The 57,671-nt window shown below is 68.0% G+C and carries 52 protein-coding genes (1 of these 52 only partly in view); 12 read left to right on the top strand and 40 right to left on the bottom strand.

Annotated features, from left to right (window positions below):
- The 3 genes from purH to U9977_RS00970 form a co-directional block, all read right to left on the bottom strand.
- A protein-coding gene (gene purH, locus U9977_RS00980) for a bifunctional phosphoribosylaminoimidazolecarboxamide formyltransferase/IMP cyclohydrolase (protein ID WP_322747219.1) crosses the window boundary here: on the bottom strand, positions 1–620 show its 5' end (the start). 997 nt of this gene lie to the left of the window's left edge; 620 of the gene's 1,617 nt are visible here — the first part of the coding sequence; the start codon lies at positions 618–620; its stop codon lies beyond the left edge, outside the window.
- Positions 617–1,192: a phosphoribosylglycinamide formyltransferase gene (purN, locus tag U9977_RS00975; RefSeq protein WP_322747218.1), complete on the bottom strand. Its 576-nt coding sequence runs from the start codon at positions 1,190–1,192 to the stop codon at positions 617–619. Before purN ends, purH begins: the two co-directional genes overlap by 4 nt.
- A gap of 104 nt (positions 1,193–1,296) precedes the next feature.
- A complete protein-coding gene (locus U9977_RS00970; RefSeq protein ID WP_322747217.1) occupies positions 1,297–1,875 on the bottom strand; it encodes a helix-turn-helix transcriptional regulator in 579 nt (192 codons plus the stop codon).
- A gap of 166 nt (positions 1,876–2,041) precedes the next feature.
- On the opposite strand from U9977_RS00970, the gene U9977_RS00965 reads away from it, so the two are divergent.
- Complete coding sequence (locus U9977_RS00965; RefSeq protein WP_322747216.1) at positions 2,042–2,464, top strand: DUF4190 domain-containing protein; 423 nt, start codon at positions 2,042–2,044, stop codon at positions 2,462–2,464.
- Here U9977_RS00965 and U9977_RS00960 read toward each other — a convergent pair.
- From U9977_RS00960 to U9977_RS00940, 5 genes are all read right to left on the bottom strand, one after another.
- Positions 2,371–3,810: a DUF6350 family protein gene (locus U9977_RS00960; RefSeq protein WP_322747215.1), complete on the bottom strand. Its 1,440-nt coding sequence runs from the start codon at positions 3,808–3,810 to the stop codon at positions 2,371–2,373. The two genes, U9977_RS00965 and U9977_RS00960, sit on opposite strands and share 94 nt — an antisense overlap.
- A 103-nt stretch (positions 3,811–3,913) precedes the next feature.
- Complete coding sequence (locus U9977_RS00955) at positions 3,914–4,597, bottom strand: hypothetical protein (protein WP_322747214.1); 684 nt, start codon at positions 4,595–4,597, stop codon at positions 3,914–3,916.
- A 154-nt stretch (positions 4,598–4,751) separates the two neighbouring features.
- Entirely contained in the window at positions 4,752–5,627 is an 876-nt protein-coding gene (gene sucD / locus U9977_RS00950) for a succinate--CoA ligase subunit alpha (RefSeq protein ID WP_322747213.1), read from the bottom strand.
- A 24-nt stretch (positions 5,628–5,651) separates the two neighbouring features.
- Positions 5,652–6,818 (bottom strand): ADP-forming succinate--CoA ligase subunit beta, encoded by a 1,167-nt coding sequence (sucC, locus tag U9977_RS00945; RefSeq protein WP_322747212.1) that lies wholly within the window; start codon positions 6,816–6,818, stop codon positions 5,652–5,654.
- A gap of 573 nt (positions 6,819–7,391) precedes the next feature.
- Complete coding sequence (locus U9977_RS00940; RefSeq protein WP_322747211.1) at positions 7,392–7,808, bottom strand: cobalamin B12-binding domain-containing protein; 417 nt, start codon at positions 7,806–7,808, stop codon at positions 7,392–7,394.
- A gap of 431 nt (positions 7,809–8,239) precedes the next feature.
- On the opposite strand from U9977_RS00940, the gene U9977_RS00935 reads away from it, so the two are divergent.
- Together U9977_RS00935 and U9977_RS00930 are read left to right on the top strand one after the other, a co-directional pair.
- Positions 8,240–9,277, top strand: coding sequence for an esterase/lipase family protein (locus tag U9977_RS00935; RefSeq protein WP_322747210.1), 1,038 nt, complete (start codon positions 8,240–8,242; stop codon positions 9,275–9,277).
- Positions 9,278–9,768: 491 nt separating this feature from the next.
- Positions 9,769–10,521 (top strand): M23 family metallopeptidase, encoded by a 753-nt coding sequence (locus U9977_RS00930; RefSeq protein WP_322747209.1) that lies wholly within the window; start codon positions 9,769–9,771, stop codon positions 10,519–10,521.
- Positions 10,522–10,563: 42 nt separating this feature from the next.
- Here U9977_RS00930 and pcrA read toward each other — a convergent pair whose 3' ends face one another.
- The gene (gene pcrA / locus U9977_RS00925) at positions 10,564–12,996 is read right to left on the bottom strand and encodes a DNA helicase PcrA (RefSeq protein WP_322747208.1); all 2,433 of its coding nucleotides are present in this window, start codon (positions 12,994–12,996) and stop codon (positions 10,564–10,566) included.
- 399 nt (positions 12,997–13,395) lie between these two features.
- On the opposite strand from pcrA, the gene U9977_RS00920 reads away from it, so the two are divergent.
- Complete coding sequence (locus U9977_RS00920; protein WP_322747207.1) at positions 13,396–14,502, top strand: threonine/serine dehydratase; 1,107 nt, start codon at positions 13,396–13,398, stop codon at positions 14,500–14,502.
- Positions 14,503–14,572: 70 nt separating this feature from the next.
- On the opposite strand, the gene guaA is transcribed toward U9977_RS00920, so the two are convergent.
- Positions 14,573–16,114 carry a glutamine-hydrolyzing GMP synthase gene (guaA, locus tag U9977_RS00915; RefSeq protein WP_416210437.1) on the bottom strand — a complete coding sequence of 514 codons (1,542 nt, stop codon included), beginning with the start codon at positions 16,112–16,114 and terminating at the stop codon, positions 14,573–14,575.
- 548 nt (positions 16,115–16,662) lie between these two features.
- Between guaA and U9977_RS00910 the strand changes: the two genes are divergently transcribed.
- From U9977_RS00910 to U9977_RS00895, 4 genes are read left to right on the top strand one after another with little or no spacing between them, the layout of a single operon-like run.
- Complete coding sequence (locus U9977_RS00910) at positions 16,663–20,523, top strand: nitrate- and nitrite sensing domain-containing protein (RefSeq protein ID WP_322747205.1); 3,861 nt, start codon at positions 16,663–16,665, stop codon at positions 20,521–20,523.
- Entirely contained in the window at positions 20,520–20,942 is a 423-nt protein-coding gene (locus U9977_RS00905) for a roadblock/LC7 domain-containing protein (protein WP_255720431.1), read from the top strand. Before U9977_RS00910 ends, U9977_RS00905 begins: the two co-directional genes overlap by 4 nt.
- A gap of 25 nt (positions 20,943–20,967) precedes the next feature.
- Positions 20,968–21,327 (top strand): DUF742 domain-containing protein, encoded by a 360-nt coding sequence (locus U9977_RS00900; RefSeq protein ID WP_322747204.1) that lies wholly within the window; start codon positions 20,968–20,970, stop codon positions 21,325–21,327.
- Positions 21,308–21,904, top strand: a complete 597-nt coding sequence (locus U9977_RS00895) for a GTP-binding protein (protein ID WP_322747203.1) — start codon at positions 21,308–21,310, stop codon at positions 21,902–21,904. The genes U9977_RS00900 and U9977_RS00895 overlap by 20 nt, the downstream gene beginning before the upstream one ends.
- 199 nt (positions 21,905–22,103) lie before the next feature.
- Here U9977_RS00895 and U9977_RS00890 read toward each other — a convergent pair whose 3' ends face one another.
- The 5 genes from U9977_RS00890 to guaB all read right to left on the bottom strand — a co-directional run bounded on the left by U9977_RS00890 (position 22,104) and on the right by guaB (position 30,635).
- On the bottom strand, positions 22,104–23,504 hold the full coding sequence (locus U9977_RS00890; RefSeq protein ID WP_322747202.1) for an ABC transporter substrate-binding protein: 1,401 nt from the start codon (positions 23,502–23,504) through the stop codon (positions 22,104–22,106).
- A 162-nt stretch (positions 23,505–23,666) separates the two neighbouring features.
- On the bottom strand, positions 23,667–25,331 hold the full coding sequence (locus tag U9977_RS00885) for a hypothetical protein (protein WP_322747201.1): 1,665 nt from the start codon (positions 25,329–25,331) through the stop codon (positions 23,667–23,669).
- Positions 25,332–26,345: 1,014 nt separating this feature from the next.
- Positions 26,346–27,707, bottom strand: a complete 1,362-nt coding sequence (locus tag U9977_RS00880) for a hypothetical protein (protein WP_322747200.1) — start codon at positions 27,705–27,707, stop codon at positions 26,346–26,348.
- A 175-nt stretch (positions 27,708–27,882) separates the two neighbouring features.
- A complete protein-coding gene (locus U9977_RS00875; protein WP_322747199.1) occupies positions 27,883–29,001 on the bottom strand; it encodes a GuaB3 family IMP dehydrogenase-related protein in 1,119 nt (372 codons plus the stop codon).
- A gap of 83 nt (positions 29,002–29,084) precedes the next feature.
- Positions 29,085–30,635 carry an IMP dehydrogenase gene (gene guaB / locus U9977_RS00870; RefSeq protein WP_322747198.1) on the bottom strand — a complete coding sequence of 517 codons (1,551 nt, stop codon included), beginning with the start codon at positions 30,633–30,635 and terminating at the stop codon, positions 29,085–29,087.
- Positions 30,636–30,978: 343 nt separating this feature from the next.
- Between guaB and U9977_RS00865 the strand changes: the two genes are divergently transcribed.
- Positions 30,979–31,389 carry a DUF5319 domain-containing protein gene (locus U9977_RS00865; protein ID WP_322747239.1) on the top strand — a complete coding sequence of 137 codons (411 nt, stop codon included), beginning with the start codon at positions 30,979–30,981 and terminating at the stop codon, positions 31,387–31,389.
- 19 nt (positions 31,390–31,408) lie between these two features.
- On the opposite strand, the gene U9977_RS00860 is transcribed toward U9977_RS00865, so the two are convergent.
- A complete protein-coding gene (locus U9977_RS00860; RefSeq protein ID WP_322747197.1) occupies positions 31,409–32,533 on the bottom strand; it encodes a MerR family transcriptional regulator in 1,125 nt (374 codons plus the stop codon).
- A 153-nt stretch (positions 32,534–32,686) separates the two neighbouring features.
- Between U9977_RS00860 and U9977_RS00855 the strand changes: the two genes are divergently transcribed.
- Complete coding sequence (locus U9977_RS00855; protein ID WP_322747196.1) at positions 32,687–33,019, top strand: WhiB family transcriptional regulator; 333 nt, start codon at positions 32,687–32,689, stop codon at positions 33,017–33,019.
- 590 nt (positions 33,020–33,609) lie between these two features.
- Here U9977_RS00855 and groL read toward each other — a convergent pair.
- The 11 genes from groL to U9977_RS00800 all read right to left on the bottom strand — a co-directional run bounded on the left by groL (position 33,610) and on the right by U9977_RS00800 (position 44,800).
- Positions 33,610–35,244, bottom strand: a complete 1,635-nt coding sequence (gene groL / locus U9977_RS00850; protein ID WP_322747195.1) for a chaperonin GroEL — start codon at positions 35,242–35,244, stop codon at positions 33,610–33,612.
- A gap of 233 nt (positions 35,245–35,477) precedes the next feature.
- Positions 35,478–35,786 carry a co-chaperone GroES gene (gene groES, locus U9977_RS00845; RefSeq protein WP_322747238.1) on the bottom strand — a complete coding sequence of 103 codons (309 nt, stop codon included), beginning with the start codon at positions 35,784–35,786 and terminating at the stop codon, positions 35,478–35,480.
- A 342-nt stretch (positions 35,787–36,128) separates the two neighbouring features.
- Positions 36,129–37,082: a UDP-glucuronic acid decarboxylase family protein gene (locus tag U9977_RS00840; protein WP_322747194.1), complete on the bottom strand. Its 954-nt coding sequence runs from the start codon at positions 37,080–37,082 to the stop codon at positions 36,129–36,131.
- Positions 37,082–37,399: a hypothetical protein gene (locus U9977_RS00835; protein ID WP_322747193.1), complete on the bottom strand. Its 318-nt coding sequence runs from the start codon at positions 37,397–37,399 to the stop codon at positions 37,082–37,084. The genes U9977_RS00840 and U9977_RS00835 overlap by 1 nt, the downstream gene beginning before the upstream one ends.
- 104 nt (positions 37,400–37,503) lie before the next feature.
- Positions 37,504–38,556 carry a tRNA (adenosine(37)-N6)-threonylcarbamoyltransferase complex transferase subunit TsaD gene (gene tsaD, locus U9977_RS00830; protein WP_322747192.1) on the bottom strand — a complete coding sequence of 351 codons (1,053 nt, stop codon included), beginning with the start codon at positions 38,554–38,556 and terminating at the stop codon, positions 37,504–37,506.
- Complete coding sequence (gene rimI / locus U9977_RS00825; RefSeq protein ID WP_322747191.1) at positions 38,553–39,110, bottom strand: ribosomal protein S18-alanine N-acetyltransferase; 558 nt, start codon at positions 39,108–39,110, stop codon at positions 38,553–38,555. Before rimI ends, tsaD begins: the two co-directional genes overlap by 4 nt.
- Before the next feature lie 8 nt (positions 39,111–39,118).
- Complete coding sequence (tsaB, locus tag U9977_RS00820; protein ID WP_322747190.1) at positions 39,119–39,910, bottom strand: tRNA (adenosine(37)-N6)-threonylcarbamoyltransferase complex dimerization subunit type 1 TsaB; 792 nt, start codon at positions 39,908–39,910, stop codon at positions 39,119–39,121.
- Positions 39,911–39,946: 36 nt separating this feature from the next.
- The gene (tsaE, locus tag U9977_RS00815) at positions 39,947–40,510 is read right to left on the bottom strand and encodes a tRNA (adenosine(37)-N6)-threonylcarbamoyltransferase complex ATPase subunit type 1 TsaE (protein ID WP_322747189.1); all 564 of its coding nucleotides are present in this window, start codon (positions 40,508–40,510) and stop codon (positions 39,947–39,949) included.
- A gap of 62 nt (positions 40,511–40,572) precedes the next feature.
- Entirely contained in the window at positions 40,573–41,835 is a 1,263-nt protein-coding gene (locus U9977_RS00810) for an alpha/beta hydrolase (RefSeq protein WP_322747188.1), read from the bottom strand.
- A gap of 32 nt (positions 41,836–41,867) precedes the next feature.
- On the bottom strand, positions 41,868–43,052 hold the full coding sequence (gene alr, locus U9977_RS00805; RefSeq protein WP_322747187.1) for an alanine racemase: 1,185 nt from the start codon (positions 43,050–43,052) through the stop codon (positions 41,868–41,870).
- A gap of 224 nt (positions 43,053–43,276) precedes the next feature.
- Positions 43,277–44,800 (bottom strand): NAD(P)H-hydrate dehydratase, encoded by a 1,524-nt coding sequence (locus tag U9977_RS00800; protein ID WP_322747186.1) that lies wholly within the window; start codon positions 44,798–44,800, stop codon positions 43,277–43,279.
- Between the two features lie 212 nt (positions 44,801–45,012).
- Between U9977_RS00800 and U9977_RS00795 the strand changes: the two genes are divergently transcribed.
- Positions 45,013–45,552: a hypothetical protein gene (locus tag U9977_RS00795; protein WP_322747185.1), complete on the top strand. Its 540-nt coding sequence runs from the start codon at positions 45,013–45,015 to the stop codon at positions 45,550–45,552.
- 96 nt (positions 45,553–45,648) lie between these two features.
- Here the strand turns inward: U9977_RS00795 and glmS are convergent, their stop codons facing one another.
- From glmS to rplM, 4 genes are all read right to left on the bottom strand, one after another.
- Positions 45,649–47,532 carry a glutamine--fructose-6-phosphate transaminase (isomerizing) gene (gene glmS / locus U9977_RS00790; RefSeq protein ID WP_322747184.1) on the bottom strand — a complete coding sequence of 628 codons (1,884 nt, stop codon included), beginning with the start codon at positions 47,530–47,532 and terminating at the stop codon, positions 45,649–45,651.
- Positions 47,533–47,648: 116 nt separating this feature from the next.
- Positions 47,649–48,995, bottom strand: coding sequence for a phosphoglucosamine mutase (gene glmM / locus U9977_RS00785; protein WP_322747183.1), 1,347 nt, complete (start codon positions 48,993–48,995; stop codon positions 47,649–47,651).
- A gap of 25 nt (positions 48,996–49,020) precedes the next feature.
- Positions 49,021–49,428: a 30S ribosomal protein S9 gene (gene rpsI, locus U9977_RS00780; protein ID WP_322747182.1), complete on the bottom strand. Its 408-nt coding sequence runs from the start codon at positions 49,426–49,428 to the stop codon at positions 49,021–49,023.
- A gap of 34 nt (positions 49,429–49,462) precedes the next feature.
- Positions 49,463–49,906 (bottom strand): 50S ribosomal protein L13, encoded by a 444-nt coding sequence (rplM, locus tag U9977_RS00775; protein ID WP_322747181.1) that lies wholly within the window; start codon positions 49,904–49,906, stop codon positions 49,463–49,465.
- A 663-nt stretch (positions 49,907–50,569) separates the two neighbouring features.
- Between rplM and U9977_RS00770 the strand changes: the two genes are divergently transcribed.
- Entirely contained in the window at positions 50,570–51,253 is a 684-nt protein-coding gene (locus U9977_RS00770) for a hypothetical protein (RefSeq protein WP_322747180.1), read from the top strand.
- Between the two features lie 36 nt (positions 51,254–51,289).
- Here U9977_RS00770 and truA read toward each other — a convergent pair whose 3' ends face one another.
- The 9 genes from truA to map all read right to left on the bottom strand — a co-directional run bounded on the left by truA (position 51,290) and on the right by map (position 57,633).
- On the bottom strand, positions 51,290–52,120 hold the full coding sequence (truA, locus tag U9977_RS00765; RefSeq protein ID WP_322747179.1) for a tRNA pseudouridine(38-40) synthase TruA: 831 nt from the start codon (positions 52,118–52,120) through the stop codon (positions 51,290–51,292).
- Positions 52,121–52,448: 328 nt separating this feature from the next.
- Positions 52,449–53,084, bottom strand: a complete 636-nt coding sequence (gene rplQ / locus U9977_RS00760) for a 50S ribosomal protein L17 (protein ID WP_322747178.1) — start codon at positions 53,082–53,084, stop codon at positions 52,449–52,451.
- Between the two features lie 65 nt (positions 53,085–53,149).
- Positions 53,150–54,199: a DNA-directed RNA polymerase subunit alpha gene (locus U9977_RS00755; RefSeq protein ID WP_322747177.1), complete on the bottom strand. Its 1,050-nt coding sequence runs from the start codon at positions 54,197–54,199 to the stop codon at positions 53,150–53,152.
- 120 nt (positions 54,200–54,319) lie between these two features.
- Positions 54,320–54,946, bottom strand: coding sequence for a 30S ribosomal protein S4 (gene rpsD / locus U9977_RS00750; RefSeq protein ID WP_322747176.1), 627 nt, complete (start codon positions 54,944–54,946; stop codon positions 54,320–54,322).
- A gap of 177 nt (positions 54,947–55,123) precedes the next feature.
- Positions 55,124–55,528 (bottom strand): 30S ribosomal protein S11, encoded by a 405-nt coding sequence (gene rpsK, locus U9977_RS00745; RefSeq protein ID WP_013875088.1) that lies wholly within the window; start codon positions 55,526–55,528, stop codon positions 55,124–55,126.
- Positions 55,529–55,618: 90 nt separating this feature from the next.
- A complete protein-coding gene (rpsM, locus tag U9977_RS00740; RefSeq protein ID WP_322747175.1) occupies positions 55,619–55,999 on the bottom strand; it encodes a 30S ribosomal protein S13 in 381 nt (126 codons plus the stop codon).
- Between the two features lie 189 nt (positions 56,000–56,188).
- A complete protein-coding gene (gene rpmJ, locus U9977_RS00735; protein WP_322747174.1) occupies positions 56,189–56,302 on the bottom strand; it encodes a 50S ribosomal protein L36 in 114 nt (37 codons plus the stop codon).
- A 113-nt stretch (positions 56,303–56,415) separates the two neighbouring features.
- Positions 56,416–56,637, bottom strand: a complete 222-nt coding sequence (infA, locus tag U9977_RS00730; protein ID WP_006541558.1) for a translation initiation factor IF-1 — start codon at positions 56,635–56,637, stop codon at positions 56,416–56,418.
- A gap of 162 nt (positions 56,638–56,799) precedes the next feature.
- Positions 56,800–57,633 carry a type I methionyl aminopeptidase gene (gene map, locus U9977_RS00725; protein ID WP_322747237.1) on the bottom strand — a complete coding sequence of 278 codons (834 nt, stop codon included), beginning with the start codon at positions 57,631–57,633 and terminating at the stop codon, positions 56,800–56,802.
- Positions 57,634–57,671: the final 38 nt, after the last annotated feature.

Below are 57,671 nucleotides of genomic sequence, written 5' to 3'. Positions count from 1 at the left end.
GACGCAACCGCGACGTCATATGCGGCGGTGTGCGCGAAGGCGCGCGCGGCAAGGCGACGCCGCGCATCGAGCTCGAAGCCACCGGCCCGGATCGCGGCGATGAGCTCCGGGTAGTCCGCCGGCGAGACGACAACGGCCACGGACGGATGGTTCTTCGCCGCGGCCCGAATCATCGCCGGTCCGCCGATGTCGATCTGTTCGACCGCCTCGTCCTCGGACGCGCCGCCGGCGACCGTCTCCCGGAAGGGATAGAGGTTCGACACGACGAGGTCGAAAGGCTCGATGTCGAGTTCCGCGAGCGCCTTGGCGTGCTCCACATTGCGTAGATCCGCGAGCAGGCCGGCGTGCACCCGTGGATGCAGGGTCTTCACCCGGCCGCCGAGCACCTCGGGGAAACCGGTGAGAGTGCTCACCGGCGTCACGGCCAGACCGTGGCGGGCGAGCACCTGCGCAGTGGACCCGGTGGAGATGACCTCCACACCGGCGTCGGTGAACGCGGCCACAAGTTCCGGCAGGCCGGCCTTGTCGTAGACGCTGACCAGCGCACGGTGGATGGGACGGCGGCCGGTGGCGACCAGCTCGCCGACAGCGGAGGTCTGCTGACTCTGTGCGGACGTCATGTCCCCTCCTCCGACCGGACGATCCGGCCGATCGTCTCCACGTACAGAACGCGTTCCACCGCCTGGATGCGTGCACGCAGAGTTTCTTCCGTATCGGACTCCGCCAACGCCACCGCCGCCTGCGCAAGAATCGGCCCGGTATCGACGCCCTCGTCAACCCAGTGCACCGTCACTCCGCTGACCTTCACCCCGTGCGCAAGCGCGTCGGCTACGGCGTGCGCCCCCGGAAACGCGGGCAAGAGAGACGGATGGGTGTTCACCGTCCGAAACCGCGCAATGACCTGCCTGTCCAGGATCTTCATGTAGCCGGCGAGTACCAACAGATCGGGAGCGTACACGGCGATCTTCTTCGCGGTGGCCGCGTTGAAGGCCTCCCTGTCCACGGCGTCCTCCAGGCGAACGACGAACCAGGCAACACCAGCTGCGGCCGCCCGCTCCTGCGCTCCGGTGCCGTACCGGTCGGTGCCCACAGCAACGACTTCGGCACCAAAAGATGGATCTTTACATGCGTCCAGCACGGCCTGCAGGGTGGTACCCACCCCGGAGGCGAGAACAACCAGTCGTGCGGGCACGGAACTCTCCGGTACGACGGGTAGGCGGCGGCTCGCCGGTGGACGCATGACCGTTCTGACTGTACTGACGTCGGCCGGCCTGCGCGCATCCACCAAGTGCCTGGTCACCGGACGGCTTCGGCGGCTGCGCAGCCGCCCGCGCGGGGTGCGGGAATGACCGGCGCCGGCGCCGGCGCATCCGGGCCCGGCTCGGCCCGGTCAACGCAACCGCCCGCGTCGGCTTCGTGCTCAACACCCGGCCCGCCCCCACGACGACTCCCGCAGTCGTGGCGATCACCGCTGACGCCCATGGAAACGGCCGCACAACCCGGCTGACCCGAGAGGCCGTCGCTACCCGCGTCGCGCCGGCCGAAGTCCTCCCCGTCAAGAAGGTCACCGGGTCGGCAGAGGTACAGCTCGGCGAGCCGCGTGAGCGTCCGGGTCGACGGTGCCCGCCCACCACGGCCAGGCCAGACCTCCCAGTAGGAAAAGGATTTTCCCGTCTTCGGCGGGCCCTCTCCGGACCACCGCACGTTCCACCGGCGGGCCGCCTCCTCCTGCGTCCAGCCGTGTGCGAACCGGAAGGCGACCCGCGCATTGAGGTGATAGCGACGCTGCCACTCCAGGGCGATGCCTCGATAGGACCAGCCGAGTGCCCGCAGGCGCCCCGATTCGGCCCGCAGCCCGGCGACACTGACAGCCATGGCGACCTCCCCGTAGTCGAACTGATGTTCGTACCATAGCGAAGAGGTCGGACATTTCCTGATGCCACAGACCTTGGCCGGGTGCACGCCGCAACCCCTTATGATGTCTGTTGTCGCGACTGGGAGGACCTGCCATGGTGATGCCGGAAGACCCGCGGCAGGCGCCGTGACCAGCGGCGCCTCGAAATCGGCCGACGATCCGCACACCAACGGTGATCGTTCGGGTGGGTCACACAACAGTCTTGGCCGGCTGTCCCTGGCTTTCGGCCTGCTCGGCGTCGCGACCTGCTGGATCGGAATCGGCGGCCTGGCCGGAATCGCCGCTGTGATCCTCGGCGTTCTCGGTCGTTCCCGCGCACGGCGGATGCACGGTGTAGGCGGCGGCATCGCAACAGCCGGATTGGCGTTGGGCGTGCTGTCCGCCCTCATCGCGCTGCTGCTTGTCGGCGGCAGCTGGACCTTCTACGAACAACACGGCGACGACCTGCGCCGTTATCAGGACTGTCGGAAGGACCCGAACCAGGACCCGGCCGTCTGCCGGCAACGCTTCAACGACGTGATCGGAGGTTCGTCCGGCTCCAGCCGGTGAGAGACCCGGCCACGAACAGCAGCCTCTGCGCAGGTCGCAAGCACCGCCGCCAGGCCCACCTCGGCCGTTGCGGCGAGACCGACCTGGATTCCCGGCGGGCCGAACGAAGCCAGCTCGCCCGTACCGAGCGACCCGCCGGAGGCCGCCGCGAGCCCCGCCATGGCGATCCCACACAGCACCGATGCCAGGCTGACCCGCGCCAGGCATACCGGTAGCGGGCGCGCTCCGCCGTCCCGTCGCACCATCCGGGCGGCAATGCAGCCGGCGGTGACAGGTGCCAGCGCGAACGCGAGCCAGACCGGGATGGACGCCCCGGTCGTCGGCAAGCCGGCGAACATGGGCAGTTCCGGGACGGCGCTGAGGTGAACTCCGAAGGGCCGGACGAACCCGTGCACGCCTGTGGCGAAGCCGGGTCCCAACGCGTAGGCGGCCGCCCACACGACGACATTGGGCAGCAGGGCCACGTGGATGAGGAGCACGCCGGTACCTCCGACCTGGCCAGGAGCCAGACGCTGCGCACTGCCAGCAATCTTCAGGATGTTCACGGCGAGGACGCCGACGGTGATCATCGCACCCGCCGCGATGATCACACCGACGGCGGCGCCGGCCGCGCTGAGCGTCGTGCGCACTACCGCGGGAACCCTCGCTGTCACGCCTGGGCGCCACTGGTCACAGGTGGCGACAAGGGCACCTGCCCACGCACCGGTCAGACTCATCGCAAGGGCGCCCAGGAGCGCCGACGGTATCGACGGATGCGCGGCGGAGTCATCCGCGGCGAGGGCGGTCAAGAGGGCAAAGATCGCGTAAAACGCGACCACCATGGCCACGGGCCGGCCGACCGACGACCGACGCGGCGTCGCCAGCCGGGCACCGCGGCCTCTGGTGGCGGCCAGGACATCGCGCCACCGGGGTACCTCCCCGGATGGCGACCGGCCTCGGACAAGTCTGTGCCCAGCTAGCGCGGTCAGCGCGATCGGCAGCAGGGCAAGGCCGAACGGCACCAGAAAAAGATCACCGTCGGGCGTCGCAAGCCGTGTGCCATGGGCCATCAGCCACACGTCGGCTGCCACCCGCAACGCCGCGCCGCTCCCTGCCCGCGGCCGCTGGTCCGATACCCAGAACAGGACGACCACGATCTCGGTCAGGGCGAGGCCAGCGATCGGCGGCGTGGCCGCCGTCACAAGATCGCCACGAGCCGCTCGGACCGCCGTAAGGACCCGGCTGGCGCCGGTCCGGAGCATGCCGGTCCGGAGCAGTGCCGTCCGCGGAGAGGTGACACGACGGGACGCGGCACGCAGACGGACACCCGGCGACCGGGATTGGCCGCGCGGGAACGAATTGGCCATCTTTCGACGCTCGCACGCAAACGACGCAGTCCGCCGCCCAACACGCCGCAACAACGTCCGCGAATCTGAAACAGTCTCTGCAACCGGCGCTTGACGACCGGCGCTACTGGTCCCGCTGTCCGTAGGGCGGCTGTCCGAAATCGCCCTGCGGTGGCTGACCATATGGCGATTCGCCCTGCGGCGGCTGGCCGTACGGCGACTGCGCATAACCACCCTGCGGAGGCTGGCCGTACGGGCTCTGTTGCCCGTACCCACTGTGCGGCGGTTGCCCATAGGCACCAGGCTCGCCATACCCACCGGGTATCGGACGACCCGAGGCGTCGTACCGAGCGCCGGGGCCGGGGGGGAACTGAGGGCGACCGCGAGAGCCCTGCCCTGGCAGGGTGTACCCGCTCGCGAGAACGCTGAGAACCGCGCAGACCGTGATCGCCATGGACGCTATGAGCCCGAGCCACAACCCCGCGGCACGGTTGAGGTTCTCAATACCAAGCAGCATCTTGAGCATGATCATGATCGTGCCAAGCCCCGCGAGCCCTGCGATGATCAGAACCCAGTCGGCACCCACAGCCGGCAGCTGAACGCGGGTGAAGGTCCGCACCACTACCAGACCGGTCACGAGCAGCCCGAGCTCCACGCCACCGTAGGCGAAGAACCCCACTCCCCACGCGTTCTCCCCGAACCTGCCGACCGAGAACCAGTCGAATAACGAGGCGACGAACAGGACGGCACCGGCGATGAGAACGCCAAGATCGTTATTAGGTACGTCACGACCGGCGAGACGTGGCACGGAATGACCCCACTTCATGCGATCAACGGTGACCTGATGGACCTATCCCCACCACGTTAGCCGTTGCACCCCAGAACGCTACTCTTAGAGCGCGAACGACATAACCGGGTGTGGCCCGCCGCCGACGCGACAGACCACACCCGGTTACGGGGTTTCAGAACGAACGCATGACGTCAGCCATCAGACGGGCAGTCTCCGAAGGAGTTTTGCCCACCCGCACGCCCGCCTTCTCCAGAGCTTCCTTCTTGGCCTGAGCCGTACCGGACGATCCGGACACAATAGCCCCTGCGTGCCCCATCGTCTTGCCCTCCGGCGCGGTGAAGCCCGCGACGTACCCGACGACCGGCTTGGTGATATGGGCCTCGATGTACGCGGCGGCGCGTTCCTCGGCGTCACCACCGATCTCACCGATCATCACGATCGCGTCGGTGTCGTCGTCGGCCTGGAACGCGTCGAGTGCGTCGATGTGGGTGGTGCCGATGACGGGGTCACCACCGATACCGACGGCGGTGGAGAAGCCGAAGTCCCGCAGCTCGTACATCATCTGGTAGGTCAACGTACCGCTCTTGCTGACCAGACCGATGCGACCAGGCGGGGTGATGTCCGCCGGGATGATGCCGGCGTTCGACTTGCCCGGACTGATGATGCCCGGACAGTTCGGACCGATGATCCGGGTCGTGTTGCCCTTGGACTGCGCGTACGCCCAGAAATCGGTGGTGTCATGCACCGGAACGCCTTCGGTGATGACCACGACGAGCGGGATGCCCGCGTCGATCGCCTCGATCACGGCGGCCTTGGTCCCCGCCGGCGGGACGTAGACCACGGAGACGTCCGCACCGGTCTTCTCGATCGTCTCGGCCACGGTCGCGAAAACCGGGACACCCTCGACCTCGGTGCCCGCCTTCTTGGGGTTGGTACCACCGACGATCAACGACCCCGCCCGCAGCATCCGGGCGGTGTGCTTGCGTCCTTCGGAGCCGGTGATGCCCTGAACCAGGATCTTGGACGTCTCGTCCAGCCAGATTGCCATTGTCGGAAGCCTCTTCCCGTCCGCTCAGGCCGCAGCCGCGGCGAGCTGGGCGGCGAGCTTCGCCGCACCGTCCATGGTGTCCACCGGCCTGACCACGTCGAGGTTCGCCTCGGTGAGGATGCGCCGGCCCTCGTCCGCGTTGTTGCCGTCCAGCCTCACGACCAGCGGCGTGGTGACGTCGCCGACGATCTCGAGGGCCTGCACGATACCGTTCGCGACCGCGTCGCAGGCGGTGATCCCACCGAAGATGTTCACGAAAACGCTCTTGACCGCGGGGTCGGAGAGAATGATCGACAAACCGTCCGCCATCACCTGCGCGGACGCGCCGCCGCCGATGTCGAGGAAGTTGGCGGGCCGCTGGCCACCGAACTCCTCACCGGCGTAGGTCACGACGTCCAGGGTGGACATGACCAGGCCGGCACCGTTACCGATGATCCCGACCTGGCCGGACAGCTTGACGTAGTTGAGGTTCTTCTCCTTGGCCCGCTGCTCAAGGGGGTCCACCGCCGCGACATCGACGAAGTCGGCGTGGTCCGGGTGCCGGAAGGACGCGTTCTCGTCCAGACTGACCTTGCCGTCCAGGGCCAACACGCGGCCGTCGGCGGTCAGGATCAGCGGGTTGACCTCCACCAGCGTGGCGTCGGACCGGACGAAGACGTCCCACAGCTTCACCAGGAGTTCGGTGGCGCCGTCGAGGGCTGCCTGCGGCAGCTTCGCCGCGACCGCGATCTGGCGGGCGACGGTCGCATCTACCCCGGTCAGCGGATCGATCGGGATGCGGGCAAGCGCGTCAGGCTTGGTCGCGGCAACTTCCTCGATCTCCATCCCACCCTCGCGGGAGCACATGGCGAGGAAGGTCCGATTCGCCCGGTCGAGCAGGAAGGAGGCGTAGTACTCCTCGGCGATGTCGCTCGCCTGCTCCACCAGTACCGAGTGGACAGTATGACCCTTGATGTCCATCCCGAGGATGGCGGCGGCCTTGGTGGTGGCGTCTGCCGGCCCGTCAGCGACCTTCACTCCGCCGGCCTTACCCCGGCCGCCGGCCTTGACCTGCGCTTTGACGACGACCCGCCCACCAAGATCGGTGGCGATGGCGCGCGCCTCGTCGGGGGTGGTGGCGACCTTGCCGGATGGCACAGGGACGCCGTGATCGGCGAACAACTTCTTCGCCTGATATTCGAAGAGATCCACAGTCCGTCCAGTCGGATACGAGATCGGTGGTCAGGATCGAACGTTGAAGGTTCACAGAGACGAGAACCGTCCCAAGCCTACTGACGTGTCCGTCGCGGCAGCCGCGCTGGCTGCCGCGACGGACAGTCACGTATGTCCGGGACAGCACCATCATCACCCGCACCGGCCGTCGGGCGCCGCACTTTGTGGCAGCCGACACCGCGATCACACCGAACGCGCGTCCCCGATCGGGACGATCGCAAATTTTGCCCCGGACCATCCCGGTAACGGACGTGGCGCCGCCGCTGCCCCCACCCGCCGCTGCCCCACCCGCGGATGGCCCCACCCGCGGATGCACCGACCGGACACGGGCCCGGTGCCACCGGTCCCAAAGCCACCGGTCCCGATACTACGGCGAAGGCGCTGCCACCTCCGTCCAGTCAGATCACGCTGAAGATCACAGCTGGGAGCGCACGGCGGGCGCGTGCTCCGCCATCCCGACCGGGGCCGGGACTCATCCGGCCGGCACACACGGCCGGCACACACGGCCGGCTCGCAGAAAGGTGGCCAGAGCCCGGCCGCAATCCGGATCGGTCAGAGTGCGTGAACCGCTGCCACTCGCGAACGGATCCAGTCGACGATTTGACCCGTCGTCGCCCCCGGCGTGAATATCTCGGCGACCCCGAGCGCCTTCAGCTCGGGAATGTCCGCATCCGGGATGATTCCGCCACCGGTCACCACGATGTCGGTGGCGCCGCGTTCCCGCAGCAGCTCCATCAGCCGCGCAAACAGGGTCATATGTGCCCCTGAGAGCACCGAGAGCCCAATGCAGTCGGCGTCCTCCTGAATGGCGGTCTCCACGATCTGTTCGGGCGTCTGATGCAAGCCGGTGTAGATGACCTCCATACCCGCATCCCGCAACGCACGCGCGATCACCTTGGCACCACGATCATGGCCGTCGAGACCCGGCTTGGCAACCACTACCCGGATCCGCTCACCGTTTCCGCTCACGCCGCCTCCTTGCGATCCGTGACATCGACTTCCGTGACAGAGTGCTTAGAGCGACGCCCGGCCGGCTCGCCGGCTGGATCGCCGTATGCACCCATCAACATCCGGGAGACAGACCCTAGCGGCGCACGCCCGGACAAGCACGCTGTTGCCGGTCTGACCGCCACGGCCCGCACCAGGAGCCCGGACCCGCACCGCGAGCACGGCCTACGAGCAGCACGGCCTGCGAGGTCAACCCGGTGATCGGGGCCGGCACGGTGATCGGGGCCGGCCCGGTCATCCGGTCACGTCTGGCGGAGAAACAGTCGACAGCCATCACGTCCGTTTGTACTCTCGGTCACAGTGGACGTCCTAGTGATCCACAATGCGTCCGGCGGCACGAGGGGTCACGAGGAGTGTGGTCAGCAGATCTTTTCGCGATCCGCCAACCACCAATGATCACACTGTTCCGGTTGGCCGGTTCTTCCGACGGCTATCCACGCACGGACGGGAGACGGGTAATCGGAAAACGTCAACTGGGCCGGACCGACATCGCGGTAGCCAGGATCGCCAGATCCTTCGGCACAACCACGGCCCGCCACGGCTCGAAAGTGACGCGTGGGCTGCTCGACGTGCCCGCCACGGTTCGCGGGATGGTCGTGGAAGCCGCCTGGCTGGCAACCCATGTCGCCTTCTATCCGGTCGGGGTCCTCTCGGAAAAACTGCGTGAACCCGCCGACCGCTACACCCTCGAAGGGCTCTCACCGCTGCGCCGCGGCCTTCTCGTCGGCGACATCGAGGCTGCGAGCACGCCGATCCTGCTGGTACACGGCCTGATCGACAACAGGTCCATCTTCACCCGGCTGCACCGATCGCTGCGCCGACGCGGCTTCGGACACGTCGCAACGGTGAACCTGCCTCTGTTCACCTCGGACATACCGACAGCGGCCAGCCGGCTTGCCACGATAGTCGAAACAATGTGCGAACAGACCGGGTGTGGGCGCATACACATCGTCGCCCACTCACTCGGCGGCCTCGTTGCACGCTACTACGTCCAGAAACTGGGCGGCGACATACGCGTCCACACGCTCGTGACGCTGGGAACTCCGCACGAAGGCACCCGTCTTGCTCGGGTGGTCCCCCCGATGGTGCCGTACACCCTGCTGCGTCAGCTACGCCCCGATTCGGATGTGATCCGGGAACTGGCCGAACCAGCTCCGGGTTGCCAAACGCGTTTCCTGGCGTTTTCCGGCGATCTGGACACAGTGATCCGCCCAACCGAGTCAGCCCTTCTTCACCATCCGGACCTCAGCGTCCGCAATGTTCGCCTTCCCGGCGTCGGCCATCATTCGCTCCCGTTCAACCTCGACGTCGTCCATCAGATTGCGACCATGCTGGCCCATCTCGACGATGCCGCGGAACATCCCACCGCCGGCCAGGACAGCCAAAAAAGGAATCTTCCCGAGGCGGCGGCACGGACCGAAGCGCTGTAAGAGCCTGTTTTGAATCTTGGGTTCGGACAGCGAGTCGCGTCCAGCTGGTTCCCGGCAAGGCGGAAGGCCGAACCGATACCGGATGAGTTGTATCGGTTTGGCCGACAACGCAGCCGGGGGCCGGCTGGGCGTGGATCGCCCGGACAGAAGATTCAAAACAGGCTCTAAAAGCGCCCGGCAACCGGGGCGTGGATCAGGGATCGGGGCCAGAACCCATCCGACATGATCGAATTGCGACGCCCACGACTGCGATGAAAAAGACCCACATTACACCTACCACTGCAACGCCTGCCTGGTCGGGGGTGGCGGCAAAGTCCGGTTTGGCCGGTGTAGCGTCGTAATCGGTTTGCGGGATCCCCCCTCCTGCCGCGTGGTGCCGCGGCAGGAGCCTTGTCGACCAACAGGAGCGTGAGTCCGGGTTGTCGCAACCCCCTGCCCACGGCTCCGCACGGCACCGCGGCCACGGCACGCCTGCAAGGCGTGGGATCCCGTTGAGCCTCGGCCGGCGGGCGGCGTCACTGGCGCAGCTACGCCGCACCGGCGTTGCCTCGGCCGTCGTGTCCACCCTGGGCATCGCCATGGTCAACACAACCGGCATCGCGCACTCCGAACCGCCAGCCGTCGCCCAGCTCGGGATCGCCGGGACGGTTTCTGCGGGGTCGGCCGCCGGCCCGACCGGGACCGACGACCTGAGCGACCCGACCCTCGTAGGCCAGGTTGACAGCGACGGCGCAGCCATGCAACGCCGGGCGGAGACGGACCGAGTCGACCGCGACGAGGCGCTGGCCCAGTTGTCCATCCTGCTCGTGCAACGGCGAAATGCCGCCGAGCAGACCACGCGCAAACAGGACGAGACGCTGGGTTGGGTGCGCCCTATCGAGGCCTACCTCACCCAGCGGTTCGGCGGCGCCAACGGCCACCCAGGAATTGATCTCGGCGCCGCCCTTGGCACCCGGATTGTCGCCGCCCATGGTGGCACGGTCATCTATGCGGGATGGGAGTCCGGCTACGGCAACTTCGTACAGATCCTGCACGAGAACAAGATCGTAACCTGCTACGGCCACCTGTCACGCATCGACGTTCGGGTCGGCCAGGTCGTCACCACCGGCCAGCAGATCGGCCTGGAAGGTTCAACCGGCCACTCCACCGGCCCACACCTGCACTTCGAGGTCCGGCTCAATGGACAGGACGGCATCAAGATCGATCCGCTGGCCTGGCTCGCCGAACACGGCGTGACCTATTGAGCGACAGATTCCAGCGACGCCCATGATGGCCGCCGCCGACCCTCAGAGCTTTTCAACAGGGGCGTAGCGCAGGAGCAGCCGCTTGGTCCCCGTTCCGTCTCCGAAGTCGATGCTTGCCTCGAGATTGTCACCGGACCCCGCCATCGCGACGACCTGACCCATGCCAAACGTGTCATGGTTGACCCGGTCACCCGTAGCAAGATCGGGCATCGGGCGTGGAACCGGCGCCGGACGGCGTCCGGGCAGGCCACCGGCCTTCGCCGTCGACGACCCGGCGGATGCCGAGCCCCACATCGACGCCCGCGGCGCGGCCACCGGCGACGGCGGCCGGGTGCTGCCCTGCCAGTTGACCAGCTCCGTCGGCACCTCGTCGAGAAAACGCGACGGCGGGTTGTACGCCGGCTGGCCCCAGGCGCTGCGAACGTGCGCCCGCGTCAGATACAGCATCGCCCGGGCTCGGGTGATGCCGACATAGGCGAGGCGACGTTCCTCCTCCAGCTCGGTCGGGTTGCCCAGCGTGCGGATGTGCGGGAACATCCCGTCCTCCAACCCGGTCAGGAACACCACCGGGAACTCCAGTCCCTTGGCGCTGTGCAGGGTCATCAACGTGACGGCCCCGGTTCCGCCTTCCGCCGGATCGGGTATCTGGTCGACATCGGCCACCAGGGAGACCTGCGCAAGAAAGTCGGCGAGCGAACCCTGCGGGAAGCGTTCGGTGAACTCCCGGGCCACGCTGAGGAGTTCCTGGAGGTTCTCCACCCGGCCCTCAGCCTCGATGGTGTCCTGAGTAGTCAGTTCGGCGAGGTACCCGGTTCGTTCCAGGGCCGCCTCCAGCACCGCGACCGGACCGGCAGCCACGACCGCCCGAAGCTCGGAAAGAAGATCCACGAAACCACCGACCGCGGTTGCGGAGCGGGCGGTCAGGCCTGGGACCTCCGCCGCCCGGCTCAGGGCGTCGGCGAACGGAATCCGCTGCTGTTCGGCAAAGGTGGCCAGCGTTGTCTCGGCGCGGTCACCGATGCCCCGCTTGGGTACGTTGATGATGCGTCGCAGGTTCACCGTGTCCGCCGGATTGGCCACCACCCGCAGATAGGCGAGGAGATCCCGGACCTCCCGCCGTTCGTAGAAACGCACCCCACCGACCACCCGGTAGGGCAGCCCGACCCGCATGAACAGTTCTTCAAAGACACGGCTCTGGGCGTTGGTGCGGTAGAAGACGGCGACGTCACCCGGCCTGGCTGTTGCCGCGTCGGTGAGCCGATCAACCTCGGCGGCTACGAACGCGGCCTCGTCATGCTCACTGTCCGAGACGTAACCGACGATCTTCTCGCCGTCGCCGGCGTCCGACCACAGCCGTTTGGGCTTCCGCTGCCCGTTACGGGCGATCACCGCGTTGGCCGCCGACAGGATCGTCTGCGTGGAGCGGTAATTCTGCTCCAGCAGGACCACGGTCGCCTCGGGGTAGTCCTGCTCGAACTCGACGATGTTGCGGATGTTCGCGCCCCGGAAAGCGTAGATCGACTGATCGGCGTCACCCACCACGCACAACTCGGCCGGCTCCACACCATGATCGTCGGCATCCGGACGGACCAGCTCGCCGTCCACGGTCCGGGGGGACGCGCGCCCGACCAGCTCCCGCACGAGCACGTACTGAGCATGGTTGGTGTCCTGGTACTCGTCTATGAGGACGTGCCGGAACCGGCGCCGGTAGTGCTCGGCGACGTCCGGGAAAGCCTGCAGCAGGTTCACGACGGCCATGATCAAATCGTCGAAGTCGAACGCGTTCGCCTCGGCAAGCCGGCGCTGGTAGCTGCCGTAGGCCTCGGCGGTGGCCCGCTCAAGATGATTGGCCGCCCTGTCCCGGGCGGTCTCCCAGTCGACCAGCTCGTTCTTGAGATTGCTGATCCCGGCGGCGAGCGCGCGGGGCGGATACCTCTTGGGATCGAGGTCCAGGTCGCGGGCGACCAACGCCATCAACCGCTGCGCATCCGCCGCATCATAGATCGAGAAGCTGCTGGTGAACCCGAGACGCGTTGCTTCCGACCGCAGAATGCGCACGCAGGCCGAATGAAAGGTACTGACCCACATCGCCCGCGTCCGAGCGCCGACCAGGGCGGTGACCCGCTCCTTCATCTCGTTCGCGGCCTTGTTGGTGAACGTGATCGCAAGAATCTCACCGGCGCGGACCCCGCGTGCGGCCAGCAGGTAGGCGATCCGGTTCGTGAGCACCCGCGTCTTGCCCGACCCCGCGCCCGCCACCACGAGCAACGGCGAACCGGCATGGACGACCGCGGCCCGCTGCTGCGGGTTCAGGCCCTCCAGCAGAAGATCGGGATCGAGGTACGCGGCCGGGCGACCCCCCGGCCCACCCGGGTCAAAGCCGGCATCGGCGCCGGCATCCGAACCAGCATCGGAACCAGCATTGGAACCAGCATGGTCGAAGTCGGCGTACGGACCACCGAATAGGGTACTCATAGTGAATCGATCATACGTTCGACGTCCGACAGTTCTGGCAACGATGCACACTCAACACCCTACGAGGCGCCGGCCGGCCTCACGACAGGGCGTAGTGCGGATCGGCGTCCGGTCCGATCCGACGCCCGGACGATACCGGAATCGATCAACCGCGCGAGCAGGTGGCCGGCCGCCGGGATCAGGACGATCACGGATGGTCGGTTTGACGACCATCGGCATGCGCGAGCATCCTAGGAAGGTGGCGCAGCATCTTATGATCATTTTTGAGGCGTGCGAGCCCGTCTGACGAATCCAGCACTCCGGGTCCGCGCGCCTTGCCCTCCTGCCGTTCCGGCGGGGGGCTTTTTTGTTGCCGCGGCCACTGCGGAAGGTGGCCGCCGAGCCATCGGGAGAGCAGCGATGAGCCGACCAGCCGTCACCCAGGCCCCGACCACCACCGACGATGCCGATACCGACGCCCCGTCAAGACCCGGCCCGCCCGTAGCCGACCAGCACGCCGGCTGGTCGGCCGTCGACCGGGCCCGCGTCGATCCCGCCGACATCGATGTCGACCGGGCCGCGGCGGTCCTGGCCGGGGTCGCCCGACGCACCCGGGTAGTGCGCGGTACGCACCTGTCCCGGCTGACCGGCATGCCGGTCTGGTTCAAGTGCGAGAACGAACAGCGCACCGCCTCGTTCAAGGTGCGTGGCGCCTTCACCCGGATCGCCCTCGCCGACCCTGACGTGCGCGCCCGTGGCGTGATCGCGGCCAGCGCTGGGAACCACGCCCAGGGCGTGGCCTACGCGGCGGCCCGCTTTGATGTCCCCGCGACAATCTTCGTTCCGGCGGAGGCGAATACGACCAAGATTGCGCGAACCCGGCGATTCGGCGCTCGCGTCGAGCTCGTTTCCGGTGGCGTCGACGCCGCTCTGCTTGCCGCGGAGGCGGCTGCGCACGACCTCGGTGGCCTGCTCGTACACCCCTTCGACGACCCGTTGGTAATCGCCGGTCAGGGCACGATCGGGCTCGAGCTGATCGAGCAGCTACCCGGGCTGCGTACGGTTCTGGTCAGCGTCGGCGGCGGCGGGCTGATCGCGGGCATCGCCACGGCACTGCGCCGGCGCCGGGCCGATGTGCGGGTGATCGGTGTCCAGGCGGCGGGCGCTCCGGCATTCGCCCGCTCCTGGCGCTGCGGGCAGCGGCTGCGGGTAGCGGCGACGACAGTCGCGGACGGCATGGCTGTGAAGAGTCCGGGCACGCTGACCCTGGCTCTCGCCTCGAATCTGGTGGATGACATGGTCACGGTGGACGAGGAGGCGTTCTGGGAGGCGATGGTGCTGCTTGCCCGTGCCGATGGCCAACTGGTCGAGCCCGCCGGCGCCGCCGGGGTTGCGGCGCTGCTACGTCATCCGGGCCTCGCGCAGGGCCCGACCGCGGTGGTCCTCTCTGGTGGAAACATCGACCAGGTGACCGCCACCCGCGTGCGGACTCTGGCGGCCGAGTCCCTGCAGACGCCCGCAGCCTGAACGAGCCGCACCGGCTGAACTGGCTGAACCGGCTGAACCGGCTGAACCCGGACACACCGCGCTCGGCGCGCTACTCCCACTCGATGGTGCCTGGAGGCTTCGAGGTGATGTCGTACACCACCCGGTTCACCTGGGCGACCTCGTTGACCACCCGGTTGGAGATGCGTTCGAGCAGTTCGTAGGGCAACCGAGCCCAGTCGGCGGTCATCGCGTCCTCGCTGGTGACCGCACGCAGGACCACCGGGTGCCCGTAGGTGCGCTCATCCCCCTGCACCCCCACCGAACGGACATCAGCCAGCAGCACCGCGAACACCTGCCAGATCTCACGGTCCAGCCCGGCACGATGGATCTCCGCGCGCACGATCGCATCCGCGGCCCGCAGCGCCTCCAAGCGCTCCAGGGTGACCTCACCGATGATCCGGACAGCAAGGCCCGGCCCGGGGAAGGGCTGTCGCCAGACGATTTCTTCGGGCAGCCCGAGCTCCTCGCCGAGCCGACGGACCTCATCCTTGAACAGCATGCGCAACGGCTCCACGAGGTTGAAGCGCAGATCGTCGGGAAGCCCACCCACATTGTGGTGCGACTTGATCTTCGCTGCGGTCGGTGAGCCGGACTCGATGACATCCGGGTACAAGGTCCCCTGTACGAGAAACTCGATCTGAGCTCCCTCGATCTCGGCCCGCGCCTCAAGCTCGCGGGCCGCGCCCTCGAAGACCCGGATGAACTCCCGACCAATGATCTTGCGCTTGCGTTCGGGGTCGGTGACACCGGCAAGCGCGGCGGCAAACCGGTCGGCTGCCTTCACATGGACCAGCTCGACCCCGGTCGAGGCGACGAAGTCGGTCTCCACCTGTTCAGCCTCGCCCGCCCGCAACAACCCGTGATCGACGAACACGCAGGTCAACTGATCACCTACCGCCCGGTGCACGACGGCCGCCGCCACCGCCGAATCCACCCCGCCGGACAGTCCGCAGATCGCCCGGGCAGCACCGACCTGGGCGCGCACCGCCGCCACCGCCTCGTCCGCGATGTTGAGCATGGTCCAGTTCGGTCGGCACCCGGCACCGGCGAACAGGAAGTGCCGCAGGATGTCCAGGCCCCAGTCGGTATGCACGACCTCCGGGTGAAACTGGACGCCGAACAGCCGCCGCTCGGTGTTCTCGAAAGCCGCGACCGGGGTCGACCGGGTGGCCGCGGTCACCACGAAACCCGGCGGCGCAGCCGTCACCGAGTCACCGTGGGACATCCACACCTGCTGGGCAACCGGCAGATCCGCGAACAGGACGCCCGGTGCCGCGACCGCGAGCCGGGTCGCGCCGTACTCCGCCGTACCCGTTCGCGCGACGGTCCCAGCCAGCGCATGCGCCATCACCTGATGGCCGTAGCAGATGCCCAGCACGGGGATGCCGGCACGAAACAGGGCCGGATCCACCTCCAGGGCACCCGGGGAGTACACCGACTTCGGCCCGCCCGACAGAATGACCGCGGCGGGACGCCGGGCAACGATCTCTTCGACCGGAAGGTCCCACCGCACGATCTCCGAATACACGTGGCACTCGCGGACCCGCCTGGCGATGAGCTGAGCATACTGGGCACCGAAGTCCACGACCAGAACCCGGTCGTGGACGGAATGGGATCCCGAATCGGTACCGGTCGAACGTCCGGCGGGCTGCGGGGCTGCGGTGTTCACGGCGCCAGCCTACGAAGCCGGCAGACCGAAAGCCGGGCGATCATGGCTCTTTTCCCACGGCCGGCGGCACGGGACACCGCCCAGGGCAGCCGCAGGTGTCACAGGCGTGCCACGGACTGTGACACGACTGTGGTACCGCGACGACGGGGAACCATCGTCCGAGTAGCCTGAGCGATCGTCACGATCCCGGCATTCATCAGTGCCATCAAGCCGTGTCCGCCCGGCCACCCATAGGTTCGGCGAGAAGGGCGTCGGCCGCATCGAGTCGGAACTGGACAACAGTTCCCCGGTCTCCGGCGGCGCCGAAAGAACCATGATCGGATCTTCTTTGGGCGGCTAACCTAGGGTAGGCGTCTTTCGGGCCGCCTGTCCGTACCGCTAAGGTGCCAGTCGAGGGACATCCGGACCCGATACCGAGCCATCCTGGTACGACGTGTTCCGGGAGGCTGGCGGAGAGGTTGCGAAGGTACGTGCGCAGACAACCGATAGCCAGCAAGGGCGTCGACGCGCCCACGGCATCCCAGGTGACGCCGGAGGAACCCGCCGACGGTGGCGGGCATCGCGTCGACGCGGCCGCCATTGCGCTGCCGGGACCCGGCGGCCTACGGCGGATAGCGGCGAACCTTGCCACTCCGTCGAACTGGCGGGTCCGGACCAAACTGATCGCGATTCTCGCCGTCCCAATGATCGCCATCCTGGTCAACGCCTCCCTGGGTGCCAATACCGTCCTTAGCAGCACGCGGGAGATCAACCGGGTCCGGGACATGATCCAGATCGCTCGCGGTGCCACCACCCTCGTGTTCGAGTTGGAGCGGGAACGTACCTACACGGTCGGATATGTCGCGAGCTCGGGACAACCGCGTTCCCTCGATGCGGTCAAAGCGGCACAGACACGGGTCGACCAGGCGGCCAGAGACTACGATGACGCCACCAGGGGACGCCAGAACGCCTTCAGCGACCAGACCCGGGCGGCAATCGCATCAGCAGCCAACCGGCTTTCCCGACGAGAGAATGTGCGCGCGACAGCGCTGACCATCGCCTCGCCAAACTCCGTCGAGGTGGCCTATACGGCCATGATCAACAGTCTTGTCAACCTGGTCGCACTCATTCCACAGGGTCAGGACGACGGGTCGCTGCTCGCGGACGTGGTAGCCACCGACGCGATTGTGCGCTCCGGAGAGCTCCTGGCTGCCCAACAGGCGCTGATCTACGGCGTTCTACAGAAACAGCAGTTCGACAGCAGCGACTATCGCACGTTCGTCGGGTTCGGCACCGAGCGAGAGAGCCAGATTTCTCGCTTCGAGGGCACGGCCACCCGCCCGCAAAGCGACCTGTACCGCACAACCGTCGCCGGTCAGGACGTGTCCCAGGCCAGCGATGACGCGCAGACAGTCCTTACGGGACGAATCGGGCAAACCCCCGATATGGACGCCCAAAAATGGCTGCGGTCAACCCAGCAGACGATGGACCTCAACCGCAAAGTCACCACCTCGCTCCTCAACGACACCGACAGCCGAGGCCAAACACTTCGTTCGACTATTCAGCGCAAGGCGCTGGTGTCCGGCCTGCTCATCGTTCTCATCTTGGCCACCGCGCTCCTCGCGGCAATGGTCGTGGCCCGCTCCCTGGTGCGTCCGCTGCTCGGATTGCGTGCGGCTGCCCTCGACATCGCGGGACACCGCCTACCTGAGGCCGTCCGCCGCCTGCGCGACTCCACCGAACAGGACATCGACCCCGACATCCAGCCGGTCGGTATCGACACCGAGGAGGAAATCGGTGAAGTCGCCCGTGCGTTCGACGAGGTACACCGGGAAGCCATTCGTCTCGCCTCCGAACAGGCGGTTCTGCGGAACAACGTCAACGCGATGTTCGTCAACCTGTCCCGACGAAGCCAGGGTCTGGTCGAACGGCAGCTGCGGCTGATCGACGATCTGGAGAACCGGGAGCAGGACCCCGACCAGTTGTCCAACCTGTTCAAGCTCGACCACCTCGCCACCCGTATGCGCCGGAACAACGAAAGCCTGCTGGTCCTCGCCGGCACCGACACCGCCCGCCGATGGACCCACCCCGTCCCGCTCAACGAGGTCGTCCTCGCCGCCATCTCCGAGGTCGAGCAGTACACGAGGGTGAAGCAGTCGGCTGCGGCTCCAGTCTCGATCGCCGGACACGCGGTGAGCGACGTCGTGCACCTCATCGCCGAGCTGCTGGAAAACGCGACCTCGTTCTCGCCACCGGCAACAGAGGTGCTGGTCACCAGCCACTCGCTCGGCCCCGGCGCGGGAGCAATGATCGAAATCGAGGACCGCGGCATCGGCATGCCGGCCAAGGATCTCGAACGCATCAACGACCGCTTGGCCAATCCACCGGTCGTCGACGTGTCCGTATCCCGGACGATGGGTCTGTTCGCGGTAGGTCGGCTGGCCACCCGACATGGCATTCGGGTCCAGCTGCGGGAATCGACGTCCGGCGGCATAACCGCCGTGGTACGGCTACCAGCCAAGGTTGTCGCCGGTGACGCGTCGTCAACCGCCCCTGCGCGGCCCACAGCCAGCGTCGGCGGCGGCCGTACATCGGCTGGCAACCGACCGGCACTCGACAGCGGCTTTCCCGCCGCCATAGCCAACGACAACGCAATGGCGGCCGGTAACTCCAGCACCAACGGCAGCTCCATGACGAACGGGACCACGCCGTCCAACGGTGGCGCATTCTCCAACGGTGGTTCGCACTTCAACGGGCACGCCCCCCTGAACGGCAGCGGCCCGTTGAACGGCAGCGGCCCGTTGCACGGCAGCGGCCCGTTGCACGGCAGCGGCCCGGGACCTGCCGAGGCGCCACCGGGATTCACCTCCGTTCCGCCCTCGGCGACGCCGAACATGAACACAGCCCGCGGCGACCAGAGCTGGGGACGCCGTACCGGGACCGACGGCGCACCGACCGACGGCGCGTTCAGGCCGCAGGGAGACGACAGGTTCGCCGCCAGGCCCGGCAGCTTCGGGCCTGCGGAACTGGAGCCGGGCGGCCGGTTCGGCGGTACTGGTCCGCACGATGTCACCACCGGCAACCGGCCGGGCGTCGACTCCCCATTCGCGGCCGGACCGGCCAGCAACAACTATGAGATCCCCCGCGGGCCGGGCACGCCACGATGGCCGAGCCCGTCCGATACCGGACCAACAAGCACCGGCCCCGGCGGTACCGGCCCGATCGGGCTCGAACCGTTCAACACCGGCCCGATCGGGCTCGAACCGTTCAACAGTGGACCGTTCAACACCGGCCCGATCGGAACCGGCCCGATCGAGGTCGAGCCGTTCAACACCGGACCGATCGGCATGAGTCCCGACCTCGAGACGTCGGGACTCGGGGCTCGCGCCGTCCCGGACACTGCATGGGCCACCCCGACGACGGGTCCCGAGCCCATTTTCGACCGGACTGCCTCGGCATCCGATGCATACGGCACCGATCGCTCGCACGGTGCCCTGCCCGTGAACAGCGATCCGTCTGACGATCTCGGCCCAGGCCGGAGTCACGACCCGTTGGACGATCCGTCCAACGTCTGGATGAACGAGTCAGAGGAGCAGGAACAGGAGCAGGATCGGGAGGCGGACGACGCCGACACAACTCCGATCTTCGACTCGGTCTCGGCCTGGTTCCAACGACGCTCCCCCGCACCGCCGCTCCCGACCCGGCGTGCCGTGCCGCAGTCCCCGCTGCGCCGGCCAGGGCCGACGATCCACCGTGGTCCCGCAATCCAGCGTGGCGACTCACGCCCGCCGGAGTCATCGGGCCGTCCCGGCGGACGCGGTGCCACGATTGCCGGCGGCGACAGCACACGTCCCGCTCCGGCGTCGTCCTTCCCGCCCCCGGGCCACATTCCAGCACCGGCCAGCGGCCAGGACATACCGGCCCCTGACCTACCGGCGCGCGCGGGTGCCGGTAGGGCTGGTCCCCCGGCCTACTCGCCAGGACCGATGTCGAGCCCGGTGGCTGCCGGTGCCGGTGTCAGTACCGGCAATGCCACGACGGCCTCCGCCAGCGCGGACGCAATGTCATGGTCCTCCGCTGGTGACGCCGGTTGGCAGGCTGCCGAGGCGACCCGCCAACCCACTCCCGGCGGGACGACTCGCGCTGGTCTGCCGTTGCGGGTCCCGATGACCAACCTCGTACCGGGCAGCGCCGAACCCGGACCACGACGTCGCCCACCGGAGGCACCCATCCGGTCTCCCGAAGCAGTCGGTGGCCGGCTTGCCAGCTTCTACCAAGGTGTTCGGCAAGGGCGCGACGTCATCAACGACGCCGCCCCCACCCATCGTCGGGACACCCAGGAGGACATGTGACGCCCATGAGCTCAGACGCACAGAACCTCAACTGGTTGATCAATAACTTTGTTGAGAGAGTACCCGGTGTCGCGCATACAGTGGTGGTCTCCGCGGATGGTCTGCTCCTGGCCGTATCGGACGGATTCCCGCGCGACCGTGCGGACCAGTTGGCAGCCGTCGCCTCGGGTCTGGTGAGCCTGACCCAGGGTGCCGCTCGCGTCTTCGAAGCGGGCAACGTGACGCAGACGGTCGTCGAAATGGAGCACGGCTTTCTGTTCATCATGGCTATCAGCGACGGAGCGAGCATGGCGGTCCTTGCGGCACCATCGTGCGACATCGGACTTGTGGGGTATGAGATGGCACTGCTGGTAACCCGGGCCATGGACGTTCTGACGCCGGCGCTAAGGGCCGAGCTGCAGGGGATCCTTCCGCGGTGAACCGGCGGGAGCACAGGGGGTCAGGGTGAGCATCGATCCCGAGAATGCCCCCGGACCGGTTGTCCGCCCGTATGCGATGACCGGTGGTCGGACGCGCTCACGGTACGAACTTGCCATCGAGGCACTTGTCTTCACGACGACTCTCGGTGAAGATCGGGCACTTGACCTTGCCCTAGAGCAACAGACAATTGCCGCCATGTGCCGGCAGGTGCGATCGATCGCAGAGATCGCCGCCGGCCTGCGGGTTCCCCTCGGCGTCGCAAGGGTGTTGGTAGGCGACATGGCGGACGAAGGTTACGTCCGGGTACACCAGCAACCGGACCGCGACGAGGCGCCAGATCTCGCGCTGCTCGAAAGGGTTCTCAGTGGCCTTCGAAAACTCTGACCGCCGACGGGTCAACTCGTCCGTCGCCACGACATCAGTCAAGATTGTTGTTGCCGGCGGTTTCGGTGCCGGCAAGACGACCTTCGTGGGTTCGGTATCGGAGATTGTGCCCCTGCGCACCGAGGCTGTGATGACCGAAGCCGGGGCGCACGTCGACGACCTGACCCATCTGACCGACAAGACGACCACCACGGTCGCCATGGACTTCGGACGGGTCTCCCTGGATGATGACCTGATCCTGTATCTGTTCGGTACGCCGGGACAGTACCGTTTCTGGTTCATGTGGGACGACATCGTCCGCGGCGCGATCGGCGCCATCGTGCTGGCCGACACGCGGCGGCTCGCCGACTGTTTCGCCGCCGTTGACTACTTCGAACAGCGACAGCTGCCTTTCGTCGTCGGCGTGAACTGCTTCGACGGCATCCTGCGGCATTCCATGGACGATGTCCGGGAAGCCCTGCAGATCAACCAGGCCGTACCGATCATCACCTGCGACGCGCGGAACCGTGACTCGACGAAAAGCGCCCTGATCTCGGTGGTCGAGCACACCATGTCCCGAGCGGTGGCGCGGACCTGAACCCGGGTTCGCGTCCGGTCGAAGGCGACACGAGGCAATACTGGTCGAGTCGCCTTCGACCCGGGGACGCCACGGGTGGGTGCCGTCAAAAAGGTGCCGACCCTGTGCCGCATGGCCGTGGGAAAGGCTGGCCGGACGGCACGGAGCGGTAATCAGGCAGACGGTCAGTCAAACCGACGGCCGGACGGCGCCCGCCCGGTCAGCTGTACTGCTGCACCCTGTCCGACCCCGACACCATGTCACTGTTCGAGTCTTCACCGACGATGACAAGCTTGTAACCCTTGTCCTGCTCCTGGCGCCACTGACCGCCGACCAGAGGTGTCTTCGAGACATTCTTGGGGATGTTCACCAAGCTGCCGAAGGCAATCGGCCCTACGATCGTGTTCATGTGCAGCTTCCCGATGGCGGCCGCAAGCCCCGCCCGATCACCGAGGGAGCCGGCCTGAACGAGCGCCTCGGTGGCGACCTCGTAGAGCCCGTGGACGAAGCCAAGGGTCTGCAGCCACGGTTTGCCGGTCTTCGCGGTGAAGTCGTCCGCGAGTACCTGGGGGGTCGCTCCCGTCAACGAGCTGCGGAAACGGTGAGCGGGCGACCACCAGACCTCGGTGCCGAGGTTGTTCGCATTCGTTCCGAGATCCAGGACTGACGCCGGGAACAGCAACGCCTTCGCCACCGTAATAATCTTCGGTTTGAAGTCCTGCTTCGCGGCCTCGCGCCAGAACAAGGCAAAGTCCGACGCCGGCATCACGCCGGTGAGGATCTCCACTCCCTTGGTCTTGAACTGGGCCACGATGGCGGAGAAATCCGTTGTACCGGCCGGTATGGGGGGTTGGGCGACCAGCGAGTAACCACGCGCGGAAATAGCTTGCGGAAAGGCTCCCGCGAACGCCCTGCCGTCAGGGTCGTCCGGCCACAGTGCGCCGACCTTCTTACTGGTTCCGACCTGCGCCCACATCCCCAGGTACACCTTGATCACATCCTCCAGGCCCCAGAAGAAGTGATAGGTCCACTTGAACGGCTTTGCCGGGTCACCACCGCGCCCGAAGAACCACGACTGCCACGGAGCCGCCGTGGAGATGCACGGTACCTCGTTCGCTTCGCACTGGTCCGCAACCGGGTTGACGGTGTCCAGCGTCGACCCGACCAGGACGACGTCCACGCCGTCGATGAAAATCAAGTCACTGGCCGCCTGAGCCGCCCTGGTCTCGTCAGACTGGCTGTCCCGGAAAAAGATGTCGACCGGGTAGGTCCGAGTACCGATGGTCAATCCACGCCGGTAGAAGGTGCGCATCGAATCGGTGACATACCTGTCTGCGACACCGAACGCGGCCAGCGCCCCGGTTTGCGGGCTTACATAGCCGATGCGGACGGACCTCTGCGCAGTCGATGCGCCGCCGCCGCCGCATGCGGCCAGCGGTAGTGCGGCAGCCGTCATTCCAGCCAGACCCAGCAACTTCCGGCGGTCGAGCGAACCACCGCCCCAACCATCCGGCCGGGCCGCGGCCACCCGACGCGGGCGGGTCGTGGCGTAGCCGCCAGAGTCCGAAAGGCTGCCAGGTCGTACCGGGTCAGCGCCGGTCACACGGTCAGATCCGAGCATGGGACCTGATCCTGCCGCACCCGGGTTGAAACCTGGGCACTGGGTCCCGGTCAACCCACCCACGGGAGATCCAAAGGGGTGTTTTTGTTCCATACATCGTGCATTGTCACCTGATGGTCCGTTGCACGGCCCGGCCAGGTAAGAGCGCCCCCTTGACAGGCTCTAGTTGATCGCGCACCACCGGTTCGTCCCGTCCTCGAATGTGAGGGCACCCACGTCCTTGCCTGCGTCGCCCTGTCGCACGCGATCGAAAAACAGGGCCTTGACGTCCTTGAGCGGACCGCCGGTGAACTGAACGTCGGCAAAGATCTGGGTGTCGGTACTCAGGCTGTTGCGGGTGATCGTGTAGGTACCCTCCTGGGCGTTCCAGATGTACACCCCTCGCCCCATCGGAACCACAAGCTTGTCGGCGACCGCGGTCAGCGGCTTGAGGTCCGCGCTGTCCGCCTGGTAGCAGCGGTAGGCGCCGTCGATCAGCGCCTGGCCCGCGGCGGCATCCGGATTACTCGTCGTCGGCGTCAGCGACCCCCCAGGCCGCGAGGTGGCCGTCCCCGACGTCGGCGCCGTATCTGTGTGACCATTCCCGCCGATCAACATGACGTAGGCGCCGATCGCGATGAGTGACACCACGACCGCGACGATCAGCGGGCCCACCCAGCCGTGTCGATAGCGCGCGAAGAACCCCGACGGATAGTCGCCGTGGTCGTTCTCCTCGTCACCGTCGGCCTCGAAATCCGCATCAAGATCATAGTCGACGTCGTCAATCTGATCAGCATCGAAGCCGGTCCGACCGGTCGCGCCGGGCCGGTGGTTAAGACGGCTGGCGCCGCGCTTCGTGCCGACCGCCGCCCGACCGCTCGACGCCCGGCGGCCCTCCTTCGCCCCCGTTCGTGCCATGCCTGAGGTCGCGCCGGTCGACGACGCCCGTCCGGGGGATACTCGAGGTGGCGCCGCGCCGCCACGATCCACCTTCTTGCGGACCGTGGTGGATGGTTTCCAACCCCCGTCGTCCTCGTCACTTTCCGGCGCTGGCTCCACCCTTAGGGCCTCGGTCATCGCCGCCTCCGCCGACGGTCGGGACGAAAGCGCGGCCGGTGGCGCAACGTGGGACAGCAGGTCGTCGTCCCATGCGGAAACACCGGGCGAAGGGTGCGGCGCGCTGGCGAAGCCCGCCTCGCCCGGAGCCCGCCCGGAAGGACCGTCACGGTCCAGCTCAGGTGTTCCAATCGCGTGGGACGCTGACGAGGGCAGAGCCCGCGGCGGCGCGGTCAACGGCGGAGCGGTCAACGGCGGCGCGGTCAACGGCGGAGCGGTCGCGGCAGGCGTGGGCGCCGGGCCCAGCGCTGTCCGCGACGGCGTAAGCGGATCAACGCCCGGTGCGGCAGGACTCCAGTGAGCCGGCGGGAGGATCGCGGCACGTCCGCCGGCATCCCGCCGTCCGCCGGCGGCCGGCGAGGGCCCGCCCGGCGGGGCGTAGACGCGCTCGTCCGGGCCGGTACGACGGGGAACCTGCCGGGCGGGCGGATAGCCGGAGTATCCTACTACCCGGCTTTCGACCTGATTCGCACCGCCGGTGTCGGCGGCCGGACCCACCCCCGCGGGGGCATCGCGGCCATCGGAACCACCGCGGGTGGATCCCGGGTAGCCCGAAGCATGGCGGCTGGCAAGCCCATAACCGTTCGTGCCCTGCGAAGGGCTCTGACTGTTCGACGCGCCATAATCGGTCGAGCCGCTATAGCCGTTCGACGCGCTATGGCCGTTCGAGCCGCCGTAGCCGTTCGAGCCGCCGTAGCCGTTCACCTGATGATCACCGGCGGAACCGTTCACGCCACCAACGGCCCCGCCTGTCGGCGGACCTCCGGAGCCGCCAGCCCCGTACCCACCGGATCCACGCCCCGCAGGAAAGCCAGCGGGGCCCCCGAACCCTCGGGGCGTCTGCGACCCGGTCGTCGGGTCGCCGGCCAGCCGATCGGCGAGCATGCCGGTGGTGCTTTCCGGCGACCGGTGTGCCGGTGGACTGAACGCGCCCTGACCACCGACGGGGAAGGGCGTCGGCCGGCTGTCGGCCGGCAGCCGGTTACGACCGGCATCGGCGACGCCATCGGAACGGCCGGGCCCGAAGCCGCGGGGGGTTCCAGGCTGACGCTGACCTGTATCGGGCTCCCAGCCAGCGCTCGGACCCGCAGGCGAGGACTGCGAGGAAGGATCGTCGCCGCGCTCGGATCGCCCGTTGTCAACGTTACCCACCGACAGGTCCCAGCGCCCATTCCGGTGCCCGCTGGGCGCGCCTCGCCCGGGATCGACCGGGGTCCGCGAGCCACCCGTCCACGGAATGTGATTATCTGGAGTCGGCGAGTCCTCAACGGCTGGGTACGTGGCGAACGCTGGTCGATCATGGGTGGAGGAGACATCGAACGGGTCGACCGGTGCCAGAGCCTGGGCCGGTCGCATGAACGAATCCGAGTCGGACCGCCCGCCGTGCTCCCGGGCCGATTGTCGGTCCGTCGGACCGGTGAGCTCCCAGGCTGACGCCCCGTCAGGCTGCTGGTAGGACCGGTCGTCAGCCTCGCCGACCCGCTCCACCGCGAAAAAATCGTCCGTACGCCGCGCTGGGGCCTCAGTTCGCTCGGGTGGCCCGGTCACGGACCCACCCGTATCGCCGGGATCACCGGCCGTCGTCCGCGGACGCCACGTCTTGGCAACACCGTCCCAAACCCACGCGCCATCGTCGCTCAACCAGCGCCCGAAGTCGTCGGTGGGCATGTCCTGCCCCCCAGGTTAAGGGCGTATTTGCCCATGAAACGCGAAAAAACGGATGGACTCAGCATACACCAGCCTTCATCATCCGGCACTCGCACACTGGTCTGCGATCTCACGAACGACCCTGGTCGAGTCGGCGGAATTAACATTGTTGTTGAAGGCGAGATACCGATCCTCCGGGTAGGTGGCTTCCAGCTTCTCCAACGTGCACGTGCAGTATGTCCGCAGTCCCCCGCTGACCTGGACGCACTCATCCAGATAGGCCACACGCACCGGCTCGGAGTACCGCCGGGGCGATCCCACCGAGGGGCTCGCTGTAACCTTGACAGGTACCCTGATCGCGGTGTTCGTGCCATCCCGCCCAAAAACGAGCCACCCACCCAGCCCGAGCAGAAGCGCCAGAACCGCCGCTCCAGTGAGGAGTGCGGGACGCGGCAGCGATGTCACACCCGGCGGTAACCTGCCGGCGTTCCCGTCGGCCTCGCCGCTCGGCGGGTTGAACCGGGTTGGTCGGGCCCGCGCCGAGGAACGTCGCCGACGCCCCTGAGTACGCGCGCCGGCAGGCGGGATGCGGCTTCGGGCGCCGACATCCCCAACACCGTCAGCAGCGGGGTGTTCGTCGCGATCGCGTTCTGCAGGCTCCCATCCGGGGGCCGCCGCCGCATGATCATCCAGGCCGAACCGGACCGGACTCCATGCCATCTCCTGGCCGCTCGGTTGCTGGCCGCCCGGTTGCTGGCCGCCCGGTTGCTGGCCGCCCGGTTGCTGGCCGCCCGGTTGCTGGCCGCTCGGTTGCTGGCCGCTCGGTTGCTGGCCGCTCGGTTGCTGGCCGCTCGGTTGCTGGCCGCTCGGTTGCTGGCCGCCCGGTTGCTGCCCGCCTGGCCCCAGGTCGGTGGGGATGTCAGCCCCGGCGCGAGCATCGGAGTTGCTCAGGATGTCAACGCCGCCCGTGCCCCCTGCAAGCCATGCGCCGGCAACCGGGTCCGGCGTCCGGGCGATATCCCAGGATCCCGTGTCGCTGTCGGACACGCCGGCGACGCTCAGATCGGTGCCGATCTGCCCGTCTCCGCCGAGCGGTGCCCAGCCGCCGGCATCGGCCTGGCCCCCCGCCGCGACGTCGGCGCCCGGCCATGAGCCGGCATCCCACCGACCGACTTGGACGGGCTGCGGCCAGGCCGTGCCCGCCATGGGAAGGTCGTCGGCCACCGACGAAGCCGCCGGGTCCCGAGACGTCGCCGGATCGTGATGGAGGGAAACCACGGAAAAGCCGCCGGTGGACTCGACCGCGATGCCGTCTGTGGCAGGGCTGGCAGCATCGACGGCAGCCGTGAATCCTGCCGATCCGGTGGGATGCGGCGCCGACGGCTGCCACGTCTGGGCGGCCTCATCCCAGACGTAGGCGCCGTCATCGCTGACCCAGCGACCGTGCTCGTCGATGCGCATGTGTCATCCTTCGGACCGAAACAGACGCCTTCAGGGTGCCATGCCGCCAGATTGCGGGGTCACCCCGGCATCCGAACCGGACCCGCAATGCCACTCCAACGGTCCGACACGGGACGATCCGGCCGCTGGGGAGCTGGGACGCTGACGCCGACTGAACACCGATTGCACCCGGAAGCTAGCAGAGCGTCGAGGCGACCAACACCTCTGCCTTCTGCAGCTCCTTCACCGTCGCGTACCCGGTGGTCGCCATGGCTGTCCGCAGCGCACCGGCCAGATTCAGCGTGCCGGGGTTCACCGCAGCCGGACCCAACAGGATCTCGCGAAGCGTTCCGATGACCGGCACACGCTCCCAGACGCCACGTGGCAACCGTGAGTGAAGGACATCCATGGACCAGTAACCGCCGCAACCGGGCGCCTCGGCCGCGGCGGCCAGTGGCGTGTCAAGCATCACGGCGTCAGCACCGCAGGCGATGGCCTTGGCCATGTCGCCGCCCGTCCGCATCCCACCGTGGGCGATCACATGGACGTAACGACCACCGGACTCGTCAAGGTAGCGCATCCGTGCTCCGGCCGCGTCGGCGATCGCCGTTGCCATCGGGACCCCGACACCGAGCACCGCACGGGTCGTGTCCGCGCCACCTGGCCCGACACCTACGATCACGCCGGCGGCACCGGTCCGCATCAGATGCAGGGCCGTCGAGAAGGACGCGCATCCTCCCACCAGAACCGGCACGTCAAGTTCGCCGATGAACCGCTTGAGGTTCAACGGCTCGCCCGCCCGCGACTGGTGCTCGGCAGACACTGCCGGCGCGTGGATGACGAGAAGGTCAATGCCGGCCTCGAGGAGGAACGGGTACAGTGCCGCGACCCGTTGGGGACGCAGCGCGGCAGCGGTGACGACGCCCGATTCGCGGATCTCGGCCAGCCGCTTGACGACCAGCTCCGGCCGGATCGGCGCCGCATAGAGTTCGCGCAGCCGCCGGGTCGCCGCATCAGCGTCGAGCGCGGAAAGCTCCGCCAGAAGCGAATCGGGCTCCTCGTGCCTGCTCCACACACCCTCGACGTGGACAACGCCGAGACCGCCAAGACCGCCAACGGTCACCGCGCTCGCGGGCGAGGTCACCGCGTCCGCCGGAGCGGTGACGACCGGCAGGTCGAAGCGATAGGCGTCGATCTCCCATGCCAGCGAGACGTCCGCGGGGTCACGGGTCCGCCGCGACGGCACGATACCCAGGGCGTCGAGTCCAAAGGCCACCCGCCCGCTCTTACCGATACCGATCTCGACCTCAGCCACTGTGTCCTCTCACCGGGAACCTGCCGCCGGAAGCCTGCCACCGCAGACGGGGCCATCGGACGCCGGGTGGCCGCACATGCTGATCACCGCGCGTTGTAGTTCGGTGCCTCGACAGTCATCTGAATGTCATGCGGGTGGCTCTCCTTGAGTCCGGCCGAGGTGATACGCACCAGCCGGGCATCCCGCTGAAGGGCGTCGATCGTGGCGGCACCGGTGTATCCCATAGCCGCGCGTAGCCCTCCGACCAGCTGGTGGGCCACCGCGGCCAACGGCCCCCGGTAGGGGACCTGTCCCTCGACGCCCTGCGGAACAAGCTTGTCATCGGAGAGAACGTCGTCCTGGAAGTAGCGGTCCTTCGAATAGGACCGGGTCGTGCCCCGGCTGCGCATCGCACCCAGGGACCCCATCCCGCGATAGGCCTTGTACTGCTTACCGTTGATGAAGATCAGCTCACCCGGGCTCTCGTCAACCCCGGCCAGAAGACTACCGAGCATCACCGTGTCCGCGCCGACGGCGATCGCCTTGGCGATGTCGCCGGAGTACTGCATCCCGCCGTCACCGATCACCGGGACGGCAGCCTCGCGCACGGCCTGCGCGCACTCATAGATCGCGGTGACCTGCGGGACCCCGACCCCGGCCACCACCCGGGTCGTGCAGATCGAGCCCGGCCCCACCCCCACCTTGATGGCGTCGGCGCCGGCGTCCACCAACGCACGTGCGCCGTCCGCGGTCGCGACATTTCCGGCGACCACATCTAGTGGGCTGCCGTCCAATCTGGTCGGCAGATCGCTCTTGATGCGCCGCACCATGTCCAGCACGGCCCGGGAGTGGCCATGCGCGGTGTCCACCACCAGGAAGTCGACCGCGGCCGCGACAAGCTCCTGCGCACGCTTGTACGCGTCCTCGCCCACCCCGATGGCGGCACCGACGACGAGGCGTCCATCCGAATCCTTGGTTGCCTGCGGATACTGCTCACGCTTGGTGAAATCCTTGACCGTGATCAGTCCGCGCAGACGCCCCTGACCGTCCACCAGGGGCAGTTTCTCAATCTTGTGCCGGCGCAACAGCACCAGCGCGTCGTCCACCGACGCCCCGACCGGCGCCGTGACCAGCGGCATCGGAGTCATCACGGCACGCACCAGCCGGGAATAGTCCCGTTCAAAACGAATATCGCGATTCGTGACGATGCCCACCAACTGACCATCCGATTCGGTCACCGGAACCCCGGAAATGCGGTAGCGGGCCATGAGCTCGTTGGCATCCTCGATGGTGGCATCCGGGCCGCAGGTGATAGGTGTTGTGATCATCCCCGATTCGGACCGCTTGACCATGTCGACCTGCTGCGCCTGGTCGTCGATGGAAAGGTTGCGATGCAGGACGCCGACGCCACCCTGCCGCGCCATCGCGATCGCCATCCGTGCCTCGGTGACGGTGTCCATCGCCGAGGACAACAACGGAACGGCCAACCGGATGTGCCGCGACAACCGGGTGGACGTGTCGGCATCCGCCGGCATGATGTCCGATTCCGCCGGCAACAGCAGCACGTCGTCGAAGGTCAGCCCCAGCATGGCCAGCTTCGCCGACTGCATCGGCCCCGGCTCGGACCCGGCCGGGGAGAGAATGGGACTGTTCATGGCATCTTCCGTTCACACCTCGGCACGGGCTCCAAACTCACATCCTAGGACCCATCACGGCCGCCGGGCGTGCGACAAAAAACCATGATCGCACACCCTTTGGCCAGCAGGACCCATCACGGCCGCCGGGCGTGCGACAAAAAACCATGACCATCTGAACGGCAAAATCCGTTGAAACAACCGATCCGGTGCCGGATATGTCGCGCTGCGCAACAATCCAGCACCACGGGTCACGAGGCGTGCGCAGGCAAGTCTTCCGAACAGGTCGAAAGGCGCGATCCGAACACCGGCCGACGTCTGGAGTCGCCCATCGGTGCCACTAGCAGGCCGTGTCCGGCGTAGCGTGGTCGGCGTGAGCGACGAGCCTCTCGACCCCTTCGCGGGCGACCCCGAGGATCCGACAGCGGAGCTCGCGCACCTCGACCCGATTGAGGACACCGAGCTGCTGGAGCCCCTATCGCCGCACGAGCGTGAGGAGATACTCGCCGAACTCGGAGACCTCGACGTCTTCCGGACCTTGCTGGAGCCCCGCGGCTACCGCGGCCTCGTCGTTGACTGCGAGGGATGCGCGGAACCCCATTTCTTCGATTGGGATCTGCTCATGGGTAACCTTCGCCACCTTCTTGACGAAGGCCGCACCAGGGTCCACGAGCCCGCGTACGCCCCGGACCCGTCGTCCTATGTCAGCTGGGACTACGCACGCGGCTATGCCGACGGCGTCTACGAGACAAGCGAGGCGTCGGAAGCGGGCTGATCCGGCGAGCGGCGTCGCTCTAACGCTCGAGCGGACTCCCGGTGAGCAGGTCGAGGGCTTCGGGCAGGGATCCCGCGTGACGGACTCGCGCCGGAAGGGTCGCTCGGCGCCAGCCCGAGCCGCCGACGATGATCAATGTCGACGGCCGGGTTACCGGTAAACCGCTCAACGCCTGCGCATCCGCGGACGTCCGACGCTGCGACCACAGGAAGACCGCTACCGGCCCGGTACGGGCGACCGCAGTCCGCAACGCGGCCACCGGCACCGCCGCACCAAGGATGCGGGCGGTGGCACCCCGCTCGGCCAGACCTGCAGCCAGCGCGCTCAGCGCGAGGCTGTGCTGTTCGGCCGGGGTACACGCAAGCAGCACCGGTCGGGTGTAGGTGTCGAGCGCGCGATCCGCGACCCGGCGGAACACCGCCGCGACACAGTCGCTGAGCAGATGTTCAACGTCCACGGCGTCGCCGCGCTGTTCCCAGCGCCTACCCACGGCGACCAGCACCGGGCAGACGAGCTCCTGCCAGGCTGCGACGACGCCGTCCGTTTCCACGGCGTGGGCCATGATGCGGGTGACCGCCGACGAGTCGAGGGCCATGGCCGCGCGGGCGAGTCCCCGGGCAGCGATACCGGCATCCGCCAGCGGCAGCACCCGGCCGCCTGAACCCCGTGAACCGGCAGGGTCGGCAACCGCCGGCTCATCGGGACCGCCACGATCGTCATCCACCGGGATCGCGGCCCCGAGGCGCTCCCCGGTGGTAGCCGGCAGGTCCGCGTCCCCGCGGTCAGATCCGCCCTCGAAGGGTTCGGGTCCGACACCGTGCGTATGATCATCAGTGATCGCTCGAACCGGGGCCAGCCAACGCGGTTCCGGTAGGTCGTCGACCAGTGTGGTTCTGGCGATCCGGGCCGCTTCGGCGGGCGCGATCCCATCCCGTGTGAGTCGACACATGAACTCCAGCCGGGCCAGGTCGTGTGGGCCGTACCTGCGGCGGGTACCGGACACATGGTCGGCCGGACCGAGCCCGTACCGACGGTTCCATGTTCGAAGGGTCGCGGGCGCGACGCCCAGCCGCCGGGCAACCGCCGCGACTGTGTACCGCGGGTTGCGCTCCGCCGGCTCCGGGGAGGGGGTCACAGCGCTCATGGTGGCTCTCGGCGACCGTACCCACAACTTGGCGACTAACCGGCTCCGACCGACCACGCGCCGAGTGATTCTCAGTGTTGAACAACATATGGCGCGGCACTACGGTGTAGCTGCGGCGCCTGCCGCCCATGGTTGAGAGGGGGGCTCAGACCGATGACCGATGTCCGACGACTTCCAGGCCCCGGTGCCGAGAAGTGGGAATGGCAACTTCACGGTGCGTGCCGTGGAGAGAGCACGGAGCTCTTCTTCCACCCGGAAGGTGAGCGAGGCCCGGCCCGCGCGGCTCGCGAGGCCGCCGCAAAGGCCGTCTGCGCAAGGTGTCCCGTGATCCAGGCATGCGCCGAGCATGCGCTGCACGCCCGCGAGCCTTACGGGGTTTGGGGTGGGCTGAGCGAGTCCGAACGAGAAGGCATCCTGACCGGCCGAACGCGTCGCGGCGCGGCTCGGCACAGCCCGTCACGCCCCGGTCTGGCTCCGGCCTGCTGAACCGGCCTGCTGAACCGGCCTGCTGAACCGGCCAAAGGCGATGCGATCGTGGTTCTGTCGCATCGCCGGCGGCCGCAGTCCCCAGGGCGCTAGAGGGCCAAAGGCGATGCGATCGTGGTTCTGTCGCATCGCCGGCGGCCGCAGTCCCCAGGGCGCTAGAGGGCCGAAGGGCGCGCGACGATCGTCAGATCGCGCGCCCGCGGTGGCGACATCCACGGACATGTCCATCCCACCGGATGGGTCACCCGCGACGTGTGACCGCAACGCTCGGTGAGATCGACCTCGGCGGGATCGGCGAGATCGACGACCTCAGCGAGATCGACAGGGAACCTGCAAAGGCCCGGCAGGACGTTGGCGGTCCTGCCGGGCCGAGAGGGCCGAAGGCGGCGCGATCATGATTTTTCGCGCCGCCGGAGGCCGAAATCCCCGGTGTGCTGAGGGAATCCACCACGCGGTGCCGCGGGTCGGTGCGACCGACATCCGCGGGAGTACGCCTGTCAGGATCCCGGCGAGCCGGATCCCGTCAACTCAGAGCGCCTCAGAGCGCCGCGGCCCCGCTCCTTGATCTACACCCCTGTTGCCGGTCGCCCTTAGAAACCCGGGCCGTGCGAGTGGCCGTGGTTGTGACCATGGCCGGCGGCGGCCGCGGCCTTCGACGGCTTCTCCGCGACGAGGCTTTCGGTCGTGAGCAACAGTGCAGCGATGGACGCGGCGTTGGCGACCGCCGAGCGGGTCACCTTCACCGGGTCGACCACGCCGTCGGCGATCAGGTTGCTGTACACGCCCCGGGCCACGTTGAAGCCACTGCCGACGGGCTGCTCCTTCACCTTCGCGACGATCACGGCGCCTTCCAGGCCGGCGTTGTTCGCGATCCAGGTCAACGGAGCGCTGAGCGCGTCACGAACGATCTGTACACCGGCCAGTTCGTCGCCTGTGCGCCCGAGGCCCCCGTCGAGGGCCGCGCCGGCGTGTACCAGTGCCGACCCACCGCCCGCCACGATGCCTTCCTCCACCGCTGCGCGGGTGGCGGACACGGCATCCTCCAGACGGTGCTTCTTCTCCTTGAGCTCGACCTCGGTGGGCGCACCGACTCTGACCACGGCGACGCCACCGGCGAGCTTGGCGACCCGCTCCTGCAGCTTCTCGCGGTCCCAGTCCGAGTCGCTGGCCTCGATCTCGCCCCGAAGCTGGCGTACTCGGTCGGCAATAGTCGTCTCGTCTCCGGCACCGTCGATGATGGTCGTGGTGTCCTTGTCGACCACAACTCGACGCGCCCGCCCAAGCTCAGTCAGCCCGACCGAGTCAAGCTTGAGACCGACCTCGGCAGCGACGACCTGTCCCCCGGTGAGGACGGCGATATCCTGCAGCATCGCCTTGCGGCGGTCGCCGAAGCCCGGCGCCTTGACCGCCACGACCTGGAAGGTCCTGCGGATCGCGTTGACGACGAGAGTCGACAGCGCCTCCCCCTCGACATCCTCGGCAATGATCAGAAGCGGCTTCCGCGCCTCCATGACCTTCTCCAGGAGCGGAAGGACGTCGCCCAGCGCACTGATCTTGCCCGGGTGCAGGAGCACGTACGCGTCTTCGAGGACGGTCTCCATGCGCTCGGAGTCCGTGACGAAGTACGGAGAAATGTAACCCTTGTCGAACTGCATCCCCTCGGTGAGCTCGAGCTCCAGTCCGAGGGTCTGACTCTCCTCGACGGTGATCACACCGTCCTTGCCGATCCGGTCCATCGCCTCGGCGATGAGCTCGCCGACCTTCGCGTCCTGGGCGGAGATTGCCGCGACGTGCGCGATGACCTCCTTCGAGTCCACCTCCAGCGCCTGCTCCAGCAGGGCGTTGGAAACGGCCACGACCGCGGCCTCGATACCCGCCTTGAGCGCCACCGGCGGCGTCCCGGCCGCGACCTGTCGCAGCCCGCTGCGCACCATGGCCTGGGCGAGCACGGTCGCGGTCGTGGTGCCGTCGCCGGCGACGTCGTTGGTCTTGGTGGCGACTTCCTTGGCGAGTTGGGCGCCGAGGTTCTCGTTGGGGTTGTCGAGCTCCACCTCGCGCGCGATCGTCACCCCGTCGTTGGTGATCGTCGGTGCGCCGTAGGACTTGTCGATGACGACGTTGCGGCCACGCGGGCCGATCGTCACCTTCACAGCGTCCGCGAGGGCGTTCACGCCATGCTCAAGCGCATGGCGAGCGTCCTCACTGAATGTCAGAATCTTGGGCATACGTGGTCCTCCCGAACCGGCTCAGGGCGTGTCTGCCCCTGGGCGTGCCGCCAGGAAATCGCTCGATGGACCCCGGGAGCAGGAACCCACGCGACCGCGGAGCATTCCGGTGGGGGTGATGCGAGCGAAGATTCGGAAAGCACGCCCTAACGGCGATCGGGCGTGCTCCACCGATCCGGACGAATGCCATCCAGAACGGCGAAACACGCCCTTGGATCCTGCCGGAGACAGGCCTACTTCTCGATGATCGCCAGCACGTCGCGGGCGGAGAGAACCAGGTACTCCTCACCGGCGTACTTCACCTCGGTGCCGCCGTACTTGCTGTACAGAACGACATCACCAACCGTAACGTCGAGCGGAACCCGCTTGCCATCCTCGAACCGGCCGGGCCCGACCGCGAGGACGGTGCCCTCCTGCGGCTTCTCCTTGGCCGTATCCGGGATCACGATGCCTGACGCGGTGGTCTGCTCAGCGTCTGACGGCTGGACGACAATACGATCTTCGAGCGGCTTGATTGCAACCTTGGTGGCGGTCGTCACGATCGACCTCCCCCTTCCTGCGCTGGATGAGAGAGCGACCCTGGCGGCCTGCCGTCGCGGGGGAACAGGCGCCTGCTGTCGCTGGCACTCTCGTGTGCCGAGTGCCAACTTAGCACCCACCTCGCCCACGTCAACCGACACGGTCGGAACTGTCAAGCGAGTCCGCAGCCGTGGTCGCCGGTCAGCCCGCCGAACCCGGCCACGACCGGGAGTTGCCGGCCACCGCCGGGCCGGGCTCGACCCGGTCCGCCGGCGCGACGGGCACCGACCGGGACCCGATCCGGCGGCGGCCGGAGGACAACGGGTCCGGACTACCCGGGCGGCCCACCATGGCCCGCGGCCACGCTAGTGCGCCCGGCTGATGACATCGGGATGCTCCCGAAACCAGGAAACCGTGGTATCGAGACCGGTCCGCAGATCGACGACAGGTTCCCAGCCCAGGACGTCACGGGCCAACGAAATGTCGGGCTGCCGGATCGTCGGATCATCCTCCGGCCGCGGAATGAACGAGATCTCCGATTCACTTTTGGCAACCTCACGGACGAGTTCGGCAAGCTCGAGGATCGACAACTCGTAGGGGTTGCCGATGTTCATCGGACCGGGATGACCGGAAAACATCATCCGTACGATTCCCTCGACCAGATCGTCGACATAGATGATCGACCGGGTCTGACTGCCGTCGCCCGCCACCGTTATCGGTTCACCGCGCAGGGCCTGGGTCGCAAAGGCGGGGATCGCCCGACCGTCGTTGGGACGCATCCGCGGCCCGTGGGTGTTGAAGATCCGGACGATTCCGGTGTCGACCGCGTGGCTTCGCCGGTAGGCCATGGTCAGCGCCTCGCCGAACCTCTTGGCCTCGTCATAGACGCCGCGCGGCCCTACCGGGTTGACATGGCCCCAGTAGTTCTCGGGCTGTGGATGGACCTGCGGGTCCCCATAGACCTCCGAGGTCGACGCCAGTATGAAACGCGCGCCTTTTTCCTTCGCCAGGCCAAGGGCGTGCAGCGTACCGATCGAGCCGACCTTCAAGGTGTGGATCGGTAGATGCAGATAGTCGATCGGGCTCGCCGGCGACGCGAAGTGCAACACGTAATCGACCGGACCAGGAACATGAACGTAATCCGTTACATTGCAGCGGACCAGCCGGAATCCCTCGCGGTCCGCAAGATGAGCGACGTTCGCCGGCGTCCCCGTGACGAAGTTGTCCAGGCAGATGACCTCATGGCCCTCGTCCAACAGCCGCTCGCACAGGTGCGACCCCAGAAAACCGGCACCTCCAGTGACAACGCTTCTTTCCATCAGGCCCCCTCCTGGTTATTGGTATTCCGTCCGCGTGACGATACGCGCATGAAGTCCCACCCCCGTGCGGACCGAGCGAGAAGGCTCGGCGGGACACCATCGAGGACGGACGCGGCGGCGCCGGTCGATGGTTTACCGCCCACCGACGGTTCGCTCCCCTGCGGATGGAGGAGAACGACGACAACGTCTCCGCTGTCACCGACGCCACGGTAGATCTCCGCCGATGTGCCCGCCAGAGCCTGATCCAACCAGGCCAGGAGCCCATCCAGGCATCCCTCGGCCGCGTGCGCCTCCCACATGCGCGTCACATCAACCACAACCCCATCTTCGACCTTCCCGGGCGCTCTAAGCCCCGACAAAGCTAGAACGGCCAAAGGGCGTGCGATCATGCTTCTACGCACGCCCGGCGGCCCCGACAAGGCTAGAACGGAAGGATCGAGGTGGCGGAAATGTCCAGCGGGGACGGCGTGACCCCGGCCGCGGCCTGAAGGGAGCCCAGCGCGGCGACCATCGCACCGTTGTCGGTGCACAGTCCGGGCAGCGGCACCCGCAGGGTGATACCGGCGGCCTCGCACCGCGCCGCCGCGAGCGACCGCAGCCTGCTGTTCGCCGCCACGCCGCCGCCGATCACCAGGGTGTCCACCCCGTGCAATCTGCAGGCCGCGACCGACTTGGCCGTCAACACATCCACAACGGCCTCCTGGAACGACGCGGCGACGTCGGCGACGGGCACCGGCTCGCCCACGCGGTTGCGCGCCTCCACCCAGCGGGCCACCGCGGTCTTCAGTCCGCTGAAGGAGAAGTCGAAGGTACCGTCGCCCGCCTTCGCGCGCGGGAACGCAATCGTGGGGCTCCCGTCCCGGGCCGCCCGATCTATCGGCGGTCCACCCGGAAACGGCATCCCGAGCAGCCGGGCAACCTTGTCATACGCCTCGCCCGCTGCATCGTCGACCGTGGCCCCGAGCTGGATCACCGCGCCGGTGGCGAGGTCCGGTACCAGCAGCAGGGACGAATGCCCACCGGAGACCAGCAACGCCATTGACGGACTGGGCAACGCTCCATGCTCAAGGGTGTCCACCGCGACATGCGCAGCCAGGTGATGGACACCGTAGAGCGGGACGCCGAGCGCGAACGCATACGCCTTGGCCGCGGCCACACCGACCAGCAGCGCCCCGGCAAGGCCCGGACCAGCGGTGACCGCGATCGCGTCGACGTCGCAGTGGCGCAGCCCCGCTTGGGACAGTGCCCGCTCGACGGTCGGAACCATCGCCTCCAGGTGTGCCCGGGCTGCGATCTCCGGGATGACCCCGCCGTAGCGCGCGTGCTCGTCCACGGACGACGCGAGGGTGTCGGCGAGCAGAACGCCACCGCGGACCAAACCCACGCCGGTCTCGTCGCATGAGGTCTCAATACCCAGTACCAGCGGCGCGTCACCCCGCACCGGGGCCGTGGGACCGGCGCGAGCCCCGCTCACCGGGACACCGTCGACTCCACCGCGTCCAGTAGCTCACCGTAGTCGTTGGTGTCGATACGACGAGCAGACATCACGTAGGCGTCGGCTCCGGACGGCTGGTAATAGCCCTTGCGCACACCGAGATTGACAAAACCCAGCCGCTGGTAGAGAGCCTGGGCCGTGCTGTTGTCGGTGCGCACCTCCAGGTCGCAACGGTGGGCGCCGCGTATCCGGGCGTGGCGCAACAGCGCGACGAGTAACCGGGTACCCACCCCGCCGCCGCGGGCATCCGTGCTGACGCCGACGGTCTGCACGTAGGACTCATCGTCATGGACCGCAAGCCCCCCGTAACCCACTATCCGCCCGCCGCGAACGGCGGCCAGATAGTGGCGCGTCTCGCCCTGGGCGAGTTCCGACCAGAACAGTTCGGCGCTCCAGGCATCCTCGGCGAAGATCTCCTGCTCCAGCTCGGCGACATCGTCAAGATGCCACCAGCGCAGGCGCACGAGGGTCACCTCGTCCCGCCGCCCAGGTGTCGGCGCATCCCCGGTCGCCGGGTCTGTCCTGATCGTCATCTTGCCGATCACCGGGCCACAGCCTTCGGCGGACGCGGTTGCGCCGCGTCCGGCCGGCGCAGGTACAGCGGGACGAGCGGCGCGGGTGGTCGGTTGGCCAGGACCGCCGCGCCGGCCAGGCGGGCGAGGGTGACCGGGGACGGATAGCCCGGGTCCGCCGGCTCTGCGAGGTCGGCGAGGTCGGCGAAATCCGCGAAGACGTCCGGATACAGGTGCAGGCCGGGGCCGACCGCCCGGTGGACCGACATCCGCCGCAGTTCGTCGACGACCACCTGTGGCCGGCCCACGGACGGCCCGTCCACCCGCTCGCCGTTTTGGTACACCGCCCAGTACACCTCCCGGCGCCGCGCGTCGGTCGCCACGGCCACTCTGCCCGAGGTGTCAGCACCGACACCGTCCAGCGAACACACGCCATAAGCAGGCAAGCCGAGGGCATCGGCGAAGGCCTCGGCTGTCATCACGCCGACCCGCAGGCTGGTGAACGGCCCTGGGCCGATGCCAACCACCACGGCGTCGAGGTCACCCGGGCGTGCCGACGCTTCGTCAAGAACCTCCCGGATCAACGGCACCAGCAGTTCCGCGTGCTTTCGCGGATCGACGACCCGCCGCTGCGCCCGTCCCGTCATGCCCTCAACCGCCATGCCCTCTACCGCCATGACCCCGGCCGCCGGGACCTCAGCCGCCGGGACCCCAGCCGCGGTGGCCACGCTCGCCGATCCGGCGGCGGGCTGACCCCGGTGGACGTCCACCAGGGCGACCGAGCAGGCGGGTGTCGCCGTGTCAACAGCGAGAAGCAGCACGTTTGACAGCCTAGGGCCTGCCCGGTGGATCTTCGATCAGATCGCATGATCGGGTGGTTCGGGCCGGTGGAACCCCGGCGGTGGCCGGACCGCACCCTCGTCCTCCGCCCACAACGACCGCAGGCGGGTCGACCATCCGCGGTCGCTACCGACCATCCGGATGACACGGACGCCGCTGTCATCACAATCGTCGACATCGCCGAAACCGGGCAGCGGCGCGGCCTCGGGCGGCCGCTCGATCTCGACCCGCAGATACCCGCTGGCCAGGCCCTCCACCAGCCCCGAGCCCCACTCGACAACCGTCACAGACTCCTCGATCTCAGCATCGAGATCGATGTCCTCGACTTCAGCGACTGCGCCCAGACGGTAGGCGTCCACGTGCACCAGGGGTACCCGCCCGTCATCGTGTACCCGGGCGATCACGAAGGTCGGCGAGGTCACCGCCCCGGTGACACCCAGTCCGGCGGCGATGCCCTGGACCAGAACAGTCTTGCCGGCACCGAGTGGGCCGGCGAGTATCACGAGATCCCCGGCGCGCAACAGCCCGGCCAGCCGGCGACCGACAGCGCGCATGGTTCCAGCCGTCGGGACCTCGACCATCCAGGCCGGTCCGTCGGTCCAGACGGTGGGCCCGGCAGACCCGGCAGACCCGGACGAGCCGTTCACGAGGCCGACGCGGAGAGGTCATCAGGGCCGTGCGATCGCTGCGGGCTCAACAAACCCCGCGGCCGGGCGGTCGCCCGATTCACCAGCGTGCGCAGCGCCTCGTTGACCTCGTCAGGGCGCTCGAGCGGGACGGCGTGTCCGGCCCCGGCCACGACCACCAGGTCGGCTTCAGGCAGGGCGTCGGTCAGTGTCCGACTGTGCTCCAACGGGGTCATGACATCGGCGTCACCGACGAGAATCAGCGTCGGCGTGGTCACCAGCGCCGCCACTGCGGCGAGCTTGTCATGACTGATCAGCGCAGGCAAGAACGCGGCCATCACGTGCAGCGGCGTTGCGGCCACCATCTGCTCCAGGAACGACACGACAGGCGAACCGACAGCGGTGGAGCCGAAGCCGATCCGACGGGTCGCGGCCCACGCAATCTGACTGCCGTGGCGGCGGCCCCGTTCCAGCAGCGTCGGGGCATGGCGCAGGCCGACGGCAAGACCGGGCAGCGTGACGCGCAGGACCTTCGCCGCAGCCGCCGGCAGGCCGAAGGTCACCGTGGCCAGACTGCCGGCACTGGTCGACAGGAGGCCGACCCCGACGATGCGGTCGCCGAACAGTTCCGCGTGCGCATCAGCCAACGCAAGGACCGTCATCCCGCCCATCGAGTGTCCGACAAGGACCACCGGTCCAGTCGGCACCACGTCGGTCAGCACTCGATACAAATCGTCACCGAGCTGCTCAATCGTGCATGCCGCGACGTCGGAGGCGCCGGATGAGCCGTGGGCACGCTGATCGTAGAACACCAACCGCCCACATTCGGCAAGATCACGGCGTTGGAACGTCCAGCAGTCAAGGCTGACACAGAAGCCGTGGATGAAGACGAGGGTGAGCGCGGCGCCGGGATCTCCGACGATCTCGACGTGCAACGGTACGCCATCCGACGCGATCACCGTGGTCGGACGCCCCCCGACCAGCGGGACCGGACCGCCATCGGACGGCCTGGGCGCCAAGGCGTCCGACAGATCGGCGGGCAGGTCTGCCGGCAGATCGGCCGCCAAGGCATCCGGCAGCTCAGCCGGCAAATCCGCCAGCACGCCCGCCCGGTCCGAGCGGCGCTGGAACCGCCGCCGCGCCGCGGCGCCGACAACGACAGCGGTGGCGAGGCCGGCAAGACCGGCGACGCCAGCCGGCCACGCCCCCCGCGAGCCGCCGCCAGTCTCGCCGGTACGGGCAAGCAGCCCGCCGACGTCCGGCATCTTCACAGTCACCACCAGGCGTCGATGATCATAATCTGGCGTCACGGTCACGGCAGGCCGCGTTCCGGCCCGGCTGGGCCGGCTGGGCCGGACACGTTGAGGTGCACCCTCGGTACCCGGACACCGATCCTCGTGACAATCTCGTAGTTGATGGTCCCGAGGGCATCCGCCCAGTCGGCGGCGGTGGGTTCGCCGTGCTCCCCCGGCCCGAACAGGATGACCTGATCGCCCGCCTGAACGGGATCGTCGCCGACGTCCAGGACGAACTGGTCCATGCACACGGTGCCGGCGATGCGCCTGCGACGGCCGGCCAACAGCACCTCGGCCGTGTTGCCCGCCGACCGCGGGACGCCGTCGGCGTACCCGAGTGGCACCAACGCGAGCGTCGTCTCGTCCAGGGTGGTGTATCGGTGGCCATAGGACACCCCGCCGCCGGCCGGCACCCGCTTGGCCAACGCCAGCCGAGCGGTGAGTGTCATGGCCGGGCGCAGGCCGAGGGCTGCGGGAGGACCGAGGGCAGGTCCGGGCGACAGGCCGTACACCGAGATTCCGGGGCGGACCAGGTCGAAGTGTGCGTCCGGGCTGATCAGGGTCGCGGCCGAGTTGGCCAGGTGGCGCACGCGCGGACGTAGACCGGCCTTCTCCGCGATGGCCACCGCGTCCCGGAAGTACCCGATCTGCGCGCGGACGGTCGGATGGCCGGGCGAGTCCGCGAACGCGAAGTGGCTCCACACACCGACCACGTCGATCAGGCCGTCGGCGGCACGCGCCGCCGACGCGGCACACAGGGACGGCCAGCCCGCCTCGGTCGCCCCCGCCCGGTTCAGGCCGGTGTCGGCTTTGAGATGGACCCGTGCGGTGCGGCCGGTCAACCGCGCGGCCGCGGCGATCTCCGCCAGCGACCAGGGCGCCGACACCGACAGGTCGACGTCGGCGGCAATCGCCTCGGTGAGCGGCTCCCCGGGCGTGCTGAGCCAGGCGAACACCGGTACCGTGAACCCGGCGGCGCGCAGCGCGAGCGCCTCGGATATGAACGCGACCCCGAGCCAGCTCGCACCGGCCTCCAGCGCGGCACGCGCGCAGGGCAGCATCCCGTGACCATAGCCGTCGGCCTTGACCACCGCCATGGTCGCGGCGTTGCCGGCACGGGTGACCAATGTCGCCACGGACTCGCGGACCGCGTCAAGATCGACAACCGCGCACGCGGGTAGGTTGCCGCTCTGCCGTGTCATCCGAAGCCTTCCTGACCTGCCCACACAGCCTCACCGGCCAAAGGCCGCGCGATCATGGTTCTACGCGCGGCCGGCGGCCCCACACAGCTTCACCGGCCAAAGGCCGCGCAATCATCGTCCCGTGCATGCGAACGCCGACCACACGCGTACGCGCTCTGACGGTAACAAGGGCTGCCGGGGCAGAGTGCGCCAAGGCATGTGCCCGCTCAACGACACCCACCTGCTCAGTGCCTTCCACGGACCCGCAACATCGGAGCCAGATCGGAGGCAGCCAGCGGATGGCCCGCCCGCTGCGCCGCCCGACCGTGCAGCTGGGCTCCCACGCTGCCGGCATCCAGCGGAGCCAGCCCACCGGCGAGCAGCGAGCCGCACAGGCCGGTCAGGACGTCACCGCTGCCCGCGGTCGCGAGCCACGGTGTGCCTGTGGTGTTCACCCGTGCCTGCCCGTCCGGATTGACGATCAACGTACGGGCGCCCTTGAGGAGCACAGTCGCCCCCAGTTCGGCTGCGGCGCGGCGTACCGCGCCCAATCTGTCCACGGTCAGTTCGTGGATGGTCGCCCCCGCGTCCCAGCGCAGCGCCCCGACAAGGCGGACGAACTCGCCCTCGTGCGGCGTGAGCAGAGTAGGCGCGGCCCTGGCCCGCAGCGCGGCAACGCCCCGGGCATCGCCGGCCAACGCGCCCAGCGCGCCCGCATCGAGCAGTACGGGCAGGTCACCTGCCAGCAGGGCAGCCACCACGCGGGCGGTCCCGGCGTCTGGTGGCAGGCCGGGACCAACCGCCCACGCCTGCACCCGACCGGCCGCGAGAACGGCGCCGGCGTTACTGGGGTCGATCTGGGTGACCACCGCCTCGGGGTGCGCACGACGCACGTGGTCGGCGGCCACCGGTGTACTGACCACCCGCACGTAGCCCGCGGCCCCGCGCAGCGCCCCGCCGGTGGCGAGCACCGCGGCGCCGGGGTAGAGGTCACTGCCGGCGACCAGGCCCAGCACGCCCCGGGTGTACTTGGAATCCGCCGGACGAGGGCTCGGGCGCAGCCGGGCCACGTCGGCGTCATCAAGAGCGACCAGATCCGCGCAGGGAAGTACCAGCCCGATGTCGACGAGCTCGATGCGGCCCGCGTGGTCAGCCCCCGGAGGGATCAGCAGGCCGCGTTTGTAGGTTCCGAATGTCACGGTGCTGCTCGCGCGGATGGCTGGACCCACCACCGCGCCGGTGTCGGCGTCCACCCCGCTCGGGATGTCCACGGCGACGGTGCGCCCGACCGGGGCCAGCCCGGCCAACTGGGCGTAGCCCGCGCGCAGGCCGCCCTTCCCACCGATGCCGAGCATGCCGTCCAGGATCAGGTCAGCCGCGGCCACCAGGCCCGCGGCGGTGTCATCGCCGACCGGCGCGCCGGCGCGTACCGGCTGCTGGCCAACCGGGTCTGGACCGGGCAGGCGGTGCAGGCGTCCGCCCGCCGCGAGCAGGGCCGCCGTCCCGGCCGGATGCGTACGCCCGGGAGCGAGCGCATCCACCCGGGCGCCCCGAGCCGAAAGGAGCGCACCTGCCCACAGCGCGTCACCGCCGTTGTCACCGCTTCCGGCGAGAACGACTACCCGGGCGCCGTACACCCGACCGAGCCGGCGTGCCGCATGCGACAGCAGGCCGTGCACGGCCCGCTGCATCAGGGCGCCAGGTGGCAGGCTGGCCAGCAGGGACGCCTCGGCATCCCTGACCTGGATCACCAAATGGGCGGATCTCATAGCGGCCATGCTCTCCGTCGAAGCTGTCCGTCGCACCGTCAAACGCACCCTCGCGCGTCGGGGAACGGCTTCGGGCGGTCAACCCCGCCCGGCACGCCTCCGGCGATGCGACAAACAGCATCGCACCGCCTTCGGCGGGTGGCAGACGTGAGCCACGGCCCGAGGTGCCAGGACCCTGCGCCCGCCGAGCGCAGGTCTCGTAGAATTGCCCGATGATCGTCAACCAGTCGGGGCCAAACGGACATGACGACATCGCCATCACCCCGTTGCACGCCGTTTTCGACGAGGACGAGTGCGCTCGCCTCGCGGGCCTGGGCGAGTTCACCCGCGGCGTCGCCCTCGCGTTGCAGGGACGAGTCGGTGACCTGCGGATCCGACCGAGCAGTGCGTCCGGCACCGTGGACGGTGACCAACCCACCCAGACCCAGCTGTCAGTGATCGATGGGACGCCGGGGTCGACCTGTACGTGTCCGACCGGTGCCGTCGAACAGTTCTGCGCGCACGCCGTCGCACTCGCCCTCGTGGCCACCGGGGCGATCGACCCCGGTGAGGACGACGACGACTTCGACAGCACCGACGACGGCTTCTACGACGCCGACGGCCAGCCGATCGACCTGCGGGACTTCCTCGAGAGCCTCGACGGACCAGGCCTGGTCGACCTGGTTGTCGACCTCGCGGCCGTCAACGACGTCCTGGCGATGGATCTGCGGGAGGCCGCGACCCGCTGGCGACGCCCGCACCCGACCGACTGACCCGACCGGCCGACCATGCCGACCATGCCGACCATGCCGGCGGGCCGGCATCGACGCGCGCCGGGCGCCGATGCCACGGCCCTGTATTGCCAGGCGTCATTCCACGGTGACCGACTTGGCGAGGTTGCGCGGCTGGTCGACGTCGAGGCCGCGGGCGAGGGCCAGTTCGCACGCGAAGACCTGCAGCGGCAGCGTCGTCACCAGCGGCGCGAACAGGGTCGGTGTTTCCGGTACCCGGATCAGATGCTCCGCGTAGGGTACGACCACGGTGTCACCCTCCTCGGCGATCACAATGGTCCGCGCTCCGCGGGCACGCACCTCCTGGATGTTGGAAACGATCTTCCCATGCAGGTGTGAACGGCCCCGCGGGGACGGCACCACGATCACCACCGGCAGACCCGGCTCGATGAGCGCGATCGGCCCGTGCTTCAGCTCGCCTGCCGGAAAGCCCTCGGCGTGCATGTAGGCGAGCTCCTTGAGCTTGAGAGCGCCTTCCAGCGCCACCGGGTAACCGACATGGCGGCCGAGGAACAGCACCGCCTTGGCGTCGACCAGAGTGCGCGCAAGCGCCCTTATCGGCTCGACCGTGGCCAGGGTCTCGCGCACGAGCATCGGGGTGGTCTGCAGTTTCTCGACGTACCGCGCGACCTCGTCGCCGTAGAGGACACCGCGGGCCTGTGCGAGGTACAGGCCAACCAGCAGACACGCGGCGACCTGGCCGAGGAAGGTCTTGGTCGAAGCGACACCGACCTCCGGGCCACACCGGGTGTAGAGCACGGCATCGGACTCCCGTGGGATGGTCGACCCGTTCGTGTTACAGATCGCCAGCACCCTGGCCTTCTGCTCCCGTGCGTGCTTGACCGCCATCAGGGTGTCCAGCGTCTCGCCGCTCTGACTGATGGCGATCACCAGGGTTGAACGGTCGAGGACCGGGTCGCGGTAGCGGAACTCCGAGGCCATCTCGACCTCGCACGGCAACCGCGTCCAGTGCTCGATCGCATACTTGGCGATCAGCCCGGCATGGTAAGCCGTGCCGCAGGCGACGATGAAGACCTTGTCGACGTCACGGAAGTCCTGGGTGGAAAGGCGCTCCTCGTCCAGAACAATCTCGCCGGCGTTCGACAGACGTCCACGCAGCGTGTCCGCGAGCGCCGTCGGCTGCTCGCTGATCTCCTTCAACATGAAATAAGGAAAACCGCCCTTTTCCGCGGCGCTGGCATCCCAGTTCACATGGTATGGGCGGCCCTCGACAACGCCGCCGGCGAAGTCGATGATGGTAACCCCGTCGCGGCGGGCCTCGACCACCTGGTCCTGCCCGATCTCCAACGCGCTGCGGGTGTGCGCGATGAACGCCGCGACGTCGCTGGCCAGAAAGGTCTCACCCGCACCCAGGCCCACGACCAGCGGACTGTTGCGGCGCGCACCCACCACCACGCCTGGATGATCACGATGCACGACGACGAGTGTGAAGGCGCCATCCAATCGGCCGCAGACCCGCCGTAGCGCCTCGCTGAGCGGGCTCACACCCGCCGTTGCGTCACCGCCGGCAGCGGCCATCCCAGCGAGTTCGATCTCGAGAAGGTGTGCGACCACCTCGGTGTCGGTCTCGCTGGTCAGCTCATGCCCGCCGCTCTCCAGGCCGGCCCGCAGACTCGCGAAGTTCTCGATGATCCCATTGTGAATCACAGCGATGGCGCCCGTGCAGTCGGTGTGCGGATGTGCATTGACGTCCGTCGGACCGCCGTGCGTCGCCCAGCGGGTGTGGCCGATGCCGGTGGTCCCGGGTAGGCCGGTGTCCGCCTCGCCCAGCATTTTCTCCAGATTCGCCAGTTTGCCGGCCTTGCGCACAACACGTAGCCGGCCGTCAGCGACCACTGCAATGCCCGCCGAGTCGTAGCCTCGATACTCCAGGCGGCGCAGCCCCGCAAGAGCGACATCCAGCGCCGACTGTCCGCCGATGTACCCGATGATCCCACACATGCGGTCAGGGTACGCAACCGAGGAAGTGTGCGAGCGCTGCCACACCTGTTTGGGTGGATGCGTCGAATGGCAAGGGTCCGTTGCCGGGCGCTCTTAGGGTCCGTTGCCGGGCGCTCTTAGCCGAGGGCGCTCTGGACGATCGCGGACAGGCGTGCGGCCACCGCTTGCGCCTGGGCGGTGGTCGGCGCCTCCACCATGACCCGTACCAGGGGCTCGGTGCCTGACGGACGCAGCAGAACCCGACCTTCATCGCCCAGTTCAGCCTCGGCCGCCGCCACCGCCGCGGCCAACTCAGCTGAGGTGGCAACCTTCGACCGGTCGACGCCCCGGACGTTCACCAACACCTGCGGCAGCCGTGTCATGACCTTCGCCAGCTCCGCCAACGGGCGGTCGGTCTCGGCCATCCGGCCCAGCACCTGCAACGCCGTGAGCAACCCGTCCCCGGTCGTCGCGTGGCGAAGGAAGACGACATGACCGCTCTGCTCCCCACCGAGGGACAGTCCCCGCTCACGCATGACCTCAAGCACGTAACGGTCACCAACGGGGGTCGTGATCACCTCGATGCCGGCGTCCCGCATCGCATGATGCAGGCCGAGGTTCGACATCACCGTCACCACGAGGGTGTTGTCGGCAAGCTGGCCACGCTCACGCAGCGCAAGAGCGCACAGCGCGAGGATCTGGTCGCCGTCAACGACCTCACCATTGGCGTCGACGGCGATGCAACGGTCGGCGTCCCCATCGTGCGCCATGCCGGCGTCAGCGCCGTGTTGCACCACGGCGGCCCGCAGCGATTCCAGGTGGGTCGCGCCACAGGCGTCGTTGATCCGGGTCCCGTCCCCGTCGGAATGCAGGGCGATCACGTCGGCACCGGCCGTGCGCAACACTCGCGGCGCCAACAGGGACGCGGCACCCTGCGCACAGTCGACCACGACCCGAAGCCCGGTCAGCGGGACGGGCACGGTCGCCAGCAGGAAGTCCGTGTAGCTCTCCACGAGACCACCGTCGTCACGGACCCGCCCGATCGCCGCGCCGGTGGGACGGGTCGACGCGGGACCCATGAGACGTTCGGCGATCTCGTCCTCGATCTCGTCCGGGAGCTTGTGCCCGCCAGCCGCGAACAACTTGATGCCGTTGTCCGGCATCGGGTTGTGGCTCGCCGAGAGCATCACGCCGAGGGCCGCGTTCGAGCTGATCACCGCATGAGCCACCGCCGGTGTGGGCACGACACCGATCCGCAGGACGTCCGCGCCGGCCGACGCGAGACCGGCGACGACCGCGGCCTCCAGGAATTCCCCGGACGGCCGGGTGTCACGGCCTACCACTACGGCCGGGCGCCCACTGCCAGCAACGCGGTGCTCGGTGAGCACCCCCACAGCCGCCGCCGACAACGCCAATGCCAGTTCGGCGGTGAGATCGACATTGGCGACCCCGCGCACGCCATCGGTACCGAAGAGCCTCGCCACTTCGAGATCCCGCGAGGTCAGCGCGTCAGCGCTTGCTGTACTGAGGTGCCTTCCGAGCCTTCTTCAGGCCGTACTTCTTACGCTCCTTGACCCGGGGATCACGAGTCAGGAAGCCCGCCTTCTTCAGTATCGGACGGGATTCCTCCTCGGCAACGGTCAGCGCCCGCGCAAGGGCAAGGCGAAGTGCGCCGGCCTGGCCGGAGACGCCGCCACCGTGCAGGCGTGCAGCCACATCGTAGGACTCGGCGCGGTCCAACGCCTTGAGCGGCTCGTTGACAAGCTGCTGGTGAACCTTGTTGGGGAAGTACTCCTCCAGGGAACGCCCGTTGAGCGTCCATTTGCCGTTGCCCGGCAGCAGGCGTACCCGGACAACAGCCTCCTTGCGCCGACCGGTGGCACGAGGGTTGCCCTGGGCGTCGGTCACGACAGCCACGTCGTCTGTCCTTCCTGGTCAGATGGTCCGCGGCTTACTGCGCGACCTGGATGATTTCGAACGGATGGGGCTGCTGAGCCTGGTGGGGATGGATTGGCCCCGCGTAGACCTTGAGCTTGGTGCCCTGTGCCCTACCCAGCTTGCTCTTCGGCAGCATGCCCTTGATCGCCTTCTCGACGATGACCTGGGGCCGCGTGTCGAGCAGTGTCCCATAAGAGGTGCTGCGCAGACCGCCAGGGTAGCCGGAGTGTCGGTGATACTGGGCCTGCTCGCGCTTGTTACCACTCAGGGCGACCTTGCCCGCGTTCACGACGATGACGAAGTCACCGGTGTCGATGTGCGGCGCGAATGTCGGCTTGTGCTTGCCTCGCAGCAGTTGAGCGGCCTGGCTGGCCAGCCTGCCGAGCACCACGTCCGTGGCATCGATGACATGCCAGGCTTGCTGGATGTCCGTGGGCTTGGGCTGGTACGTGCGCACAGGTCTGCCTTTTCTTGTCAGCGGATGCGTTCGATTGTGCCGTCGGGCCGCTCACGCCGCTTGACGCCTGGATCTCGCAACCCGTCATGAGCGTTAGGTCCTCCGAGGCCGCCGATGACGCGAAAAGACCGCTGATCGCATCGCCTTTGGCCGGCTAGTCCTTGAGGTTACCAGGCGGACGACGCAGCCGGCCGGCGAGGTCTGCGAACTGATCGGCAGCCGATGAAGATCCACCGAGCACGCCGTAGTCTGCGGCAGGTGGATGAGAAACCGCCAGAGCGTTCACCCGGCGTTTCGGGGGACGCCCTCGAACATCCCGGCGATCTGTGGGCCCCGCCCGCCGACGACCCGCTGTTCGGCCCGCTGCGTGGATTGCCGTCCTCGATCCGCAGGCCGGTATGGACCCCCGACGCCGGCAGCTCCGTCCCGGATCCGGTCATGCCGGATCCGGCAGTCCCCGGGCCGGCAGCAACCGGACCGGCAGCAACCGGACCGACAGCAACCGGACCGACAGCAATGGACTCAGCGCCCCCGGCCACATCGGCTGCGGCAACCGACGGCGCGTTGGTGCCTATCCAGGATCTGGACGCGCAGGATGATGCGCGCCGCCCGCCGGCCCCCGTTCGTCCCGTGACCCGGGGTTACATCGCTAGGTTGATCACAGTGGCGGGCATTGTGGCTGCCCTGGTGATCGCCTCTGTCGCCATCGTCGCCAAGCATGACAGCCGCAGCAGCCGGCGGGCCTCGCCGCCGGTGGCAACGGCAGGCCCGGGGCTGGTCGGCCCCGGTTTCATCGAAAGCGCGCGGACGGATTCCGACCCGGTCACAGCCAGCGAGTTCTTCGCCGCCGACCGTGCCACCATCGATCTTCGTTCCTACCGGCGGCTCGCATCCACGCTGGAGGTCGGGTGCCCGGGTCTCACCGGTGAACTCGCTACCGCGCTGCCCGGCGACCGGTGCCGGCAGCTCGTCCACGCGGTGTATCTGAGTGAATCGGAGACGTCCGGACGCCGGGTGCTGGCAGCGGTGTCCGTTCTCGTTCTCGACGACGCGACTACCGCTGCGAAGGCGGCAAGCGTGATCGCTGCCGGCCAGGGTGGCGTACCGGCCGTGGCGGTGCCGGCGGATGCTCTGCCCGGCGCCGTGGTCACGAATCCGACCGGCGACAACTCGTGGCGGAATGCGCGGGTCAGCGGCCATTACCTGATCGTGCTGCAGCTCGCCTACACCGACGGTAGCCAGGGAGCAGCTGCTGACCCCGCGTTGAGCACCGCCAGCCACGATCTCGCACTACTTGCCACCGAGCCGATCTTTCGACGCGGCCTCACCGGCCACGGGCCGCACTGACGATCGTCGCGTACTCTTTGGCCTAAGAGCGCCCGGCTAGCCGGACGAGGTCGTGGGGACCCGGACTGCCCGGGTCACCGCCGCGCGAGCGGCGAGATCGGTGTCAGGGGGGTAGCGGACCTCGACGAGGGTCAGGCCATGCGGCGCAACCACGGTCACCGCCGGGTCGCGAACACCTCGCACGAGGACCCGCGCGGCCCACTCCCGGGGACGGCGGCCCTCCCCCACGGCGAGCAGCGCCCCCACCAATGCCCTGACCATCGAGTGGCAGAAGGCGTCCGCCTCCACGTCGGCGGCCACCACGCCGTCGTGCACCCGTGCCACGTCAAGGCGCAGCAGCGTCCGCACGGTGGTCGCACCCTCCCTACGCCGGCAGAAGGCGCCGAAGTCGTGCTCACCCAGCAGCGTGATGGCCGCGTGCCGCATCCGCTCGGCGTCCAGTGGGCGCGGCCAGGCCAACGTGTCGTGGCGGCGTAGCGGGTCGACCCCGTACGGCGCGTCCCCGATCCGGTAGACGTAGCGCCGCGATAACGCCGAGAAGCGGGCGTCGAACCCCGGCGGGGCCGGCGCGAGGCCCGTGATCCGCACGGAACGCTCCAGCACGCCGTTGAGTCGGCGAGCGAGCCCGCCGAGCGGGACGTCATCGGGAATGTCAACGTGGGCCACCTGGCCACGCGCATGGACACCGGCATCGGTCCGGCCGGCAACCGTGAGCCGGACGGCGGGCAACCGCGCGACCCGCATCAGAGCGTCTTCGACATCACCCTGCACGGTCCGCCGTCCGGGCTGGCGTGCCCAGCCGGCGAACAGCGTCCCGTCGTAGGCCAGGTCGAGGCGCAGGCGCTGCAGCCCGTCTGAGGCGTTCACGGCATCCTGACGATTCCGGTCGGACAGTTCTGAATCACACCGTTGATCACATTGTCCTGCCGGATGCGAAGTGGCGGGAAAGACATCGGGGATCACCAGGATCATGGTGTGACGCGAAACACGAAGCCCACCATCCTCCAGCGGATGGTGGGCTCGCGCGAGCTGGGGTTCCTGAGCAGATCGCCAGGGCCTGTCCGGTGAATACCAGTCGATACCACCGATAATCAACCGAACAGGCCTCAGGGAGCCGACGGACACACGATCATGATTCTGATTCTGTGCACGCGCGCCCGGCCCCGCGACCTCGCGTACCTGTTGCCGGGCGCTTCTACTGCGCCGTGGAGGCGCCGGTCCCGTCATCGGCGGCCGTGGCAGCCACATCGGTCGTAGCCGCCACATCAGCCACATCGGTCGCATCAGCCGGTGCCTGCTCGGCGTCGGCTACACCCGCAGCGGCCTCCGCCTCCGCCGCCACCGCGGCCGCGGTCGGCGACTCCTTCGCGAGATCCGCAGCAGCTTCCGCTGTCGCACCGGTCGGCCGCCGCCGGGAGATGAAGCGACTGCCGCGCGCCCGCTCGGCCTCGCCCACCGCCTCCTGCGCGACCGTCATAGCCTCGACGAGCTCGATGCGCGCCAGCGGGGCGTTGTCGCCCTTGCGGGGCCCGAGCTTCACGATGCGGGTGTAACCGCCGTCGCGGTCGGCATAGCGCGGGCCGATCTCGGTGAACAGAACGTGCACGACGGACTTGTCCCGGACCACCCGCAGCACGCGGCGCCGCGAATCCAGATCGCCGCGCTTGGCAAAGGTCACCAGCCGCTCGGCGTACGGGCGCAGGCGCTTGGCCTTGGTCTCCGTCGTGGTGATACCGCCGTGCTCGAACAGCGCGGTGGCGAGGTTGGCCAGCATCAGCCGCTCATGTGCGGGACTGCCGCCGAGCCGGGGGCCCTTGGAAGGCGTGGGCATGACAGTGCTCCTCGTTCCTTTCGCTGTCCGTCAGCGTGTTACGGGCGCCACAGGTGCCGTTGTGTCTAGTACTGCTCGGTCTCGACGAACTCCGCACCATCGTCGGTCGGATCGCTGAACGGAGCGTGGTAGGTGTCGGTACCGTAGGTGTCCACTGCCTGTCGCGGGTCGAATCCCGGCGGGGAATCCTTGAGCTGCAGACCCATCCCAGCAAGCTTTGTCTTGACTTCGTCGATCGACTTCTGGCCGAAGTTGCGGATGTCGAGCAGGTCCGCCTCGCTGCGGGACACCAGCTCACCGATCGTGTGAATGCCCTCGCGCTTGAGGCAGTTGTAGGAGCGGACGGTCAGATCCATCTCCTCGATCGGCAGCGCCAGATCCGCGGCAAGGGCGGCGTCCGCCGCGGAAGGACCGATGTCGACACCCTCCGCCTCGGCGTTCAGCTCCTGCGCGAGACCGAACAGACCGACGAGCGTCTTGCCAGCGCTGGCCATCGCATCCCGCGGCGAGATCGACTGCTTGGTCTCGACATCCACGATCAGTCGGTCGAAGTCGGTCCGCTGCTCGACACGGGTCGCCTCGACCTTATAGGTGACCTTGAGAACCGGAGAATAGATCGAGTCGACCGGGATCCGGCCGATCTCCTGGCCCGCCTGCTTGTTCTGGGTGGCGCTGACATAGCCACGCCCCCGCTCGACGGTCAGCTCGATCTCGAGCTTGCCCTTTTCGTTGAGGGTCGCCAGCACCAGGTCCAGGCTGTGTACCTCGACGCCGGCCGGCGGCGCGATGTCTGCCGCCGTGACCACGCCCGGGCCCTGCTTGCGCAGGTACATCACGGTGGGGTCGTCGTTCTCGGAACTCACGACCAGTTCCTTCAGGTTCAGGATCAGGTCGGTAACGTCCTCTTTGACCCCTGGAACCGTGGAGAACTCGTGCAGTACCCCGTCGATGCGGATGCTGGTCACCGCCGCACCGGGAATCGAGGACAGCAGAGTACGGCGAAGGGAGTTACCGAGGGTGTAACCGAACCCGGGCTCAAGCGGTTCGATGACGAACCGCGAGCGGAACTCGGAGATCGGTTCCTCGGCCAGCGTCGGGCGCTGTGCGATGAGCATCGTTACATCCTTCCAAACACGGCGACCGCCATATGACGCCGTGACTTCGGCTCCGGACGGAGCCCATGGGCGGGGTCTCCGTCCACCCCACCCATGTCGAACGAAAAGTTGAAGTCTACGCTACTTGGAGTACAGCTCGACGATCAGCTGCTCCTGGACCTGTGTGTCGATCACCTGACGGGCCGGCAGCGAGTGCACCAACACCCGCAGCTGGGTCGGAATGACCTCCAGCCAGGCCGGAACAGTGCGCTGGCCCGCCGTCTCGCGCGCGATGATGAAGGGGGTCAGCTCACGTGCCTTGGGCGCGATCTCGACGATGTCGTTCTCGCTGACCCGGTAGCTCGGGATGTCGACCTTCCTACCGTTGACCACGACGTGCCCGTGCCGCACAGCCTGGCGGGCAGCGTCACGCGACGGTGCGAAGCCAGCCCGGTAGACAACGTTGTCGAGCCTCGATTCGAGGATCTTCAGCAGCTCGTCGCCGGTCTTGCCGGTTCGGCGGTTCGCCTCGTCGTAGTAGCCGCGGAACTGCTTCTCAAGTATCCCGTAGATGCGTGCGCACTTCTGCTTCTCACGCTTCTGCAGCAGGTACTCGGAGTCCTTGGTGCGGCCACGGCCGTGCTCACCCGGAGGATACGGCCGGATCTCGATCGGGCACTTGGGTGACTCGCACTTGCTGCCCTTGAGGAACAGCTTCGTCTTCTCACGGCGGCAGCGCTTGCAGTCCGCGCCGGTATAGCGGGCCATGCTTGTCCTTCTCTCCTTTTCGGCCAGAGATGGCGCGATCATGTGTTTCGTCGCGCCACCGGAGGCCTTGAGTGATCACCTGGTGACCACTCAGCCCTGGTGTTGCCGGCGCGAACTCCGCCAGAGGTAGCGCGACCGAGGCATTCCTCGCGCCACCGCGGGCCCTGATGTACCGGGTCAGACCCTACGTCGTTTGGGCGGCCGACAACCGTTGTGAGGCGTCGGGGTCACGTCCTGGATGGCGCCGACCTCAAGGCCAGCCGCCTGCAGGGAGCGGATCGCCGTCTCCCGGCCCGACCCCGGACCCTTGACGAAGACGTCCACCTTGCGCATCCCGTGCTCCTGCGCCTTGCGAGCGGCGTTCTCCGCCGCCATCTGCGCGGCGAACGGCGTCGACTTACGGGAGCCCTTGAACCCGACGTGCCCGGCGCTCGCCCAGGAGATCACATTTCCGCTGGGGTCCGTGATCGACACGATCGTGTTGTTGAAGGTGCTCTTGATGTGGGCGTGGCCGTGCGCGACGTTCTTCTTTTCCTTGCGCCGGACCTTCTTGATCCCGGCGGCACGCGTCTTTGGCGGCATATGTGCTCGTGGTCTCCGTTTGCGAGGTCGTCGGTCAGTGCCCGGCGGTGATGACCGACAGTGGTCACACCGACCGAAAGCCGCTGACTACTACTTCTTACCGGCCTTCTTCTTGCCGGCGATGGCACGGCGTGGACCCTTGCGGGTACGCGCATTGGTGTGGGTCCGCTGCCCGTGGACGGGAAGGTTCCGCCGGTGCCGCAGGCCCTGGTAGCAACCGATTTCCATCTTCCGCCGGATGTCCTGGCGTACCTCTCGGTGCAGGTCACCCTCGACCCGGTAGTGCGCGTCGATCCACTCCCGGAGGCTGACGATCTCTTCCTCGGAGAGGTCGCGAACGCGTGTGTCCGGGTTGACCCCGGTGGCGGCGAGGGTCTCCAGTGAGCGGGTCCGGCCGATCCCGAAGATGTAGGTGAGACCAACCTCGATCCGCTTCTCCCGCGGGAGGTCTACGCCTGACAGGCGTGCCATACCAGGTATTTCCTTCCTGTACCGGAGGTCTTGAGCGTCCCCACCCCGTCACGGCGCGCTGTCCGTCGAACCGGGCCCCGGCCTCCGACCGGGGGTGAGTGCCGTCTGACACGACACGGTGACGCTTTGACGAGCATGTCCAACACCCCGTAGCCGCGAAGCATCGTTCCCGACCACCGGGCCACGGCGTCAGCCCTGACGCTGTTTGTGGCGCAGATTGTCACAAATGACCATTACCCGGCCATGGCGACGGATCACTTTGCACTTCTCGCACATCTTCTTGACGCTCGGTTTGACCTTCACGGCTGCACGAACCTCCTTGCGCAACCGCTGGGGCGCGCGTCCGGATGGCTGGGAATCCCCGGCCTCCGGCGAGTGATCTGATCAACCATCACATCGCCGTCGGCCAGGCGAGCTTACTTGTAGCGGTAGACGATCCGACCCCGGGACAGGTCGTACGGGGACAGCTCGACGACCACCCGGTCCTCCGGAAGGATTCGGATGTAGTGCTGACGCATCTTGCCACTGATGTGGGCGAGAACGCGATGACCGTTTTGGAGCTCAACCCGGAACATTGCGTTCGGGAGTGGCTCCACAACTCGGCCCTCGATCTCGATGGCCCCGTCCTTCTTCGGCATGTCCTCCGCTGTCCTACCCTCGGGTGTCCGACGGTGGACACAGACGAACGTCAACGCCCGACTAACCGTCGGCTCCTAAGTGTACGTTGCCCATCCGTCAAGAGCCAACCTGGCTCTGCCGTGCGACCGAACAGGACGGTCGAGCGCCGTGCGGGGCTGCGATCAGGCAGCGGAGCTCTGGGCCGGCTGGCCGCAGGCCACACCGAGCTCGGCGAACTTCGCGACGCCGCCATCGAGCGCGGTCAGCACCCAGGGCCCCCGCGATGTGACGGCGACCGTGTGTTCCGTGTGAGCGGCGAACGAGCCGTCGGTGGTGACCACCGTCCAGTCGTCGTCGAGCACCGCTGTGTCCGGCCTACCAAGCGTGATCATCGGCTCGATCGCGAGTGCCACCCCTTCGACCAGCCGGATGCCGCGGCCCGGTCGCCCATGGTTGAGGACGTGGGGTGGCTGGTGCATTTCGGTGCCGATCCCGTGCCCGCCGTAGTGGTCCACGATGCCGTACCCGAGTGGATGAACGTAACGCTCCACCGCCGCCGAGATGTCGGTGAGTTTACCCCCGAGCTGCGCGGCCGCCAGACCTCGCCACAGTGCCTGCTCGCACGCCTCGGTCATCTCCAGGAGGTTCTGCGCAACCGCTCCGACCGGCACCGTTATCGCGGCATCACCGTGCCAGCCGTTCACGATCGCGCCACAGTCGATCGAGATGAGATCTCCCTCGCGCAGCACCCGCTTGCGCTGGGGGATGGCATGCACGACCTCGTTGTTGACCGACGTGCAGATCGTCGCCGGAAAGCCCTGGTAGCCCTTGAAGGATGGGATGGCACCCTCGTCGCGGATGGCCTTCTCGGCGACGGCATCGAGATCAGCGGTGCTGACACCCGGTTCGACGGCCGCACGCAGCTTCGCCAGGGTGCGCGCGACGACAAGTCCCGCCACCCGCATTTTAGCGATCTCACCATCGGTCTTGATCTGGACATGCTCTCGTCGCGCCACGCTCGTCGCCCCGGTCCGTATCCCTGGTCTGTTCGAGG

Source organism: Protofrankia sp. Cas8 (assembly GCF_963555845.1).
Classification (GTDB): domain Bacteria; phylum Actinomycetota; class Actinomycetes; order Frankiales; family Frankiaceae; genus Protofrankia.
This window is presented reverse-complemented; position numbering and strand designations above follow the sequence as displayed.

Bases quoted from the DNA above. Each gene is read 5' to 3' on its own strand.
- U9977_RS00935 (WP_322747210.1), top strand. From the start codon at position 8,240: ATGATCACACTGTTCCGGTTGGCCGGTTCTTCCGACGGCTATCCACGC.
- rimI (WP_322747191.1), bottom strand. From the start codon at position 39,110: ATGACGATCAGGACAGACCCGGCGACCGGGGATGCGCCGACACCTGGG.
- U9977_RS00800 (WP_322747186.1), bottom strand. From the start codon at position 44,800: ATGAGATCCGCCCATTTGGTGATCCAGGTCAGGGATGCCGAGGCGTCC.
- groL (WP_322747195.1), bottom strand. From the start codon at position 35,244: ATGCCCAAGATTCTGACATTCAGTGAGGACGCTCGCCATGCGCTTGAG.
- U9977_RS00880 (WP_322747200.1), bottom strand. From the start codon at position 27,707: ATGCGCATCGACGAGCACGGTCGCTGGGTCAGCGATGACGGCGCCTAC.
- U9977_RS00890 (WP_322747202.1), bottom strand. From the start codon at position 23,504: ATGCTCGGATCTGACCGTGTGACCGGCGCTGACCCGGTACGACCTGGC.
- rpsD (WP_322747176.1), bottom strand. From the start codon at position 54,946: ATGGCCCGCTATACCGGCGCGGACTGCAAGCGCTGCCGCCGTGAGAAG.
- rplQ (WP_322747178.1), bottom strand. From the start codon at position 53,084: ATGCCCACGCCTTCCAAGGGCCCCCGGCTCGGCGGCAGTCCCGCACAT.
- rpsM (WP_322747175.1), bottom strand. From the start codon at position 55,999: ATGGCACGCCTGTCAGGCGTAGACCTCCCGCGGGAGAAGCGGATCGAG.
- glmS (WP_322747184.1), bottom strand. From the start codon at position 47,532: ATGTGTGGGATCATCGGGTACATCGGCGGACAGTCGGCGCTGGATGTC.
- alr (WP_322747187.1), bottom strand. From the start codon at position 43,052: ATGACACGGCAGAGCGGCAACCTACCCGCGTGCGCGGTTGTCGATCTT.
- U9977_RS00920 (WP_322747207.1), top strand. From the start codon at position 13,396: ATGAGCCGACCAGCCGTCACCCAGGCCCCGACCACCACCGACGATGCC.
- U9977_RS00855 (WP_322747196.1), top strand. From the start codon at position 32,687: ATGACCGATGTCCGACGACTTCCAGGCCCCGGTGCCGAGAAGTGGGAA.
- infA (WP_006541558.1), bottom strand. From the start codon at position 56,637: ATGCCGAAGAAGGACGGGGCCATCGAGATCGAGGGCCGAGTTGTGGAG.
- U9977_RS00755 (WP_322747177.1), bottom strand. From the start codon at position 54,199: ATGCTCATCGCACAGCGCCCGACGCTGGCCGAGGAACCGATCTCCGAG.
- tsaE (WP_322747189.1), bottom strand. From the start codon at position 40,510: ATGGTCGAGGTCCCGACGGCTGGAACCATGCGCGCTGTCGGTCGCCGG.
- rpsK (WP_013875088.1), bottom strand. From the start codon at position 55,528: ATGCCGCCAAAGACGCGTGCCGCCGGGATCAAGAAGGTCCGGCGCAAG.
- U9977_RS00970 (WP_322747217.1), bottom strand. From the start codon at position 1,875: ATGGCTGTCAGTGTCGCCGGGCTGCGGGCCGAATCGGGGCGCCTGCGG.
- pcrA (WP_322747208.1), bottom strand. From the start codon at position 12,996: ATGAGTACCCTATTCGGTGGTCCGTACGCCGACTTCGACCATGCTGGT.
- U9977_RS00960 (WP_322747215.1), bottom strand. From the start codon at position 3,810: ATGGCCAATTCGTTCCCGCGCGGCCAATCCCGGTCGCCGGGTGTCCGT.
- guaB (WP_322747198.1), bottom strand. From the start codon at position 30,635: ATGAACAGTCCCATTCTCTCCCCGGCCGGGTCCGAGCCGGGGCCGATG.
- U9977_RS00795 (WP_322747185.1), top strand. From the start codon at position 45,013: ATGATCGTCAACCAGTCGGGGCCAAACGGACATGACGACATCGCCATC.
- U9977_RS00840 (WP_322747194.1), bottom strand. From the start codon at position 37,082: ATGGAAAGAAGCGTTGTCACTGGAGGTGCCGGTTTTCTGGGGTCGCAC.
- sucD (WP_322747213.1), bottom strand. From the start codon at position 5,627: ATGGCAATCTGGCTGGACGAGACGTCCAAGATCCTGGTTCAGGGCATC.
- U9977_RS00860 (WP_322747197.1), bottom strand. From the start codon at position 32,533: ATGAGCGCTGTGACCCCCTCCCCGGAGCCGGCGGAGCGCAACCCGCGG.